This window comes from Vibrio paracholerae (assembly GCF_037672085.1).
Classification (GTDB): Bacteria; Pseudomonadota; Gammaproteobacteria; order Enterobacterales; family Vibrionaceae; genus Vibrio; species Vibrio cholerae.
The window spans coordinates 624,366-682,036 of record NZ_JBBHLM010000001.1; the positions used below are offsets into that span (position 1 = coordinate 624,366).

General features: G+C 47.7%; 47 protein-coding genes and 2 pseudogenes (2 of these 49 cut by a window edge). 29 read left to right on the forward strand and 20 right to left on the reverse strand.

The features are described 5' to 3' along the window. Positions 1 to 243, forward strand: the 3' end of a protein-coding gene (locus tag R4537_RS03270) for a LacI family DNA-binding transcriptional regulator (RefSeq protein WP_000157568.1). It extends 750 nt beyond the left edge of the window; only the last 243 of its 993 coding nucleotides appear in the window; its start codon lies off the left edge, out of view; its stop codon occupies positions 241 to 243. Positions 244 to 318: 75 nt separating this feature from the next. Further along, positions 319 to 1,965: a glycoside hydrolase family 32 protein gene (locus R4537_RS03275; RefSeq protein ID WP_071178747.1), complete on the forward strand. Its 1,647-nt coding sequence runs from the start codon at positions 319 to 321 to the stop codon at positions 1,963 to 1,965. Positions 1,966 to 2,086: 121 nt separating this feature from the next. On the opposite strand, the gene R4537_RS03280 is transcribed toward R4537_RS03275, so the two are convergent. Further along, a complete protein-coding gene (locus R4537_RS03280; RefSeq protein ID WP_071178748.1) occupies positions 2,087 to 3,007 on the reverse strand; it encodes an aminoimidazole riboside kinase in 921 nt (306 codons plus the stop codon). A gap of 397 nt (positions 3,008 to 3,404) precedes the next feature. On the opposite strand from R4537_RS03280, the gene glpD reads away from it, so the two are divergent. After that, positions 3,405 to 4,943 carry a glycerol-3-phosphate dehydrogenase gene (gene glpD / locus R4537_RS03285; protein WP_071178749.1) on the forward strand — a complete coding sequence of 513 codons (1,539 nt, stop codon included), beginning with the start codon at positions 3,405 to 3,407 and terminating at the stop codon, positions 4,941 to 4,943. A 132-nt stretch (positions 4,944 to 5,075) separates the two neighbouring features. On the opposite strand, the gene R4537_RS03290 is transcribed toward glpD, so the two are convergent. Together R4537_RS03290 and R4537_RS03295 are read right to left on the reverse strand one after the other, a co-directional pair. Next, entirely contained in the window at positions 5,076 to 6,638 is a 1,563-nt protein-coding gene (locus tag R4537_RS03290; RefSeq protein ID WP_071178750.1) for a methyl-accepting chemotaxis protein, read from the reverse strand. Between the two features lie 233 nt (positions 6,639 to 6,871). Then, a complete protein-coding gene (locus R4537_RS03295) occupies positions 6,872 to 7,486 on the reverse strand; it encodes an OmpA family protein (protein ID WP_071178751.1) in 615 nt (204 codons plus the stop codon). Between the two features lie 221 nt (positions 7,487 to 7,707). Here R4537_RS03295 and R4537_RS03300 point away from each other — a divergent pair, with 221 nt between their 5' ends. After that, positions 7,708 to 8,181, forward strand: a complete 474-nt coding sequence (locus R4537_RS03300) for a BamJ family beta-barrel-assembly machinery protein (protein WP_000034754.1) — start codon at positions 7,708 to 7,710, stop codon at positions 8,179 to 8,181. Positions 8,182 to 8,299: 118 nt separating this feature from the next. Here R4537_RS03300 and R4537_RS03305 read toward each other — a convergent pair whose 3' ends face one another. Beyond that, entirely contained in the window at positions 8,300 to 8,938 is a 639-nt protein-coding gene (locus R4537_RS03305) for a beta-phosphoglucomutase family hydrolase (protein WP_080483392.1), read from the reverse strand. A gap of 146 nt (positions 8,939 to 9,084) precedes the next feature. On the opposite strand from R4537_RS03305, the gene R4537_RS03310 reads away from it, so the two are divergent. Next, entirely contained in the window at positions 9,085 to 10,848 is a 1,764-nt protein-coding gene (locus tag R4537_RS03310; RefSeq protein ID WP_071178752.1) for a methyl-accepting chemotaxis protein, read from the forward strand. Positions 10,849 to 11,242: 394 nt separating this feature from the next. Further along, positions 11,243 to 12,610, forward strand: coding sequence for an anaerobic C4-dicarboxylate transporter DcuC (gene dcuC, locus R4537_RS03315; RefSeq protein ID WP_000891426.1), 1,368 nt, complete (start codon positions 11,243 to 11,245; stop codon positions 12,608 to 12,610). 97 nt (positions 12,611 to 12,707) lie between these two features. Here dcuC and R4537_RS03320 read toward each other — a convergent pair whose 3' ends face one another. The 3 genes from R4537_RS03320 to narQ all read right to left on the reverse strand — a co-directional run bounded on the left by R4537_RS03320 (position 12,708) and on the right by narQ (position 16,595). Next, entirely contained in the window at positions 12,708 to 14,078 is a 1,371-nt protein-coding gene (locus R4537_RS03320; protein ID WP_071178862.1) for an L-serine ammonia-lyase, read from the reverse strand. Positions 14,079 to 14,290: 212 nt separating this feature from the next. Continuing rightward, entirely contained in the window at positions 14,291 to 14,917 is a 627-nt protein-coding gene (locus R4537_RS03325) for a response regulator (protein WP_071178753.1), read from the reverse strand. Beyond that, entirely contained in the window at positions 14,907 to 16,595 is a 1,689-nt protein-coding gene (gene narQ, locus R4537_RS03330) for a nitrate/nitrite two-component system sensor histidine kinase NarQ (RefSeq protein ID WP_071178754.1), read from the reverse strand. The genes R4537_RS03325 and narQ overlap by 11 nt, the downstream gene beginning before the upstream one ends. Before the next feature lie 232 nt (positions 16,596 to 16,827). On the opposite strand from narQ, the gene napF reads away from it, so the two are divergent. From napF to fbpC, 12 genes are all read left to right on the forward strand, one after another. Then, positions 16,828 to 17,322: a ferredoxin-type protein NapF gene (napF, locus tag R4537_RS03335; protein ID WP_071178755.1), complete on the forward strand. Its 495-nt coding sequence runs from the start codon at positions 16,828 to 16,830 to the stop codon at positions 17,320 to 17,322. Positions 17,323 to 17,348: 26 nt separating this feature from the next. After that, positions 17,349 to 17,669, forward strand: coding sequence for a chaperone NapD (locus tag R4537_RS03340; protein ID WP_071178756.1), 321 nt, complete (start codon positions 17,349 to 17,351; stop codon positions 17,667 to 17,669). Next, positions 17,666 to 20,155 (forward strand): periplasmic nitrate reductase subunit alpha, encoded by a 2,490-nt coding sequence (napA, locus tag R4537_RS03345; protein WP_071178757.1) that lies wholly within the window; start codon positions 17,666 to 17,668, stop codon positions 20,153 to 20,155. Before R4537_RS03340 ends, napA begins: the two co-directional genes overlap by 4 nt. A 66-nt stretch (positions 20,156 to 20,221) precedes the next feature. Then, the gene (locus tag R4537_RS03350; protein WP_000744358.1) at positions 20,222 to 20,677 is read left to right on the forward strand and encodes a nitrate reductase cytochrome c-type subunit; all 456 of its coding nucleotides are present in this window, start codon (positions 20,222 to 20,224) and stop codon (positions 20,675 to 20,677) included. Positions 20,678 to 20,694: 17 nt separating this feature from the next. Then, positions 20,695 to 21,270 carry a NapC/NirT family cytochrome c gene (locus R4537_RS03355; protein ID WP_000670286.1) on the forward strand — a complete coding sequence of 192 codons (576 nt, stop codon included), beginning with the start codon at positions 20,695 to 20,697 and terminating at the stop codon, positions 21,268 to 21,270. Positions 21,271 to 21,281: 11 nt separating this feature from the next. Continuing rightward, positions 21,282 to 21,410, forward strand: coding sequence for a TIGR02808 family protein (locus tag R4537_RS03360; RefSeq protein ID WP_000105479.1), 129 nt, complete (start codon positions 21,282 to 21,284; stop codon positions 21,408 to 21,410). A 357-nt stretch (positions 21,411 to 21,767) separates the two neighbouring features. Beyond that, positions 21,768 to 22,394 carry a response regulator transcription factor gene (locus R4537_RS03365; RefSeq protein ID WP_000628123.1) on the forward strand — a complete coding sequence of 209 codons (627 nt, stop codon included), beginning with the start codon at positions 21,768 to 21,770 and terminating at the stop codon, positions 22,392 to 22,394. A 2-nt stretch (positions 22,395 to 22,396) separates the two neighbouring features. Further along, complete coding sequence (uhpB, locus tag R4537_RS03370) at positions 22,397 to 23,980, forward strand: signal transduction histidine-protein kinase/phosphatase UhpB (RefSeq protein WP_071178758.1); 1,584 nt, start codon at positions 22,397 to 22,399, stop codon at positions 23,978 to 23,980. Positions 23,981 to 24,047: 67 nt separating this feature from the next. Next, positions 24,048 to 25,358 (forward strand): MFS transporter, encoded by a 1,311-nt coding sequence (gene uhpC / locus R4537_RS03375; protein WP_071178759.1) that lies wholly within the window; start codon positions 24,048 to 24,050, stop codon positions 25,356 to 25,358. A gap of 112 nt (positions 25,359 to 25,470) precedes the next feature. Next, on the forward strand, positions 25,471 to 26,505 hold the full coding sequence (locus tag R4537_RS03380; RefSeq protein WP_071178760.1) for an ABC transporter substrate-binding protein: 1,035 nt from the start codon (positions 25,471 to 25,473) through the stop codon (positions 26,503 to 26,505). Between the two features lie 109 nt (positions 26,506 to 26,614). Beyond that, complete coding sequence (locus R4537_RS03385; RefSeq protein ID WP_071178761.1) at positions 26,615 to 28,711, forward strand: ABC transporter permease; 2,097 nt, start codon at positions 26,615 to 26,617, stop codon at positions 28,709 to 28,711. Between the two features lie 11 nt (positions 28,712 to 28,722). Further along, positions 28,723 to 29,778, forward strand: a complete 1,056-nt coding sequence (fbpC, locus tag R4537_RS03390) for a ferric ABC transporter ATP-binding protein (RefSeq protein WP_071178762.1) — start codon at positions 28,723 to 28,725, stop codon at positions 29,776 to 29,778. A gap of 83 nt (positions 29,779 to 29,861) precedes the next feature. Here the strand turns inward: fbpC and R4537_RS03395 are convergent, their stop codons facing one another. From R4537_RS03395 to R4537_RS03430, 8 genes are all read right to left on the reverse strand, one after another. Next, positions 29,862 to 31,637 (reverse strand): class I poly(R)-hydroxyalkanoic acid synthase, encoded by a 1,776-nt coding sequence (locus R4537_RS03395; RefSeq protein WP_071178763.1) that lies wholly within the window; start codon positions 31,635 to 31,637, stop codon positions 29,862 to 29,864. 57 nt (positions 31,638 to 31,694) lie between these two features. Beyond that, positions 31,695 to 32,042 (reverse strand): phasin family protein, encoded by a 348-nt coding sequence (locus tag R4537_RS03400; RefSeq protein WP_000287820.1) that lies wholly within the window; start codon positions 32,040 to 32,042, stop codon positions 31,695 to 31,697. A gap of 29 nt (positions 32,043 to 32,071) precedes the next feature. Next, positions 32,072 to 33,277: an acetyl-CoA C-acetyltransferase gene (locus R4537_RS03405; RefSeq protein ID WP_071178764.1), complete on the reverse strand. Its 1,206-nt coding sequence runs from the start codon at positions 33,275 to 33,277 to the stop codon at positions 32,072 to 32,074. Between the two features lie 12 nt (positions 33,278 to 33,289). After that, positions 33,290 to 34,030, reverse strand: a complete 741-nt coding sequence (locus R4537_RS03410; protein ID WP_071178765.1) for an SDR family oxidoreductase — start codon at positions 34,028 to 34,030, stop codon at positions 33,290 to 33,292. Positions 34,031 to 34,883: 853 nt separating this feature from the next. Beyond that, positions 34,884 to 35,786, reverse strand: a complete 903-nt coding sequence (secF, locus tag R4537_RS03415; protein ID WP_071178766.1) for a protein translocase subunit SecF — start codon at positions 35,784 to 35,786, stop codon at positions 34,884 to 34,886. A gap of 4 nt (positions 35,787 to 35,790) precedes the next feature. Beyond that, a complete protein-coding gene (gene secD / locus R4537_RS03420) occupies positions 35,791 to 37,629 on the reverse strand; it encodes a protein translocase subunit SecD (protein WP_071178767.1) in 1,839 nt (612 codons plus the stop codon). A 71-nt stretch (positions 37,630 to 37,700) separates the two neighbouring features. After that, entirely contained in the window at positions 37,701 to 38,156 is a 456-nt protein-coding gene (locus tag R4537_RS03425) for a hypothetical protein (protein WP_069648652.1), read from the reverse strand. 76 nt (positions 38,157 to 38,232) lie between these two features. Continuing rightward, positions 38,233 to 38,889, reverse strand: a complete 657-nt coding sequence (locus tag R4537_RS03430) for an SH3 domain-containing protein (RefSeq protein WP_175463849.1) — start codon at positions 38,887 to 38,889, stop codon at positions 38,233 to 38,235. Between the two features lie 417 nt (positions 38,890 to 39,306). Here R4537_RS03430 and R4537_RS03435 point away from each other — a divergent pair, with 417 nt between their 5' ends. Further along, the gene (locus R4537_RS03435; protein ID WP_069648653.1) at positions 39,307 to 41,190 is read left to right on the forward strand and encodes a sensor domain-containing diguanylate cyclase; all 1,884 of its coding nucleotides are present in this window, start codon (positions 39,307 to 39,309) and stop codon (positions 41,188 to 41,190) included. 302 nt (positions 41,191 to 41,492) lie between these two features. Next, positions 41,493 to 42,716 carry a glucose-1-phosphate adenylyltransferase gene (gene glgC / locus R4537_RS03440; RefSeq protein ID WP_071178769.1) on the forward strand — a complete coding sequence of 408 codons (1,224 nt, stop codon included), beginning with the start codon at positions 41,493 to 41,495 and terminating at the stop codon, positions 42,714 to 42,716. A gap of 123 nt (positions 42,717 to 42,839) precedes the next feature. Here glgC and R4537_RS03445 read toward each other — a convergent pair whose 3' ends face one another. Continuing rightward, positions 42,840 to 45,983 (reverse strand): chitinase C-terminal domain-containing protein, encoded by a 3,144-nt coding sequence (locus R4537_RS03445; RefSeq protein ID WP_071178770.1) that lies wholly within the window; start codon positions 45,981 to 45,983, stop codon positions 42,840 to 42,842. Between the two features lie 672 nt (positions 45,984 to 46,655). Here R4537_RS03445 and R4537_RS03450 point away from each other — a divergent pair. Together R4537_RS03450 and R4537_RS03455 are read left to right on the forward strand one after the other, a co-directional pair. Continuing rightward, a complete protein-coding gene (locus tag R4537_RS03450) occupies positions 46,656 to 47,804 on the forward strand; it encodes an iron-containing alcohol dehydrogenase (RefSeq protein ID WP_071178771.1) in 1,149 nt (382 codons plus the stop codon). Between the two features lie 153 nt (positions 47,805 to 47,957). Beyond that, positions 47,958 to 48,575 (forward strand): lysoplasmalogenase, encoded by a 618-nt coding sequence (locus tag R4537_RS03455; protein WP_071178863.1) that lies wholly within the window; start codon positions 47,958 to 47,960, stop codon positions 48,573 to 48,575. Here R4537_RS03455 and R4537_RS03460 read toward each other — a convergent pair. Beyond that, positions 48,572 to 48,871: pseudogene (locus R4537_RS03460) on the reverse strand (helix-turn-helix domain-containing protein); the annotation flags it as partial. The gene R4537_RS03455 and the pseudogene R4537_RS03460 overlap by 4 nt on opposite strands. On the opposite strand from R4537_RS03460, the pseudogene R4537_RS03465 reads away from it, so the two are divergent. Together R4537_RS03465 and R4537_RS03470 are read left to right on the forward strand one after the other, a co-directional pair. Further along, a pseudogene (locus tag R4537_RS03465) lies at positions 48,865 to 49,437 on the forward strand (pyruvate kinase); the annotation flags it as partial. The pseudogenes R4537_RS03460 and R4537_RS03465 overlap by 7 nt on opposite strands. Before the next feature lie 159 nt (positions 49,438 to 49,596). Further along, positions 49,597 to 50,052, forward strand: a complete 456-nt coding sequence (locus tag R4537_RS03470) for a methylglyoxal synthase (RefSeq protein WP_000754102.1) — start codon at positions 49,597 to 49,599, stop codon at positions 50,050 to 50,052. A gap of 82 nt (positions 50,053 to 50,134) precedes the next feature. Here R4537_RS03470 and pncA read toward each other — a convergent pair whose 3' ends face one another. After that, positions 50,135 to 50,755 (reverse strand): bifunctional nicotinamidase/pyrazinamidase, encoded by a 621-nt coding sequence (pncA, locus tag R4537_RS03475; protein WP_000030362.1) that lies wholly within the window; start codon positions 50,753 to 50,755, stop codon positions 50,135 to 50,137. Positions 50,756 to 51,185: 430 nt separating this feature from the next. Here pncA and R4537_RS03480 point away from each other — a divergent pair, with 430 nt between their 5' ends. Then, complete coding sequence (locus R4537_RS03480) at positions 51,186 to 51,563, forward strand: diacylglycerol kinase (RefSeq protein ID WP_027694617.1); 378 nt, start codon at positions 51,186 to 51,188, stop codon at positions 51,561 to 51,563. Positions 51,564 to 51,774: 211 nt separating this feature from the next. Here the strand turns inward: R4537_RS03480 and helD are convergent, their stop codons facing one another. Further along, complete coding sequence (gene helD, locus R4537_RS03485; protein ID WP_071178773.1) at positions 51,775 to 53,838, reverse strand: DNA helicase IV; 2,064 nt, start codon at positions 53,836 to 53,838, stop codon at positions 51,775 to 51,777. A 199-nt stretch (positions 53,839 to 54,037) separates the two neighbouring features. Between helD and yccS the strand changes: the two genes are divergently transcribed. Continuing rightward, a complete protein-coding gene (gene yccS / locus R4537_RS03490; protein ID WP_001124250.1) occupies positions 54,038 to 56,203 on the forward strand; it encodes a YccS family putative transporter in 2,166 nt (721 codons plus the stop codon). A gap of 9 nt (positions 56,204 to 56,212) precedes the next feature. On the opposite strand, the gene R4537_RS03495 is transcribed toward yccS, so the two are convergent. Then, positions 56,213 to 56,524, reverse strand: coding sequence for an ATP-binding protein (locus R4537_RS03495; RefSeq protein ID WP_080483399.1), 312 nt, complete (start codon positions 56,522 to 56,524; stop codon positions 56,213 to 56,215). 276 nt (positions 56,525 to 56,800) lie between these two features. On the opposite strand from R4537_RS03495, the gene R4537_RS03500 reads away from it, so the two are divergent. From R4537_RS03500 to R4537_RS03510, 3 genes are all read left to right on the forward strand, one after another. Beyond that, complete coding sequence (locus R4537_RS03500; protein ID WP_071178775.1) at positions 56,801 to 56,962, forward strand: hypothetical protein; 162 nt, start codon at positions 56,801 to 56,803, stop codon at positions 56,960 to 56,962. A 56-nt stretch (positions 56,963 to 57,018) separates the two neighbouring features. Beyond that, positions 57,019 to 57,309 carry a hypothetical protein gene (locus R4537_RS03505; protein ID WP_032471978.1) on the forward strand — a complete coding sequence of 97 codons (291 nt, stop codon included), beginning with the start codon at positions 57,019 to 57,021 and terminating at the stop codon, positions 57,307 to 57,309. An 86-nt stretch (positions 57,310 to 57,395) separates the two neighbouring features. After that, positions 57,396 to 57,671 carry the 5' portion of a hydroxymethylglutaryl-CoA reductase gene (locus tag R4537_RS03510; protein WP_071178776.1) on the forward strand. The gene runs 978 nt beyond the window's last position, so the window shows 276 of its 1,254 coding nt (coding positions 1–276); it begins with the start codon at positions 57,396 to 57,398; its stop codon lies beyond the right edge, outside the window.

The window sequence follows — 57,671 nt, forward strand, 5'->3', positions numbered from 1 at the left end:
GCCATTAAAGCCTTGCAAGAGCTTGGGGTTCACGTTGGACAACAAGTCAAACTGCTCGGTGTCGGTAATGATGAGTTGGCTTATGTCAGCAATCCCCCACTCTCCACTTTTAACTATGCTTTTGATAAGGCAGGAGAAAATGCTGCAAAAATGCTATTAGAACGCATCGCCGGACGCGGACAAGAGATGAGCAAAGTGGTACTGACCTTCCAAAACATTCAACGTGAGACTTGCCCAGTCTAACCATGAAATACTTGCTTTACCAATTTTGCGGCGCTAAATTGAGAACGTTCCCGAATTTAGTGGTTAGGTAAGTCCATGTTATTAGATACGCTGCTCGAACACGCGGGTGGAATAAACAATGTCACGCGCATTTTAGCTCCACAGGGGCAAGTGGTTTTGGCACTGAAACATCCCCCGCATTCCCCTCACCTTCCTGATGATGTGAGTTTGCAATCGGTACTCGGAGAGTGGCAACTCTCTGTCCAACGCACTGCTGAAGTGTCCGATCAGCAACTCGCCGCGATAGGTAAAGCCATTGCCGAGCGCCAAAAGCTTGAAACTCTCCCTTATCAAACAGCCTTAGACTGCCCTTATCGGCCCCAGTGGCATATCTCACCACCACAGGGCTTACTCAACGACCCCAACGGCTTTATTTATCATCAAGGGGAATACCACCTCTTTTATCAATGGCATCCTTTCGCTTGCGAACACAAAGATAAATATTGGGTGCATCTCAAGAGCCTCGATTTAGTCGATTGGCAGTGGCAGTCGATCGCCCTGACACCTTCGGATTGGTTTGATAGCCACGGGGTATTCTCAGGTCATGCGGTCAGCCATCAACAAGATTTATTGCTTTTCTATACCGGCAACACGCGCTTAGGTACAAAGCGCCAACGCCAAACCATGCAGTGCGCCGCGCGCATGAACGCCAATGGTGTGTTTGAAAAATTAGGGCCTGTGATTCGGTGTTTACCTGAAGGCGTGACCGAACATATCCGCGATCCTAAAGTGATTTACACCCAAGGAAAGTGGCAGATGTTGCTTGGTGCGCAAACGCTCGCTCATCAAGCGCGACTGGCGGTCTACCACTCAGATGACTTACTCCATTGGCATTTCGATAAGCTCTATGGCGATGAACTTGGCGATTACGGGTATATGTGGGAGTGTCCTGACTGGTTTGAACTGCAAGGTGAAGCCTTTTTTGTGTTCGGGCCACAAGGCATCGCATCGGCGAATCCTCATCACACCATTGAACATCAAAATCGGATCTTTCGAGCGACCCAGAATGCACAAGGCGAAATAGCGTTACTGCAGGGGTGGCCACTGGATGAAGGCTTTGATTTTTATGCACCGCAAACCGCGCAAACTGCCGATGGACGGCGAGTATTGTGTGGCTGGATGGGGCTACCCGATGAAACGCAGCACCCTAGCTGTGACCAAGGCTGGATTCATCAACTGACCGCACTCCGTGAACTAGAGTGGCGTGAAGGCAAGATTTATCAGCACCCATTGCGTGAACTCGACACACTGCAAAGTGAACCGCACACCTTGCTTTTGAGTGACACCGTCACTGAGCTAAAGGCTAAAAGCTTTGATCTGCAAGTGACTCTGCCTTGGGGATGCCAGCTACGCTTGATGCAAAATGCGCAGTATTGCGTCACGCTAACGTTAGATGCAGAAAATCGACTATTACGCCTCGATCGCTCTGCGACTCAAATTCGCCAAGGGGACACCATTCGGGAGCTGAAGCTCGATAGCCCAACGGTTGAGCTGCGCATCTTGGCTGATCAATCCTCATTAGAGTTTTTCATCAACCAAGGCGAACATGTGATGACTAGCCGCATCTTTACCCCACTGGATGCAACCGGTATTTCATTGCATGGCGCAAACGTAGATTCAAAGCTGTACTACATGGCTCCCGCTTCTGCGCCATTTAACCTAGAAGTGAATGTGCAGCCTTGAATAAACAACTTGGCGTGGCAGATATGCCGCTTCAAGTTGCAAGGGGATATATCTCAGAGAGATATATCCCACTATGCGAAGAGTCAATATGGCCAGAGTTAATCTTCACTCTGGCCATATTTCATTCTAAAAAGGCATGCAGCGCCGCTTGATTCGGAAGTGCGGTCATGGCTCCTTTCTGTGTGGTCGCTAAAGCGCCACAGCCATTAGCCCATTTAACGGCCTCTAAAATCGTGGCTTGGTTATACCAATCATGCGCCACGGATAATCGATAGAGCAAGCCACCAACAAATGCATCTCCCGCGCCTGTTGTATCAATCGGTTTGACTGCCTTGCCCGACACAATTTGCTGCAAGTTTGGCGTTACCACCAACGCCCCTTTCGCGCCTAATGTCACGACGACAAGAGGGATCTGGAAATCAGCTATCGCCTGTAATCCTTCTTCAATCGACTGAGTCCCGGTTAAAAACTGTAATTCTTCCTCCGAAAACTTCACCACATCCGCCAAACCGACGGCACACATGACAGTCGCCTGTAACTCTTGCGGCTCTGACCATACTTCTTCACGCAGATTAGGATCAAAGCTGACATATCCACCCACCTCTTTCATTTGCGCAATTGCGGCAAATGTCGAGCTCCGGCTCGGTTCATTGGCCAAAGCAATCGAACAGACATGCAGCCACTCGCCTTTTTGAAAAGAGGGAATATCACTGAGTTGCAGGAATTGATCCGCGCTCGGTTTCACCATAAAGGTAAAACTGCGCTCTCCATGCTCATCAAGGTCAACGACCACAGTGGAAGTACGATGTACGGGGTCGAAATGCAAGTGCTGGCAATCCACTTGCTCGCCAGTGAGTGTCTGTTGCATAAATCGGCCAAAGGGATCGTTCCCGACTCGACCAAAGAAAGCACTGCGACCAGATAAGCGGGCGATCGCGACGGCAACATTAGCGGGTGCACCACCCGGACACTTTAAATAATGCTGTTGCCCATCTGGGATCAGATCGACCACGGCATCGCCTGTCAGCCATACTCTTGACATAGAATCACTCCTGAAAATGTGGTTTGAGCTGAGTCTAACCAAAGCGTTCAAGTGGGAAAACTGCCTTATTCGAGTTCAGGTCAGGAATTGCCCATTTTTGTGAGCTTAAATAGAGATTACGATGTCTATGGTAAGTTTCCCTTTACTTTTTCGGGAACGTTACCTATCCGAAGAATCATCACACCTCATCACATACCCAAACGGATTAGCGCAGCAGCCACACACATGCGTCACCAGTAAAAATGGAATATTCGAGCGCTCATTACACCCATTTTCCTCGTTCATTTATGATCAAGATCAAAATTTATAGTAGAAACATTGCGCATTCCTATGTTTTAATGCTTTCATACGAACATTAAAGAACAAAAACGAAAACAATTAAGCGCGGAGATAGAAAATGAACGCTCGCTCAACACGTTTTACCCAAGATGAAGTGCTCGATTTGATTATTGTTGGCGGTGGCATTAATGGCGCTGGCATTGCCGCAGATGCAACAGGGCGAGGATTAAAAGTTGGCTTATACGATGCAAAAGATTTTGCCAGCGCAACCTCTTCTGCCAGCTCAAAGCTGGTACACGGTGGTTTACGCTATTTGGAACATTATGAATTTCGCTTAGTCAGTGAAGCACTGGCAGAGCGCGAAGTGCTTTTGAAAAAAGCACCGCACATCGTGACGCCGATGCGTTTTCGTTTGCCACATCGTCCTTTCTTACGCCCAGCATGGATGATCCGCGCCGGTCTGTTTCTTTACGACAATTTGGGCAAACGCACATCCCTACCTGCAAGCCACAAAGTCAACTTAAAAGCGGGCAGCGTGACTAAACCTGAAATGCAAATTGGTTTTGAGTACTCCGATTGCTGGGTTGATGATGCGCGTTTGGTGATCCTCAACGCCATGCAAGCTCAAGAACAAGGTGCAGAAGTGTTGAACTACTGCACCGTCGAAAAAGCCGAACGTATGGGCGATTTATGGCATGTAACTTTGCTTGATGAGCAGACTCAACAACGCTTTGAGCGCCGCAGTCATGCACTTGTGAATGCCGCAGGCCCTTGGGTAAAGCAGTTTTTAAACGAGAATGCTCACGTCAGTTCTCCTTACGGCATTCGTTTAATCCAAGGCTCACACATTATCGTGCCGCGCATTCACGATGAGCCGCAGGCGTATATTCTGCAAAATGAAGATAAGCGCATTGTCTTCGTCATCCCTTATCTTGATGCCTACTCGATGATTGGCACAACCGATGTCGAATACAAAGGCGACCCAAGAAAAGTGGCGATTACCGATGCTGAGCGTGATTATTTAATTTCGATTGTGAACAAACATTTTATGCGCGAAATCACGCGTTCAGACATCATTGCTGAATTCAGTGGCGTACGCCCTCTATGTGATGACGAATCGAACTCGCCACAGGCCATTACTCGTGACTATACATTGTCTCTGGATCAACAGGCCGATGAAGCGCCGCTGCTGTCCATTTTTGGTGGCAAACTCACGACGTATCGCAAACTAGGCGAAGCGGCGATGAAACATCTCGCCCCTTTCTTCCCGAAAATGAAAGCCCCTTGGACAGCAGATGCTCCCCTTCCAGGCGGTGAAAACTTTGACTATGCAGCCTTAAAAAACCAACTGGTGGTCGCCTTTCCTTTTATTACTGAGTCAGTGATTGAGCGTTGGTTACGCAGCTATGGCAGCCGCACCACGCAACTTTTGGCGGGCGTGACAGGCATTGAAGATCTCGGCATCGCGTTCAGCGGTGAGCTCTACCAAAAAGAGATCGATTATCTGTGCGAGAAAGAGTTTGCTCGTCATGCACAAGATATTTTCTGGCGCAGAACCAAACTCGGCTTAAATCACGATACAAGCGTGGTTGAGGAAGTAGAATCCTATCTACAGCAGAAGATCCACTCTGAGCAGCCGCTAAAAGCGACTGTTTAAAATCCAAGCACTCGCTGAAACTGAAATGGCCACATAACGTGGCCATTTTTCTTTTCTCTTGTGCTCAATAAATCGGTGATACCCAAGCGACTTGGTGTGTCAGCTTCAAGTGGAGAGGATAGTTCCTAGCGCCTATTTTTGTGCAAACTGTTTCGAAAGCGCTCCAAATTCTGTCACTTTACCGCTCATTGCCATCGCTAACTGTTCTACGGTATGGGTGGCCGCCGAATTTTGCGTAGCTACACTGGCGATAGAATGAATATGTTGGTTAACCTCGCAGGTGAGCTCGCGTTGATGTTGGGCAGCACTCGCGACCTCACCGATGACTCGTAGCATGTCACTCATTACGCATTCCACATCCTGCAACTGCTGCAGCGTGGTATTCGCATCTTGAGCGCACTGCTCGGTTTGATCACGACTTGCAGTGATATCCCCTCGCCACGCTTCAATAGTGGACAACATAGTATCAATGCTGGTTTGAATTTGCTGTGTGGCGCGCTGGGTACGAGCCGATAATGCGCGCACTTCATCAGCCACAACGGCGAACCCTCGACCTTGTTCACCCGCTCTAGCGGCTTCAATCGCAGCATTCAGCGCCAGTAAATTGGTTTGCTCAGCAATCCCGCCAATTTCAGTCATTAATTGCCCGACCTGCTGCGCTTGATCGCTCAATTTTAGTGTCGTCAAGGCAGCACTTTCAGCTTGCGTGGCCAGTCGCTGTAAATTCTGATGGGTGACATTGATACTGTGTTTGGTCTCGGCACAATGCTCTTGCACTTGATTAATCAATTGATGAGCCGAGTAAGTATGACTCGAAACCCGCTCAGCGGCGCTCTCGACAGCATCGGTGGCCTGCGTTACGGCTTGGATGTTGCTGTTTTGTGCTGCCAACGCTCGATGCACTTCTTGCGTCGTCAAATGCAGCTGATTAGCCAGTTCACCCAATGGACGCGCCGAGTCCATCATTCTACCGAGAATGGTACGGATCCGAGCGGAAGCCATTTTTAAATGGTAGTCGGCAACAGAAAAAGCATCAGAGCCCGAATAGATCAAACGGCTGATACTGTCATACTCGTTTTGCCACTGTTTGAGCTGTTGCGGGGTTCGCACTAGCTCTTGGCGAAACAACAAACCTAATACTCCCGCTGGTAAAAGACTGGCTAGCCATTGCCACTGTTCAGAAGCTTGAAATCCATGTGCCAATGCTGGTGACATCAATGCACCAAGTAACAAGGCGTAACGCAGCGAAGTATGCAGCTTAAATTGGATTTTTTTACCGGCTTTTTCAACCGCTAATAACGCTTGGTAGGCTTTGGTGGCAATCTCTACCCACTTTCGCTCAGCTTTTACCCGAACCGATTGATAACCCGCAAGTTGGCCTTGTTGATAAATCGGCGTTACATAGGCATCAACCCAGTAAAACCCGCCGGATTTAGTGCGATTCTTCACGATTCCGCGCCAAGCATGCCCTTGCTTAAGGTGGTGCCACATATCGGCAAACGCCGCTTTCGGCATCGAAGCATGACGAACGATATTGTGATTTTTTCCTAGCAGCTCATCGGCTTGGAACCCAGCAATACGACAAAATGTATCATTACAGTAGGTGATGACACCTTTTAAATCCGTCGTGGATACCAATTGATCATGGTCGCCGACAAGGACTTCTTGTTGAGCATAGGGAGTATAGGCTGACATTTCGGCTTGTTGTTCTAAGGTTATTTTTATGAGCGCAAATGTATACACACTTGCTGTTAAAAACTCAAACTCTGGAGACTCGTGGGCAACGCAAACGTGAATTACATCAAAAACACTAGGGTTAATACTTAGAAAACAATAAAGAGCGGAACCTCATGCTATGAAATTCCACTCTTTCGATATTTCGATTTGTTCTACAGCAACTCTCAAAATCGAGACACCAAATATTAACCTTAATTAGACGCGAGGATAAAACGGATCTCTACTCGGCGGTTACATGCTCGGCCATTCTTAGTGCTGTTGGTGCACGCAGGAACATTCTGACCAAATCCACGAGTGTAAATAACATTTTGTGCTACTCGACTCTGTACTAAAGCCGCTTTGACAGCATTAGCCCGCCGCTCGGCTAGCTTGTCGTTAAACTTTTCAGTTCCCGTATTATCCGTATGCCCTTCTAGCACAATATCAATGCCTGACTCGGAGGCTAAAAATCGGGCGATCGTATCTAGCCACTGTTTGGAAGCCATGGAAACCTTTGCTGAGCCCGTCTCAAATCGAACTGTATTGCTTAATTTAAGCATCGGGTAGTCACCGGGTATCACTTCATGCTGAATACCATTACTCAGCAAATACTGACGTAAATCCTCGTAACTGGCCGAACGCGACGGTGTCATTGAATTTTGCGTAACGCCGGTGTTCTTTTTGGTCGCGTAACCCCATTCTGGATAACGCACATCCAAATCGCTTTTCGGGGCGACATCGAGTAGATTGTCGTTAAACATTCGGTCAGTCACGACCGAACCACATCCTGTTAGCAAAAACGTCACGCACAACACCCAGAATTTCATCTCAAACACTCAGTTATTGAACTTTCTATACTTTATCGGCATGTTCATAAAAACTTTATCTGTCTTCAACAACAATTTACAAATGGGTTGCTTGCCATCACATAATCCATGGTTAGAATGTCCGCCATTCTTTATTCCCTCATAAGTAAAGCTAGCGGATTAGCGTCTCTGGTTACTGTTTAACGAGGAAAGTCATCACTGTTAAAGGACGTCAAACATTTATGTCAAAAATTATTATCCCTTTAGTTGTATTCTTACTCGCAGGTTTCATGATTTACCGTACTTGGACCAACCATAAGTCGGCAGATGCCAATTTTTTGGCTGGGCAACAGTTTTTGGCTGAGAATGGACAACGCGAAAACATCATCACTACCGATAGTGGTTTGCAATACGAAGTGCTGCAGGCAGGAACAGGGACTGAACATCCGGGGCCAAAAAGCCGCGTGAAAGTGCATTACCATGGTGAATTACTTGATGGTACGGTGTTTGATAGCTCGGTTGAACGTGGTGAACCCATCAGTTTTGGTTTGAATCAAGTTATCAAAGGTTGGCAAGAGGGTGTGCAACTGATGGTAGTCGGTGAAAAAACTCGCTTTTATATCCCAAGCAACTTGGGTTATGGCAAAAATGGCGCAGGTCCAATCCCACCTTCTGCTGTACTGATCTTTGACGTCGAACTACTGGCGATTGAATAAGTTTTCAAGTTGAAACAATCACCACTAAAAGCGGTGGTTTAGGGATGACAACAAAAAGCGAGTGAACGCTGTTGCCTTCACTCGCTTTTTTGCCTCATGTTCTCACGCTCTGCCCACCTCAATGAGCAAAGGGGTAGAAAACCAATCCTTGCTCAGTCACTAGCATGCAATCCATCCCACCCGCGTGCGCTGCCTGAAGTCCTAATTGGGTATCTTCAAACACCAAACACTGTTTAGGTGTCAAGCCGAGTTGCTCACACGCCATCAGAAAGGTTTCGGGGTGCGGCTTGTGCTGTTGCACATCGCTGGCCGTCACAACAGAATCAAATTTATCGAGCACCTGCGCATTACTTAATAAACGCAGCGCGCTATCACGTTGGCTCCCCGTCCCTATTGCCATTTTCTTCTTACCCTGCCATTGGCACAGTAATTCATAGGTGGCGGGGATCACTTCCGCTTGCAGCCCCATGCTGGCAAACCAGTTCATTTTGTAGGCTGCGACGCGATCGGGATCGAGCGTCAACCCTAATTTTTTATTGATGTGCGTCGTAATTTTTGCACTTGGCATCCCGCCTAATCCATAGAGCCACTGGGCATCAAATGGGAAGTCAAAATGCTTCGCCGTCGCTTCCCAAGCGGTTAAATGCGCAGGCATGGTATCAAGCAGGGTTCCATCCATATCAAATACGAATCCTTCATAAAGGCCAAAGTTGACAGCAGTCACAGCATCTCCAATTCTTTGTAATAAATTTGTCATTAATATTTCATATAAAGCTGAAAGCGATGAACGACACTAGTATTGATAGTTTCATTATTCTCAGTACACTGCTGCACGCATTGCACTCAGACACCTATCTCGTTGATGGGATGTCAATGGAATAAAAATAACAAGCAGGTAACACCATGAATATTCGCCATAAACTTTATACTTTGGGCATTATTGCCATACTGGGCTCTATCGCCATTTTCTTTATGACCTCACAGTTTGCCCAGACCAACGATGAACTTAATCGAGCTATCAATCAAGTCGATAAACTGGAAGTCAGGTTACTCAATTTAAGACGCAACGAAAAAGACTTTTTATTGCGTAGCGATGCCAAATATCTGGATACCTTTCAAAAAAATACTGACCTGTTCCTCAATTTACAAACTGAACTCGACGCCATCATGCTCAAATATGAGCTGGGTGACTCCAACGCTTTACGTAATGACCTACTGGAATACAAACAGGGTTTTGAACAGTTGGTGCGTGCCTATCAAACCCTCGGTCTTAATCCGGAAAGTGGCTTATGGAAAAGCTACTATCAGGCGCTCGAGCAAGCCAAACAACAAGCCTCCGCAGAAGAGCTGTTAGCCCTAGTGGATTTCCATCAGCAGGTATTAGCAGGCTCCGTTAACTCAAGCGCGTTGAACCAATTTTCTGACCTGATCAAATCCGCTCAAGCCGTGGTAAGCCAAGCAAAAGTGATCGGCTTGAAATACAACGAAGGCTTACTGGGCGCCACGCGTTCTCACTCTCACGATGTCGAAGAGATGTTTAAAGCCTTCTCTAAAACCCTGACGCAAGCGGTTGATGAGAAGCAGCAAACCATGAATACCGTGAAACTCTCCGTTACCATTGTCGTGGTATTGATTATTTTGCTGGTGATTTTCCAAATCAGCCGCTCAATCAATTTACAAGTCAGTCAATTGTTGCTGGTCATTCAACGAATTGCGCAATCTAACGACATTTCTCTGCGCGCTGAGCTCAAAGGGAATGATGAAATCACCGCCGTGGCGCGTTATTTCAATAGCCTGTTGGATAAATTTGAGCATTTGATCAGCAGTTCACAGACCAAATCTCACCAATTGTACAGCAGCACTTCGAGCATGCATGACGAGCTTGAGCAAGTGATTGAGCAATTTAATGTTCAATCTGATCACATGGGCTTGATGGCGACATCGGTACAGCAGATGGTATCGACCATTAGTGAGATTTCGGAAAGCACTAACATTGCTGTCGATGGCGTTAATCAGGCAGCGCGCAATGCGGAACAAGGCCGCAGCGTGGTGGTGACTACGGTGAAAAACATTGACTTACTCTCCTCTACCCTACAGAAAAGCCAACACTCTATCGGCTCATTGAATGCCTTTGTTGAAAAAATCGGTGGTGCGGTGAGCATCATTCAAGGGATTGCAGAACAAACTAACCTACTCGCCTTAAACGCCGCGATTGAAGCCGCACGTGCCGGTGAACAAGGGCGCGGTTTTGCGGTGGTCGCCGATGAAGTACGCTCACTCGCGACTCGTACCCATCAATCGACGGAAGAGATCACCCGCGTTGTCTCCAATATCCAGTCACAAATGAGTCAAGTGGTCGATGACATTGATTTGTGTAACAACCAAGGTCAGGAAACGCTAAGCGCCTCTCGTCAACTTGATGAAAGCTTGCAGCAGATCCTGCGTGACATGCATACGATTCAAGATAACTCACAGCGCATTGCAGCTGCGATTGAAGAACAAGGCAGTGTGATGAACCATGTCAGCGAGTCGATTGCTGAGCTGAACACGATTTCAGAAAATAATATGCGCTCCGCACAGCAATGTCTTGCTGAGGTCGATACCGTTTCTCGCCAAGCCCATGCCATGGATGAGGCGGTTGCAGAGTTTCGTACCAACCGTGACTGAGCTTGACTTTCCTGAACTCACAGAAAGGCTCTTGATGAGCCTTTTTTCTTTTTCTCTGTTTGATTGAGGTGAGCATACATAAAACGCGAGCCAGCTTCTTGATGAAACGTTGTAGCATGCTCTGCTATCCATAGAACAAGTTTTATCCATCCTTGTCATGCCATTATCGTAAAAACACTCATTCACAGAACAAATAACCAAAAATCTAACCAAATGACAGATCAATTCAAATAAAAGCCGCCTTTAACAAGAATTAATCACCAATATTAATTGATACTTTTATTGCTTTAGATCATGCAAAGTGCAAGTTGAACTCGTGCTACAAATTAATTTTCAGTAAATTCCTGACATACATTTTACAGTTTGAAATAAACGGACATTTTTGGAGATTGCTATGCTTGAGCTTCTGATTGGCTTAGTCGTGACCTTTGCGGTCGGCTATTTCATCGTTAAAGGCTATAAGCCTGCGGGTATCCTACTCACCGCAGGGATTTTGCTACTCATTTTAACCGGTATCTTGGGGCACAAAGTACTACCGGGACAGATGGAATCAACCGGTAACCTACTCACCGATGCAATGGAGTATGTGAAATACATGCTGCAAAACCGTGGCGGCGGCTTAGGTATGCAAATTATGTTGCTGTGTGGTTTTGCGTCATACATGACGCACATCGGTGCCAACAACGTAGTGGTAAAACAGTTTTCTAAACCACTCTCTTTTATTAAATCACCCTACATCTTGTTGGTCGCAGCCTATCTTGTTGCCTGTTTGATGTCTCTGGCAGTAAGTTCAGCCACTGGCCTTGGCGTGTTATTAATGGCCACCTTATTCCCAATGATGACCGCGATGGGCATTTCTCGCCCTGCGGCGGTAGCGGTATGTGCCTCTCCGGCTGCGATCATTCTCTCTCCTACCTCAGGTGACGTGGTCATTGCGGCAGAAAAATCCGGTTTGCCATTGCACGTATTCGCCGTAGAAACCGTATTGCCTGTTTCGATCTGCGCGATCATTGTGATGGCGGCCGCCGCATATTTCTGGAACCAATACCTTGATAAAAAAGACAATACACCGATGGAGAAAGTGGATTTGTCGGAAATGGAGGTTAAATCACCAGCCTATTATGCAGTCCTGCCATTCTTACCCATCATCGGTGTGTTTGTGTTCAATGGTGAAACGCTGCCTGGCATTACGCTGGATATCTATACCATCGTTGTACTGTCAATTTTCATTGGCGTGCTGGTCGACTACATCACTAAACGTTTCAACGGTAAGCAAACGTTGGAAGATCTTGAAGCCTGTTACGAAGGCATGGCGGATGCCTTTAAAGGCGTAGTCATGTTGTTGGTTGCAGCAGGCGTATTTGCACAAGGTTTGATGTCAATTGGTGCCATTGACAACCTACTGCACTTAGCAGAAGTGGCGGGGGCTGGCGGTATTGCTCTGATGTTGATTCTGACTGGTTTAACCGTCGCCGCTGCGATTGCCACCGGCTCAGGCAACGCGCCTTTCTATGCGTTTGTGGAATTGGCTCCGTCACTGGCTGCGAAAATGGGACTCAACCCTGCATTCCTGATTATTCCTATGCTGCAAGCCTCCAACCTTGGCCGTACCATTTCTCCGGTTTCTGGCGTGGTAGTAGCTACCGCGGGTATGGGTAAAATCAGCCCATTCGAAGTAGTAAAACGTACTTCTGTGCCTGTGTTACTGGGCCTTGTTACGGTGATCATCGGTACTATGGTGCTGGTACCTATGCACGCTTAACTGTCCGTGTTATGACCAATATTCAAAAGGGCGTGAAATCACGCCCTTTTCTTTTTGAGTCGTATAAGCCACTCGTAAAAACATGTCCAATTCTGGATTATTCACAAGGGGGCGCGAGGTGGATTAGCGCCAATCCTCCGAGCGAGGTTTCACGGTATTTCCTATTCATATCTTTTCCGGTTTGATACATGGTTTCAATCACCTTATCGAGTGAAATCAGGCATTTGCCAGTTCGTTTGAGTGCCATGCGCGAGGCGTTAATCGCTTTTACTGCGCCCATCGCGTTACGCTCAATACAAGGCACTTGCACCAAACCGCCTATCGGGTCGCAGGTCATCCCTAATGAGTGCTCCATAGCAATTTCTGCCGCCATGCAGATTTGCTCATTACTGCCACCACGCAAAGCCGTTAAGCCTGCGGCTGCCATGGAGGAAGAAACGCCCACTTCACCCTGACACCCAACTTCAGCACCGGAAATGGAGGCATTGGTTTTGTACAAGATACCGATCGCACCAGACACGGCGAGAAAATCCTTAAGCTGCTTGGTATCGAGCGCTTTGATAAAACGGTGGTAATACATCAAAACCGCAGGGATCACGCCCGCGGCTCCATTGGTGGGCGATGTCACCACTTGTCCACCAGCGGCATTCTCCTCACTCACAGCAAAAGCAAAGAGGTTAATCCAGTCCATCACTTCCATCGGATCATTTTCAATCGCCGCATTGGCTTCAAGTTTTTTCAGCAAACTTGGCGCACGGCGAGTGACATTTAATCCCCCTTCTAAAATGCCTTCGGTCGCAAAACCACGCTCCATACACTGGCTCATCACTCGCCAGATTTGATCGGCCTTGGCATCAATCACCGCCATCTCTTGAAAAGCCAGTTCATTGCGCAAAATCATTCCGCCTAAACTCAAACCATGTTTTTCAGCTTGGTGCAGCATCTCATCGGCACTGATAAAGGGGTAAGTCACCGTCACATCGGCGGTCGCGGTACCATTTTGCAACTGCTCAGCGGTCGCAACAAAGCCACCACCGACTGAATAATAGGTTTCAAAATCAATCTGTTGTCCTTGAGTATCAAACGCGCTCAACGTCATACCATTTTCGTGCAGCGGCAGATTATCTTGATGAAAAAGAAGATCCTGATGGTAATCGAAGGCAATGTCATGTTGACCGTTGAGACGCAGATTACCCGTTTGCAACGCTTCACGTAGAGTCTGATTAGCGTCACCAATCTTGATGGTGGCAGGTTGATTCCCCATTAAGCCCAGTAAGGTCGCACGATCAGTGTGGTGCCCTTTCCCCGTTAAAGACAGCGAGCCATACAGATCCACTTGTATGCGAGCAACTTTATTCAGTTGTGGCAATAACTGCTGCACAAAACGGTAACCTGCAATCATCGGCCCATTGGTATGCGAGCTGGAAGGGCCAACCCCAATTTTGTAAATATCAAAGATTGAGAGCATAACTTTCCCCTTTGTATATGCCCAAACGACTTGGCGTTGCAGGTAGGCGGCAAGTGAGTTCATCCCCATGAGCATAGATAAACACTGTGATTGGGGTGAACGAACGTGGCCAACACCATTGCAGCTTCAAGTAGGAAGGGTTGAACACCTTAGGTCATCGTTACCCATAAGTATATACACGTTCAACGCTCTCGCTCAGGGGAAAGCTTTCACTATCCGTTAGCATACCGCTCTAGATAAAGAATCGTGGCGGCGGTGCGTGACGGCACATCGAGCTTTTTCAGTAAGCTTTTCATGTGCACTTTGACGGTAGATTCGGAAATAAACAGGCGGTCGGCGATTTGTCGATTGCGATAACCCTTTGCCACTTCTGACATAATTTGCATTTCGCGTTCCGTCAGTGCTTCAAAAGGATTACTCGTATGCTCGCGATTTAAAAGGTAACGTTCGACCGACTCACTAAAGGCTTTTTCGCCTTGCATGGCTTGTTTAAGCAGCGCCACCAGTTGATCTGGCTCAGTGTCTTTGAGGAGATAGCCATCAGCCCCCGCTTTGACTAATGCTTCAATATCTGCTGCGCTGTCTGAAACCGTGAGGATCACCACATAAGCGTCACACTCATCGGTGCGCAGCGCAGTCAGCGTATCCAATCCCGACATTCCTTTCATATTGAGATCGAGCAGAATCAAGTCTGGTTGTAGATCATGCGCCAGAGCAATCGCTTCAGCCCCATTCCCCGCTTCAGCAACCACCTCAAATTCTTCTTCAAAACTCAATAGTTGATGAATACCACGGCGCATCAGCGGGTGATCATCCACCAAAAGGACTCTACAACTCATTCTTATTTTTCTCCTCGCTTTGTTGGTAAGTCAGCACCACTTTGCAGCCTTTACCCGGAGCGGATTCAACCTTTAATTCGCCACGTAAACGGGCGGCGCGTTCTTGCATTATGCTCATACCATAATGGTTGAGCTTGTGATCTTGCAGATCGAAGCCAACCCCATCATCTTCAATCGTGACTTGGACTCGTCCCTGCTGCTCTTGGCAGTCGACCTTAATTTTAGTGGCCTTGGCGTGCTTTATCGCGTTAATCGTTGCTTCACGAATCAACTGTACCAAATGCACTTGCTGATGAGCATCCAGCGCAATTGAGCAAAGCGCGTTATTGAGTTCAATTTTCGCATCGGTTTGCCCCGAAAGTTGAGTCAGCATACCCAGTAGAGATTGACCAAAACTGCCTTCGGTTAATGTCAGGCGGAAGGTGGTGAGTAGTTCACGCAACTGGGTATAAGCATCCGACAGACCTTTGTCTATCTCGCGAATGATGTTTTCCGTCTTACTTAAATCGCTATCCGGCTTTAGCGGCGTGACGGAACGTTTCAGCAAGGTCAACTGGATCTTTAAATAAGAGAGCGATTGAGCAAGCGAATCATGCAGTTCTCGCGCTATGGTGGCTCGCTCTTCCATTAACAGCAGTTGCTCTGCTTGGCGCTGTGCTTGATTGTAGTAAATCGCGCGCGACAATATCAGCGCAAAATTATCAATCAAAGCCCGATCTGGCTCAGGCGAACCCGCTTCCCAATACAAAAAGCCAAGATGATGACCATCTAAGGTGAGTGGTGTCTGCAACATCGCGGCACCGCTTGGCTTTCCTTCTTGCAAAATCAATGACTTGCCGACTTCCTCTTCAATTTCTAATCGAAGAGCACAAATCCCTTCCAACGCGACCCAATGGCGCAAAATGGTTTGGAAGTTACTCGCCGTGATCCGTGAAGCCGTCAGCTCTTGCGAAGAGTGATACAAGACCTGCAGCGATTGATTGGCCATTTGCAGCTTGTAGGTTTTCTCATTTACGGCGTGCTCTAGCCCGCGATAAAGTTTGCCAAGATCGCCCGCCATACTGTTAAACGTTCGGCTGAGGATCCCCATTTCAGTGCTGCTGGTTTCCTCCAACATGACATCAAAATTTCGATTTTTGATCTTTTCGCTGGCATCGACCATGGCATTGAGCGGCCGCACGACCTGCTCACGGATGTAATACACCACAAATAGGGATACCGCAAAAATCCCGCCTAAACCAAAGCTGCCTACTGCGGCTAACGCAATCAATTTACGCTCAGAAAAGCGCTGTAACTTGAGTACAAAGCCATCCACTAAACTGACAAAAGGCGCAACTTGGTCAAGATATTGCGCTTTTTGGTCACTATTAAGCACTTTTTTTAGCTCATGCCAGCGCTCAATCAGCTGGTAGTAATCTTGTTGAATGTCACAGGGTACCGTCCAGTCGAGCAAAGCGAGCATGGAGGGCGAGTACAGTGAGCTTTCAAACAGAAAAATATGCGCCTTGTAGTCATGGGATTGGGTTTGGATGTCATACGCCAAACGATAACTCTGCATACGCATAGAGCCGGAGACGTTTACCGCTTCTGCATCATTCAAAGAAGACGCCAAAGTGACAATTGCAACCCCAGTCGTCAATGCCGAGAGAAACAAAATCAATAACATGGCTTTCGCCATAGTACGGGTTAATGAATGTCGTACTGGAGTGAACAATGCAGTCTCTCTCTGATTGATAACCAAGCTTCCACCTCTTTAGGGCTACACACTATCCGAAACGGGCAGGTTAATTTATTGATCCAAAACAATCCACCACCCCAATTACCTCCTAAGAGGTATTTATACAAATATGTCAAAAACTACAATTTGTGTATGGGAATATGGCAGGTTGTGAACAGGTGTGGAGAAAAACATGGTCGACTTAAGTAAACGACGTTGGTTCACTCCGAATCGTCAGCCCAACCAAAGCCAAGTTCGGCTGCCTTGGTTAGCACGTCCAGACGCGTTTACCGATGAATGTACTCGCTGCGGCAAATGCGTTACTGCGTGTGAGACTCACATTATCGAAAAAGGCGATGGCGGCTTTCCGACTGTTAATTTTTCGATGGATGAGTGCACGTTTTGTTACCAGTGCGCACAGAGCTGTCCGGAACCCCTCTTCGTGGCGCAAAGCGAAGCGCCATGGCAAGCAGAGGTGCACATTACCCATCAATGTTTGGCTCAACAGCAAGTGGAGTGCCGCTCTTGCCAAGATGCCTGCCCAGAAGAGGCGATTCATTTTGCTTTGCAAATCGGCCGCACCGCAAGCCCGCAGGTCAACAGCGAACTGTGCTCCGGTTGCGGAGCTTGCGTTTCGGTGTGTCCCAGTAACGCAATGACGGTTCACTACACCCAACACATCGCTTAAACGGCGTAGATACATTGGAGAGCAAGATGTCACACCCCTCAGCGTCACTGCACGAAGTACACATTTCCAGCTTGGTGGTTCACACCTTGCCAGAGCATTTGCTCACAGTGAAACAGCAGGTGAGCGAGCTGCGTGATGTGGAAATTTACGGCGAGGATCCGCAAGGCAAACTCGTCGTGGTGATTGAAACCAATCGTCAAGGCTTCATTACCGAAACCATAGAACATATCAATAATCTTCCCAATGTGCTCAACGCTTTTCTGGTGTTTCATCAGGTAGAGACGGTAACGGAAGAAGAACGATTACACACTGGAAATACCTTTTCTGAACTCGAGGGTAATGTATGAAAATGACCAGACGTGCGTTTGTGAAAGCAAACGCAGCCGCCTCAGCTGCGGCGGTTGCAGGGATCACCCTCCCCGCTTCTGCCACCAACTTGATCGCTAGCTCCGATCAAACCGCAATTCATTGGGACAAAGCACCTTGCCGTTTCTGTGGTACAGGCTGTTCTGTGCTGGTCGGAACCCAAGATGGACGCGTTGTCGCCACGCAAGGTGACCCTGAAGCCCCAGTAAACAAAGGCCTTAACTGCATTAAAGGCTATTTCCTTTCCAAAATCATGTACGGCCAAGATCGCTTAAAAACGCCTCTGCTGCGCATGAAAGATGGTCAATACCACAAAGACGGCGAATTCACCCCAGTCTCTTGGGATACCGCATTTGATGTGATGGCGGAGAAATGGAAAGCCTCGCTAAAAGCTAAAGGCCCAACCAGCGTCGGCATGTTCGGCTCTGGCCAGTGGACAGTGATGGAAGGCTACGCGGCGGTGAAACTGATGAAAGCGGGCTTTCGTTCTAATAACATTGACCCGAACGCACGTCACTGTATGGCTTCTGCGGTAGTGGGCTTCATGCGTACCTTTGGTATTGATGAACCTATGGGCTGTTATGACGACTTTGAACACGCCGATGCGTTTGTGCTTTGGGGTTCCAACATGGCGGAAATGCACCCAGTGCTCTGGACACGCATTACTGACCGTCGCCTAAGTCATCCTCATGTCAAAGTGAATGTGCTCTCAACGTATTACCACCGTTCCTTTGAGTTGGCGGATCATGGCTACATTTTCCACCCACAATCTGACTTAGCGATTGCCAACTTCATCGCCAACTACATCATTCAAAACGATGCGGTGAACTGGGACTTTGTCAACAAGCACACCCATTTCAAACAAGCGGTCACGGACATCGGTTACGGTCTGCGTGACGATCACCCGCTACAGAAAAAGGCGAAAAACGCCAACTCCGGTGATGTCAGCGATATTTCGTTTGAAGAGTACAAAAAATCGGTTGCACCTTACACGGTTGAAAAAGCGTCTGAAATTTCCGGAGTATCACCGGATAAACTGATCACGCTCGCGAAGCAGTATGCCGATCCAAACACCAAAGTGATGTCACTCTGGACCATGGGGATGAACCAACATACTCGCGGTGTCTGGATGCAAAGCTTGGTGTACAACCTGCACTTGCTTACTGGCAAAATCGCCACCCCAGGCAACAGCCCATTCTCACTGACCGGTCAACCATCAGCCTGTGGTACGGCGCGTGAAGTAGGTACCTTTGCACACCGTCTGCCAGCCGACATGGTGGTCGCTAACCCTAAACACCGTGCGATTGCCGAAAAAGTGTGGAAATTGCCTGAAGGCACAATTCCTGAGAAACCGGGCTTCCATGCGGTGCAGCAAGACCGCATGCTCAAAGACGGCGTACTGAACTGTTACTGGGTGCAATGTAATAACAACATGCAAGCTGGTCCAAACATCAATGAAGAGCGTTTACCTGGCTACCGCAACCCTGAAAACTTCATCGTGGTATCAGATGCTTACCCAACCGTAACCGCACAAGCGGCTGACCTTGTTCTGCCAACCGCCATGTGGGTAGAAAAAGAAGGTGCTTATGGTAACGCCGAGCGTCGTACCCAAGTGTGGTATCAACAAGTGAAGACTGTCGGTGAATCTCACTCCGACTCATGGCAGCTGATTGAGTTTTCAAAACGCTTCAAAGTCGAAGAAGTGTGGCCGGAAGAACTGCTGACAAAAGCACCGCAATACCGTGGCAAAACCCTGTATGACGTGCTGTTCAAAAACGGTCAGGTGGACAAGTTCCCACTGAGCGAAGCACGTGAACTCAACGATGATGCACACCACTTTGGCTTCTATATTCAAAAAGGTCTGTTTGAAGAGTATGCCGAGTTTGGCCGCGGCCATGGTCACGATTTAGCGCCTTACGATGTTTATCATCAAGTACGCGGCCTGCGTTGGCCGGTTGTCGATGGCAAAGAGACTAAATGGCGCTTTAAAGAAGGCTCTGACCCTTATGCCAAAGCCGGTTCAGGTTGGGATTTCTACGGCAAACCGGATGGCAAAGCGTGGATCATCTCCTCGCCTTATGAAGCGCCGCCAGAAGTGCCGAATGAAGAGTACGATTTATGGCTCTGTACTGGCCGTGTTCTTGAACACTGGCACACAGGCACTATGACCCGTCGTGTTCCTGAGCTGTATAAAGCAGTGCCAGATGCACTGTGCTTTATGCACCATGAAGACGCGCAAGCGCGCGGTTTACGCCGTGGTGATGAAGTGCTGATCTCCAACTCGCGTGGTGAAGTTCGAGTGCGCGTAGAAACTCGCGGTCGTAATAAGCCGCCAAAAGGCTTGGTGTTCGTGCCTTTCTTTGATGCTCGCATTTTGGTCAACAAGTTGATCCTCGATGCGACCGACCCACTCTCGAAGCAGACTGACTTCAAGAAGTGTCCGGTTAAGATCACCAAAGTCGCGTAACCCTGATTGCACTGGGCTGCCCGTCAGCCCAGACTAAGTATTAAGCCGCAAGGCGGAGAATTTACGATGAAAAAACAACTCATTGCCTTACTTTCAGTGTTTACCGTGCTGGCAGGCATTGCTCATGCTGAGCTGAACAATCCAGGCGGTATCGGAGGTCTAGAATCACTGCGCGGAGCAACAGAAATTGAAGCAACTCGCGCCGCTGATCCAATGAAGAAATACCCACGCGAACAAGCGCTAGAGAGTGATTTTGTGTATCAACCGCCACTCATCCCGCACAACATTCGCAACTATGAAGTATCGTTGAACGCCAACAAGTGCCTTGCGTGCCACAGTTGGAAAAACGCCAAAGAAATGGGCGCCACCAAGATCAGTGTCACTCACTTTGTGAACCGCGAAGATGCGGTACTGTCGGACGTCTCTCCACGCCGCTACTTCTGTTTGCAGTGTCACGTCCCTCAGGCGGATGCAAAACCGCTGGTTGAGAACGATTTCGAACGCGTTGATTCACTTCGTTAACCGAAAAGAGGCCATTTATGAAATTTCTAAAAGCGTTTTGGCTTCGTCTATCGAGCCCAAGTAAAGCCGCCGTGGGTGTGGTTTTGCTGATGGGTTTTGTCGGCGGCCTGTTATTTTGGGGCGCCTTCAATACAGGAATGGAAGCGACCAACAGCGAAGAGTTTTGCTCGGGTTGTCACGCGCCGATTGTCGCCGAAATCCAAGAGACGATTCACTATTCAAACCGCTCTGGGGTTCGCGCCATCTGCTCTGACTGCCATGTCCCCCATGAATGGACGGATAAAATTGTGCGTAAAGTGCAAGCCTCCAAGGAATTGGTGGCACATTTTATCGGCACGATTGATACACCAGAAAAGTTTCAAGCACGCCGCGCACACTTAGCCGAACGCGAATGGGCACGCTTGAAAAAGAACGATTCGTTGGAATGTCGCAACTGTCACCAGTTCAACTACATGGATTTTTCTGAGCAGAGTAGCCGAGCAGCGAAGCAACACTCGACCGCACTCGCCTCTGGTGAAAAAACCTGTGTGGATTGCCATAAAGGCATCGCACACAATCTACCCGACATGCATGGTGTTGAAGGCTGGCAATAAGGAGAGCCACTATGAGTACTCTTGAATCGATTTTTTGGCACGTGCTCGGTTACAGCGCCATGCCAGTCATCATTCTGGCCGGTTTCCTTGGGGTTGCCGTCGTCTCAATTGGCTTACTCGCCATGACCAAAGACAAATAGGAATGCAGAGAGAGAAAATCCGGTGCTATTCGCACCGGATTTTTATATATACCCTTCCTACTTGAAGCTGTGGCGGTGTTGGCCACGCTCTTCACCCCAATCACATAGTTTGCCTATGCTCATGGGGATTATGAGAGCCATCCTTGGCTCTCACCAAAGGCCAGCCGATGGCTGTGCAAATTTGTTCCAGACAAATTTGTCACTTACTTGCCGCCTACCTGAAACTCCAAGTGGTTTGGGTAGAGTTCATCGATACTTTCTCGTTTGTGAAATAGCGCTTCGTGCGACAAGTCGCAGCTCTAGCCAGTCAAAAATATTACACTTTTGTGAACATTATTTGACTGGGCAATTTAAACCATGATCACTATTGCGTTGATTGATGACCACACAATTGTTCGTTCGGGCTTCGCTCAGCTACTCAATCTTGAGCAAGATATTAGGGTGCAAGGTGAGTACGAAAGTGCAAAAGCGGCCTTTCATGCCCTCACCCAAGCGGAAGTCGATGTCGCTATCATCGATATTTCAATGCCGGATGAAAATGGACTGAGTCTGCTTGAGCGCCTGCGCCAACATAACCCGCGTTTCAAAGCGATCATCCTCAGTATTTATGACTCGGCTTCATTTGTGAAAAAAGCCTTGGATGCAGGAGCGCAAGGTTATCTTTCAAAACGTTGTGGCCCAAGCGAGCTAGTGAGTGCGATTCGTACCGTTGCTTCTGGCAGGCGCTATTTGTGCGCCGATGCCTTAGTTAATTTGAGTAATCCCGATATCAATAATGTGCTTGCCGACCTCACCAAGCGTGAAGTTGAAGTGTTTGATTTATTGGTACAAGGCAAAGAGGTGAAAGAGATCGCGCAAACGCTGTTTCTCAGCCATAAAACCGTTCACGTTCACCGAGCCAACATTTTGAGCAAATTAAACCTAACCAATAACGTGGATGTGATCCGCTTTGCTTTGCAGCACCACCTGCTCGTGGAAGGTTAACGATGGCCAAGCTGTTTCCACTGATTTTTGCTTTTGTGCTCTACAGTATTAGCCAATTTAGTCTATGGAATGTCAGCCAATATTTGAGCCACAATCCGCTCCAAGCCTACTTACTTTTCCCCACCGGCTTACGCTTGGCGGTCTATTTGTTAGCACGCCCAACACAGACTTGGGTTTGGTTACTGAGTGACATGCTTTTGGCTGGCGCGATCTTGGTGTTGCTTCCAGACCAATCCAGCCCGTTGATGTTGCTCATGCCTTGGGTGGTTTGGCTAGCCGCAGCCATTGCCCGCCAACACTGGCCGAAATTACATTTGTACTGGCAAAAGTTACTGCTGATTGTGGCACTGGTGCTGCTGCACACTATTTTGGTGGGTATCACTTTTACCTTGTTGGCGAAACCGCTACACATGGGGGCGGAGACGTTAATTGCCGTGAGTATCGCTTCGCTCACGGGAGGCATTGTGCTGACCCCATTTTTGTATCTGGTGGCCGACTATCTCCGTCACCAAACATGGCATCCGCTTTCTCCACAACTGATTCACCACGATGTGAAACTTAAACCGAAAATGTTGATGTGGAGCTTACTGTTTTTCAGCTTAGGACTGCTGGCGGAACTGACCTTACTTGAGCAGATGAAGCCGTTTGCCCTATTGATCATCTTGCTCCCGACGATTTTTCTTGCCTATCGTTATGGCTGGCAAGGCGGTGTATTGGCGAGCAGTTTAAACTGCATTCTGCTAGCGACGGCACGCCAGTTCAGTGGCTCCTTTTCTTCGGATCAAGAGCTGCTGATTTTTATGTCGAGCCAAGCTTTTGTCGGGCTTGGATTGGGTATCGCCATTAGCCGCCAGCATCAGCTCGCTTTATTACTGCAAAAAATGAACACCCGCTTAGCCAAAGAGCTGCGTGAAAAGCAAGATCTAGCGCGCCAGCTCGTTTCTGTAGAAGAGCAGATTCGCAAATCCGTTGCCCGTGAACTGCACGATGAGATTGGCCAAAACATTACCGCGATTCAAATTCAATCCATGCTCGCTGAACGTTTAGCCAGTAATGATCAAGCTAAACAAGCGGCTTCCAGCGTGCAGTCGCTCGCCATGCGCATTCATCAATCCACACGTCAGCTCTTAAAGCAACTACGCCCGCATATTTTGGATGAACTCGGGTTAGAACATGCCATTCGTCAGCTGGTGCAAGAAATGCGTTTTGCCGAACAAGGTATGACGGTTCGCCTCAATATGGGGGTCAATCCGCAAAAGCTGGACGATACCACGCGAGTCACTCTGTATCGGATTGTGCAGGAGTTGCTGAACAACATTTCCAAACATGCCAAAGCCACCCGAGTACACATCAGCCTATTTCCGGGAAGTGAAATGGTTTTAGAAGTCAAAGACGATGGCATTGGTTTGCCTACCGACTGGCGGCTACGTGGACAAGGCTTAAAAGGATTGAGCGAGCGTGTATCCGCACTCGGCGGTCAATTAAAGATGACTTCATCCACTTTCCAAACTGGCACGCGAATAATTGTTAACTTACCCACAAAACGCTCAATAACCAGCGAAAAACTAGGAAATATTCCTAGATGAATACAACTCCTTCCCATGTTTTTCCCACCTCGCTTGATTAGGATGAAACTCAATAAGGACAAGCAATATGAAGATTGTACCCAAGGTACAACCCATTCAGACAATGGAAATCGATCAGGCTTATCGCCACTGGCGCATTCATTTAATGATTTCCATGTATGTCGGTTATGGCGTGTTCTATCTCACTCGTAAAAGCTTCAACTTTGCGATGCCGCAAATGCTCAGTGAGTTAGGACTCGATTACTCCGATTTGGGTTTTCTCGGTACGCTGTTCTACCTCACTTACGGGGTGTCTAAATTTGTTTCTGGTTTGATGATCGACCGCTCCCGCTCGCGCTATTTCATGGGGTTGGGATTAATGGCTACCGGCATCATCAACATCGCTTTTGGTTTTAGCTCGTCCTTGTTAGCTTTTACCTTGTTATGGACGGCGAACGCTTTTTTTCAAGGCTGGGGCTGGCCAGCGTGTGCCAAGGTGCTCACCCACTGGTATTCACGTAGCGAACGGGGCTTTTGGTGGTCAATTTGGAATACTTGCCACAACTTAAGTGGCGCATTGATCCCCATCGTGATTGGTTTTATCAGCTTAACCTTTGGCTGGCGTTACGGATTCTTGTTTGCCGGCGGAGTTGCGATTTTCGTTGGGCTTTGGCTCTGTTATCGCATCCAAGAGAAACCAAGCGAAATGGGGTTGCCTTCGGTCGGTGAATGGCGCGGTGATGCTCTCGAACTGGAGCACGAAAAAGAAGGCCAAGGTCTCGCCTTCCGCGTCGCGGTTTATCGCTATGTACTGACTAATCGCTACATTTGGCTGTTGTGTGGATCTTACTTGCTGGTGTACGTGGTCAGAATTGGTATTAACGACTGGGGATCGCTCTATCTGGTTGAGCGGCACGCGTACAACATCCTCAGTGCCAATAGCGCGGTAGCCATGTTTGAAGTGGGCGGATTTTTGGGATCATTGCTTGGCGGTTGGGGCTCTGACTACTATTTTCGCGGCAATCGCGCCCCGATGAATTTAATTTTTGCGTTAGGCATTTTTGCCTCCGTTGCGGCCTTATGGCTAACCCCTATCGATCATTTATGGTTTTTGGCTGGCTGCTTCTTCTGTATCGGATTTTTTGTCTTCGGCCCGCAAATGATGATTGGTATGGCTGCTGCAGAATGCGCAAGGAAAGATTTGGCAGGCACCGCGACTGGGTTCGTTGGCTTATTTAGCTATCTCGGTGCGGCGTTGGCCAGTTACCCCATGTCACTGGCTATTGAAGCATGGGGCTGGGAAGGATTCTTCTGCCTAATTACTGCGGCAGCAGCCGTGATCAGTTTACAACTGCTGCCCTTTATAAAAGCTCAGCAACCGGTGACGGAAGATGAGTGATAAACATAACCAATCTTTACCATCCAATAACGTAACTGTGCTCCACTTTATGACCTGACGCAGTACCGACCTGACAAGGACACAAGGGAGCATCAACCAGAGGGAAAACCCAATGATTGTTAATGCAAAACGCACGCTGCTGGCACTGAGTGTTCTTGGTTCAATGATGACCGCGCCGCTGGTTCATGCAGAAGGCCGTTTGGTGGTGTACTGCAGTGCAACCAATGCGATGTGTGAAGCCGGAACCAAAGCGTTCGCTGAAAAATACAATGTGAACACCTCCTTTGTACGCAATGGCTCTGGCAGTACACTTGCCAAAATTGATGCAGAGAAAAACAACCCACGCGCGGATGTTTGGTACGGCGGCACGCTTGACCCACAATCACAAGCGGGTGAAATGGACTTACTCCAAGCTTACCAATCACCAGAACTGGCCAACATCATGGAAGGTTTCCGTGATCCAGCCAAACGCAAAGGTAACTACTCTTCTGCGGTATACATGGGCATTTTGGGCTTTGGCGTGAACACCGAACGCTTGGCACAAAAAGGCATTCCAATCCCGCGTTGCTGGGCGGATTTGACCAAGCCGGAATACAAAGGCGAAATTCAAATCTCCGACCCACAAAGTTCTGGCACTGCTTATACCGCACTCGCTACCTTTATCCAGTTATGGGATGAACCTTCGGCTTTTGAGTACTTCAAGCAACTAAACAAAAACGTATCTCAATATACTAAATCTGGTGTAGCACCATCACGTAACTCGGCGCGTGGTGAAGTAGCGATTGGTATTGGATTCCTGCACGACTACTCACTGGAGCAAGCCAAAGGTGCACCGCTGGAACTCATTTCTCCTTGTGAAGGTACAGGCTATGAGTTAGGTGGCGTGAGCATCATCAAAGGCGCGCGTAACCTCGATAATGCCAAGCTATTTGTTGACTGGGTACTCTCAAAAGAAGGCCAAGAAGTGGCATGGAAACAAGGTGACTCCTACCAAATTTTGACCAACACCCAAGCGGAACAGTCGCCGAATGCGCTCGATCCCAAAACACTCAAACTGATCAATTACGATATGGAAGCCTATGGTTCATCCGATGAGCGTAAGCGTTTGATCACCAAATGGGTTAACGAGATCAAAATGGGTAACTAACCCCAAATCGTAGTCGCACCGCCACTCGGTGGCGGTATTTATCCCCTGACACTTAACCTGCTCACTACTTGCGGGCAGGTTAAGTGCGACTCAATAATAAGGTTTGACCATGCATGAGCCTTCTCAAGCGCTGAAACTGACACTCCACCAGCCAGTCAAAACCGATCCGGTTTTTTACTGGCTGGCTGCGGTGCTGTTTAGCTTTATTCTTCTGCCATCCTTTGCTCTGGATTATGGGCTATTTGAATCCACTCCAGATGAATTTTATGCCGCCATGGGTTGGAGTGAACCAAACATTTCTTGGTTCTGGTTTAGTTTGCCTTTATTGCTGGCTTTTCGACCTCGGCAAGCTCAGGGACGTCAGTACACAAACCGCCACTATCTCGATATTGCGTATTCTGGCTTCTGTATGCTGGCTATTTTGCTCAGCGCTTGGCTAAGCGATAAAGGGCTAGGTTATTCCAGCATCATTCTGTTCACAGCCCTTGGTGCTATTATGACGCTGGCTTTCGCCCGCTTGGAATACCTCGGTGGCGATCACTTTGTGATTGGTTCACTGATCAGCATCATTCTACTGATTGTGATCTTTATTGTTTATCCGAGCATCGCCATTTTCCTGCCGATGTTTAAAGATGACATGGGCAACTGGACGGCATGGCAGTTCATGACGATCTTGTCCCAGTCTCATACCCTCACCGTCATTTACAACTCGATTGTACTCGGTATTGCGGTAGGTGTGGGTGCCACCTTCTTCGGGCTGATTTTTGCCATTTACACCACACGTATTGCCAAACGCTCCGCCTTTATCGCACGTGTATTTTCTATTTTACCGATCGTCACACCGCCCTTTATTGTCGGCTTGGGCGTGACTTTAATGCTGGGTCGTTCGGGTTATATCACTGAGTTGATGGTCGATGGGTTTGGTTTACAGAAAACCAACTGGTTGTATGGCTTCACGGGCATTTGGCTCGCACAGGTGCTGGCGTTTGCACCGATGTCATTCATGATTTTAGATGGCGCACTCAAGTCACTGCATCCTTCGTTGGAAGAAGCTTCCTATACGCTTAAAGCCAATCGCTATCAAACCTTCTTCGGCATTATCATGCCACTGCTTAAGCCCGCGTTAGCCAACTCATTTTTGATCATTTTTGTTCAATCATTGGCGGACTTCAGTAACCCCTTGGTACTGGGCGGCAGCTTTGATGTGCTCGCAACACAAATCTATTTTTATATTGCAGGGGCGCAGCTGGATTACGCTTCAGCCAGTACACTCGGCTCGGTTCTGCTGCTGTTCTCACTCGCGATTTTTGTAGTGCAGTATCTGTGGATCGGCCAGCGCTCCTACGTCACCATTTCTGGCAAAGCTTACCGTGGCGATGTGCAAGAGATGCCCGCTTCACTGAAATTGGGCGTCACTGTGATTTTATATGCGTGGATGATCTTTAACGTTCTGCTCTACGGCAGTATCTTCTTCGGCAGCTTTACGGTGAACTGGGGCGTCGATTACACCCTAACCTTCAAAAACTACCTCAATCTGTTTGGTAATGGTATGTCTGATGGCGCTTGGCCGTCACTGATCACCACCATTATTTATGCAGGAGTGGCAGCTCCGATTACTGCCCTTTTCGGCTTATTGATTGCTTATGTGGTGGTGAGACAGCAGTTCTACGGCAAAAAAGTGATCGAGTTTTCTACCATGCTCTGCTTTGCCGTACCCGGTACAGTGGCAGGGGTTTCCTACATCTTGGCGTTTAACGATGCGCCGATTTATTTAACTGGCACCGCCGCAATTGTGGTGATCTCGATGGTGATGCGTAACGTGCCTGTGGGGATCCGCTCTGGTATTGCAGGACTCGGGCAGCTCGATAAATCATTGGATGAAGCGTCACTGAGCTTACGTGCCAGCTCATTACAAACCATTCGCTACATTATTTTGCCACTACTGCGCCCCGCGATTCTTTCCACGCTGGTGTACAGCTTTGTGCGGGCGATGACCACTGTCAGTGCGATCATCTTTCTGGTTACACCGGAAACCCGCGTTGCAACGTCCTACATTCTGAACCGAGTCGAAGATGGTGAGTACGGCATTGCTATCGCCTACGGTTCCGTGCTGATTGTCGTGATGTTAGCCATCATTTTGCTGTTCGATTTACTGGTCGGTGAAGCTCGCGTTTCTCGTTCCAAAGCCACCAATCAAGATTCTTAGGAGACATCACCGTGGAAAAACAAAACTTTGTTGTACTCAAAAACATCTGCAAACGCTTTGGTCGTAATACCGTGATTGGCAACCTGGATCTTGAGATCAAAAAAGGCAGCTTGGTTACGTTACTTGGCCCTTCCGGTTGTGGGAAAACCACCGTTTTGCGTTTGGTGGCCGGTTTAGAGAAGCCGACCAGCGGGCAGATTTTCATTGATGGTGAAGACGTCACCGAACGTTCCATCCAACAACGCGATATCTGCATGGTGTTTCAGTCTTACGCGTTGTTCCCGCACATGTCGCTGTACGAAAACGTGGCTTATGGCTTAAAGATGCTCAAGTTACCGAGTGAAGAAGTGCGTCAGCGAGTGGATGAAGCACTTAAAATTGTTGATCTCGAAGGAATGGGTGAACGCTATGTTGACCAGATTTCCGGCGGCCAGCAGCAACGTGTTGCCCTTGCCCGGGCTTTGGTGCTCAAACCTAAGGTGCTGCTGTTTGATGAGCCGTTGAGTAACTTAGATGCCAACTTGCGCCGCAGCATGCGTGAAACCATTCGCGAGCTGCAACAGCGTTTTGATATTACCTCGCTCTACGTGACGCACGATCAGGCAGAAGCCTTTGCGGTATCAGATACCGTTATCGTGATGAAACAGGGCGACATCATGCAAATCGGCACGCCACAAGAGTTGTATAAAGCGCCTAAGTCGATGTTTATGGCAAACTTTATGGGTGAAGCCAACATGTTCCAAGGCCATTTTGACGGGCAGCAGATCCACATTAATGGCTATGCGATTGATGCCGATCTTGAAGTAACGCGAGATAAGCCTACTGGCGAATATGAAATTGGTGTCCGGCCAGAAGCGATCACCTTACATACGCAAGGCAGCGAAAGCCAAGCCTGCCAAATCCTTAAATCCGCGTATATGGGTTCAATGTATGAAGTGACCGTAAAATGGCACGATCAAGAACTGCTGTTACAGCTCAATTCCGCGCAGTTTAATCACGCGTTAACTCAGCACGCGTATTTGGTCTTTAACCCTCGCGGCCTATTTTTGCTGCCCTATGCAGAATAGTGATAACACCTTGTGTAAAGCCGTCTCTCGATATTTAAACTCGAGTACAGTAAGAATAACGCCACCCTGAGGTGGCGTTACTTTTAGGCTTCTTGAATGGGTAATACCTGTTTTACATACTCACCCGGTGCACTGTACAACACCGGATAGTCGGCATTGCCTAATGGATAAGGTTCAACTTTGCTGCCATCTGCAAAGCCGTTTAACCATTCATTCCAATGCACCCACCATGACCCTTCTCGGTGCTGAGCCGTTTCCAGCCAATCTTCCGCAGAATCATCCAAGGTGTCGTTAACCCAGTAACCATACTTACGTTTGTCAGGATGGTTAACGATTCCCGCAATATGCCCAGATTCACCCAGTACAAAGGTTTTGTTCCCCCCCGTACGCAATGCGCCGCGGTAAGTGCCTTGCCACAGAGCGATGTGATCTTCCTTGGTAGAAATGAAATAACTCGGCACTTTGATTTTATCTAAATCAATCCAGACACCACCGACTTTCACGCCCTTATCCTGAACCAACTTGTTCTCAAGATAGAGCTCTCGTAACAAGAAGTTATGACAAGCACCTGCCACGTTAGTGCTGTCGCTATTCCAGTACAGAAGATCAAAATCAACCGGACTCTGCCCTTTTAGGTAGTTGTCCACGTAGTAATTCCAGTACAGGCTATTTTCACGCAGCAAACTGAACGTCACGCTGAGTGAGCGGCCATCCATATAGCCTTTGGCATTATTTTGCAGCTCAATGGCTCGAATAATGGTGTCGTTGATGTAGGCTCCCACTTCTCCCGGTTGAGAGAAATCGAGCAAGGTGGTGAAAAAGCTCGCGGTTTTGATGCGTTTTTTCATGCGTTTAGCCGCGTAGTAAGCGATGGTTGTCGCTAATACTGTTCCACCAATGCAGTAACCTGCCGCGTTGATCTGCTCTTGCCCGGTGATCGATTCAATCGCATTCACCGCTTTAACAACGCCTTCGAGCACATAGTCTTCAAAATTGAGTTGGGCTTGCGCTGCTCCCGGATTGCGCCATGAGATCATAAACACAGAGTGACCTTGCTCGACTAGCCAGCGCACCATGGAGTTTTTCTCACGCAAATCGAGAATGTAGTACTTGTTGATAAAAGGCGGAACAATCAACAGTGGCGTCACGGCCACTTGCTCAGTCAGAGGTTTGTATTGAATAAGCTCAAACACCTCATTTTTGAACACCACTTCACCCGGCGTGTTGGCCACATCTTCACCAAGGCGGAAAGCATTATTGTTGGTCATGCGGATTTTGAGAATATCGGCACTGGACGCGACATCCTCTTTCAGTTGCTCAAGACCCGCAATCAAGTTTTCACCGTTTTTCTCTAAGGTTAGACGCAGCAACTCTGGGTTCGTCGCAATAAAATTGCTCGGAGAAAGCGCATTGATCATCTGACGAGAGAAGAACAAAATCCGCTCTTTGGCTTTTTCATCAAGACCTTCGATAGCATTGATCGTGTCAAGATAAGTCTTACTGAACAGCAGATAGGATTGTTTGATGAAGTTGAAGAAAGGATCTTGCTGCCACGCTTCATGGCTAAAACGCTTATCCCCTTTTTCGGCTTCCATGATGGATTGAACTTTGGACTCTAGCACCACTTTTTGCCAAATCTGGAGTTGCTGCTCCCACCATTGGGTTTGCACTTTCAGCAGAGCTGCAGGTTGATTAGCAGCTTGCTCAAAGAACTTGAGCGAGTCTTCCAGATTCACTTCTTGCATCGCTTTATTGAGTGGGGAATTCACGGCGGCTTTGCTCTGTTCGACCTCTTTCCACCAACGCTGATTCACTTGTTGTAATTGGACAAGGTAGTCCGTAAAGGCATGTTGGAACATACACTTACTCCTTAAAACAGAAAAAAGCGCCGCCCGTAGGCGGCGCGAAATACAGTGTTACGCAGGGGTCACTGTCTTAAGGTTTTCAGAGGCAAGTTTTTCTACATCATCTTTAAACTCTTTCGCGATGTTTTGCAGTTTTTTGCTGTCATCCATCATTTGCTGAGAGAGTTTATTCAGCACGCCTAACTGCTGTGAGTTAAATGCAGTTAAAGAGGTTACATCCTTGATTTCACTGGCAGCTTTCATCTGCGCCAGACCTAACTCGCTATAAGTGCGGATGGCATTGAGTTGTAGCTCAGTCAGCACTTCAACATTCTTGGTCACCAACTTGTTGAACTTGATATACGGTTCGAAGTTCTTCTCAGTTTGATCGCTGAATGTTTTAAAAAATTCCGTGTACATACGTTATCTCCTAGTGAATGAATCTAAAGTTAAACTGTTTTAATCACGATCGCGGTGCCCATGCCACCGCCGACGCAGAGTGAAGCAACGCCATAATGTTTTTGGCGACGCTGTAATTCATGAAGCAGAGTAACCAGAATGCGGTTACCCGATGCCCCTAGTGGATGCCCTAACGCAATGGCACCGCCATTGACGTTGGCTTTTTCTAAAATCGCATCAGGTTGAATTGCATGTTGCTCAGCTAAACCGTAAACGACACCTAATGCTTGAGCGGCAAACGCTTCGTTAAGTTCAAACAGATCAACCTGAGTGATAGATAATTCTGCTTTCGCTAATGCTTGAGTGACTGCACTCACTGGTCCTAAGCCCATGACTTTCGGATCCAACCCTGTTTGTGCATAACTCATAATTTCTGCGATAGGGGTTAAACCTAGTTTTTTTACCGCACTTTCACTGGCGATAATCACCGCACTGGCACCATCGTTAATTCCAGAAGCATTACCGGCGGTAACCGTACCTTGAGCATCGAACGCGGCGCGCAAGCCTTGCAATGCTGCCAACGTGGTCGTCGGTTTGGGGTATTCATCCGTATCAAAAACTACCGTTTCACGGCGCTTTTTGACCGAAATAGGCACAATTTCTCGCTTGAAGTGTCCGGCTTCGATAGCCGCTGTCGCTTTCATTTGGCTTGCCAGTGCAAACTCATCTTGTGTTTGACGAGCGATGTCGAACTGTTTGGCGATATTTTCTGCCGTCACACCCATGTGATATTGATTGAAAACATCGGTCAAACCGTCGTGAATGAGGAGATCTTTTACTTCAAACGCCCCCATTTTCTGCCCATCTCGTAAGCTGGCAGGCGTAACAAATGGGATTTGTGACATGACCTCAACACCAGCAGCCACAACGACAGAAGCATCCCCCGCTTTGATGTGCGCAACCGCATCCATCACCGATTTCATCCCACTGCCACACACCATGTTGATGCTGTAAGCTGGAACGGACTGTGGAACGCCAGCCGCTAAAGCCGCTTGACGCCCAACGCCCATGCCTTGTCCGGCACTCACAACGTTACCAACAATCACTTCATCCACAGCTTCAGGTTTGAGTTGTGCGGCTTCAAGAGCGGCTTGGATGACTTGCCCTGCCAAAGCGCCTGCCGAACACTCTTTAAGTGACCCACCAAAAGCCCCGATAGCTGAGCGCTTTGCACCCACGATATAGATCTTTTCCATACTTCCTCCTACTTAGCGCATGTATAAGCCGCCGTTCACCGACAAGGTTTCCCCTGTGATATAGGCGGTGGCATCGCTGGCTAAGTAACTGACGGCATTGGCTATCTCTTCCGGCTTAGCCAAGCGTTTCATGGGTACTTGATCCACAATCGATTGCAAAACTTCAGCGCGCATTTGTTCGACCATAGGTGTTGCGGTATAACCTGGAGCAACAACGTTGACGGTAACACCATAACGGGCACCTTCAGCCGCTAACGCTTTGGAGAAACCAATCATCCCTGCTTTGGCAGCCGAATAGTTAACCTGTCCAAATTGACCTTTGAGGCCATTAACTGAAGAAATATTAATAACTCGACCAAATCCTTTTTCACACATAGCGGCAAACAAAGGCTGGGTAACATTGAATAGGCTATTGAGGTTAGTATCTATAACCTCTTTCCATGCTTGATGGGACATTTTCTTGAACACACTGTCACGCGTAATACCTGCGTTGTTGACCACCACATCAATGGTGCCTTCTTCTTCAAGCAGTTTGGCTAAACGCTCAGCACACTCTTCAGTATTAGTAACGTCTAGTTCTAGGAGGCGTACTTGATCCTCAGTAAATTGCTTTTCATTAAACCAATCTAACGCACATTGATAATTGCCCGTGTAGTAAGTGGCAATGACTCGATAGCCTTCACTAACCAACTGGGTTGAAATTGCAGAACCAATCCCGCCTTTCGATCCTGTGATCAAAGCGATTTTTCTCATTCAAGACTCCATTCTCAACAGCAATACTAGATTTATACCTCTCCAACTCCGGCACTCAGTGTGACTTGAATTGGCTAAGGTATATTACGCTCAACATGAAATAAAAAATGCTTATTAGTAAGTAGTTCTATAACCAAATTATTTATTAAATAATCAGTTAGATAGGTTATTCGAATCACTTATCCTATTTAACCCTAATCGATGTTTATGACATTTCAAATTCAGTTTCGTGTATTTTTATAAAAGTTGATCAAAGTCGCCATTTAAATGAAATGATAACAAAATGTTAAATAAATAAATGTTCTTGAAAGATAAGAAGTTTCAACTAATAAACTCAGCGCATTAAAAAAATAAATCAACTTTATCAGCAACTTAAAACCAATAAGAGTTACATAGAAAACATTAACCTCAACACATTTTCAATATATTAATGATAGAAAACACATCTTCGAACAATAGCGATTAAAGACGTACTATTAACAGGATTGATATTAATAATTTATATCAGTATAGAGTTAATATTATCAGCAATTAAACCAACAAATATTAAATTAACAAATATAACTATATACCCAAACTACTTGGAGTTGCAGGTAGGCGGCAAGTAAGTGACAAATTTGTCTGGAACAAATTTGCACAGCCATCGGCTGGCCTTTGGTGAGAGCCAAGGATGGCTCTCATAATCCCCATGAGCATAGATACACTATGTGATTGGGGTGAACGAACGTAGCCAACACCGCTGCAGCTTCAAGTAGGAAGGGGATAGATACATTTAACAAAATAATAGATTTAATATCTTCAAATACAAATAAAGCCAGTACAAACTGGCTTCATTCTATTTTATATGAGCAATTTATGGTGCTGCATCCAACTCAACAGGGAGATAGTGCTTCGATTCCAAACCTAACCATTCAGGTAACACGGTACCAATAGAAATCGATGACCAAGTCCCTGAAATTATACCGATAAACATGGCGATGGCGAAACCTTGTAACGGGGCACCACCCATCAGCCAAAGTGCCGAAATGGTCATCAAAGTGGTACCGGATGTCACCATAGTACGTGAGAAGGTCGCAATAATGGCTTGGTCATTAATATCTGCGGTTGGCGTTTGCTGCTTGGCTAACAGTAATTCTCGGATACGATCCGAAATAATGATCGAGTCGTTCAATGAATAGCCGAGCACCGCTAAGACTGCGGCAAATACCGTCAAGTTGAATTCCATTTGTGTTATAGCAAAGAAACCCAGTACCAAAATCACGTCGTGCAGCAGGGCTAACAACGCTCCGCTCGCTAAACGCCATTCAAAGCGAAAGCTCAAGTAACCCAGTATTGAGAGCAGACAAATCAACAAAGCGAGTCCGCCTTGATCGATCAGATCTTGCCCAACTTGCGATCCCACCATGCTGTTACTGACAATTTGCACTTGATCTGAGATGTGATGCAGCTCTGTCGCAATGTCTACAGGCGTAGCATCTTCAGCGGCTAATGGATAGCGGATCACCCAACGCCCCTCTTCTCCTGAAGGCGTGGCAGAAACCGATTCACCCAATACTGGCTGTAATTGATCCATCAGCTGAGACTTGGTCACCGAGTGATTAATGATCGCTTCCGTGACCATGCCCCCCGTGAAATCCAAGCCCATATTCAGACCTTTGATTGCAAAAGCCCCCAGCGAGATCACCATCAATAAAAGCGAAATGATGCCAGTAATATAGCGAATCGGACGGATTCGAGATTTTAAATAGTCAACCATGGCTTTATACCCTCACATCACGACGCGTATCGCGTCCCCAAACCAAATTAATCAATGCTCGTGAAGCGAATACGCCGCTGAACATACTGGTGAGTAGGCCTAAGCCCAAAGTCAAAGCAAAGCCTTGGATAGGACCATTACCGATAGAATACAGAATGACTGCCGTGATCATGGTGGTAATGTTGGCGTCTAAAATCGTGCTGAAAGCACTGTCAAACCCGGTATCAATGGCTTGTGCGAAGTTACGCCCTTCACTGAGTTTGTCGCGAATACGTTCAAAAATCAGCACGTTAGTATCCACCGCCATACCTACGGTTAACACCAAACCGGCAATACCTGGTAGGGTCAATACTGCCCCTGGTAGTAAAGCAATCAGCCCCAATAAACACGCCATGTTGACCAACAACGCGACATTTGCCACCCAACCCAAACGGCGATACCAAAGCGCCATGAAAGTCAGCGTCATTGCCATACCGAGCGCCAAAGCAGCAAAACCGTTGGCAATATTTTCTTCACCCAAAGAAGCACCGATGGTGCGCTCTTCAACAATGGTGACAGGTGCCGTCAGCGAGCCTGCACGCAACAGTAAGGCGAGCTGCTGTGCTTCTTCCATTGAACCTGCGCCCGTAATACGAAATTGGCTCCCCAATTGAGATTGAATGGTGGCAACGCTGATCACTTTCTCACTGCGAACGGTTTCGCCACGCGCATTGGTTTTATATTCGCGATAGACGGTCGCCATCGGTTTGCCAATGTGTTTACCGGAAAAATCACTCATGATTTTGCCGCCTGCGTGATCCAGTGAAATGTTCACCTCAGACATACCCATGTTGTCAACACCCGCACGGGCATTGACGATATGCTCGCCACTCAGCACTGGACGCTTAGCCAGAATCACAGGACGTCCATTGCCATCTTCTAGGATTAAATCGTCGTAACTGCGCGCATCCGTTGGAGATTTTGCTTCATAAAACGCTAAACTTGCGGTCGCACCAATCACATTCTTCGCCTGTGAGGGGTCTTGCACACCGGGCAGCTCAATACGGATCGCATGTTCACCTTGGCGTTGAACCAGAGCTTCTGTAATCCCAAGTTCTTCAATCCGATCACGCATGATTTTCAAGTTCTGTTGGATCGTCGCAGTTTGAAACTCGGATTTATTTTGTTGTGATGGCTGAACCTGCAACTGATCTGAGCCTTGACGAATCTCCCAGCCTCGATAATTTTCTTGCAAGTATTTGCGGACATGGCTCAAGGCTTGCGGCTGTTCAGTTTTGACCTCAAAAGCATCATTACCCATCGCTTGCACCGAGACACCGCGCAAACGCTCTGTACGCAGCGAATCTTTTACTGCATCCATCATACTGTCGCGCTGTTCTTGGAAGGCCTTATCGACATCCACATTCAGCAGAAACTGTACGCCCCCGCGTAAATCCAAGCCTAATTTGATGGGTGAAAAACCCAAATTGCCTAGCCACTTTGGCGCAACAGACACATAAGAATACGTGATCGTATCCCCTTCTTTCACAAGCGCATCCAGTGCATTTCTGGCTTGTGATTGCTGCGTTTCGTTGGCAAAAACCAAGGTGGTGTTATCCCCTTGTTGGGTAATTTCATCGGCCTGGATATTTTGCTTATTGAGCAATTGCGTCAGCTCAGGAACGTTGCGTAATACACTCGTTGCATCTTTAGATTGCAACTGAATAGAAGGTTGTTCGCCATACCAAGTAGGAATAGCACTTAAGGTTAGCATAATGATGGTGGTTATCAGAACCACATACTTCCAAGCGGAATAGTGGTTGATCAGGCGTTTCGCCGCCTGATTTTGTGTTTTTTTCTTCATAGTTCCCTCTCAGCCTAAACTGAGTGATTCAACAAGTGACAATGTCACACTAAAAAATGAATGTGGGAACGTTAGAATTGGCTGTTGAGGGCTACATACATAGCGTTACTCTCTTTCCAACCAGCAAGTCGGTGAGAGGAGGTGAAAAAGTCGTAACTTCGGTTGCAGTAGTCGGTCGTTGTAGCAAAAAGCGGCCGACTGTGAGAAGTGCCTAATTGTGGCTCATCAAAATCAGCGTCCAACGGCAGATCAGAGCCACACCCTACAAGAAGACGTTGTGTCGGGGCGTGACGCGAATGATTTAAAATGGCATAAGCACTATGACTAACGTGCGACTGCGAACTCGGTATGGCAGGCTGCGGAGCTGAACTCAAAAGCCAATCGGATTCAAGGATCGGATTTGTCGAAATGCTGGCTTCTGGACATGCGGAGCTTGTTTCACTTTCCAGCGCATAAGCAAAAACCTGCGAAGGTAGCACCACCGCAAGTAAAGCAAACCAACACTGGATCAGAACACGCAAGTACATGACTTCAGATCTCGCCTCTTAGATAAGTGAGCAGTGTAGGCCGATGCTCAGTGAAGCTCAAGCGAAAAAATGTGATCTAGCGATAGAAAATTTGGCCAGTTTGCACGTTCAGGTAGATCTTATGTGTCTGGCTCAAACCTCCGCAGTAGATAAAATACACCGGCTGCTCTCCGAAAGTGACTGAGCGCACCCAGCCTCCGAGCTCTTCAAAATCTTTGGGCGAGCAATTTCCCTCTTTTAATAAGGTATCGGTTGTAGTCAGGAATTTTTCTTGATGCAAAAGAAAATCATCCGAGCTTTCGATGTAGCCAGTTAAGGTTTTAGTGCGTTCTTCTGGCGTAATCACAGGCGGTTGGACGGTCAATCCTTCTAAGGGGATCCACTCTGCCACTTCAGGCCCACCGTCCTCATACACGTAATAATCCGAAATACGCCCCCATCCCCCTTTTTTTTCAAGCAAATGAACCTTGTCACCACGATAGAGTTGCTTATCAACATCCGGATAAGCATTGGGATCGGGTTGATCACGAATACTTAATGTCACCGCATCGACATAAAAATCCATAATCTCAGGTTTGGCTTCCATAGCGGGAGTTGGCTCTGCAGGAGCCTCAGGCGCAGTTTCAGGCACTTCATTGGCTTTAGCCGCTTCCGCATCCATCTGCGGCTTGAGATAAAACAGATAAAATCCCGCACCTGCTCCGCCTAATCCGAGTATCAGCACGAGTAGCATGAGTATTTTTTTCATTTTCCCCCGCTCGTAAAATTTCTCTAGCGCAACGTCATTGACATGAAAATGCGACGAATCTTACTTTCTTATCAATATAGCGGGATATTTGAACAAAGCTTGACCAGAAATCTTCTGATAAAAAGATTTTTTGAAGTAAAGACACACTTCATGCTGCGGTTATGGAAGATCATCCGTCACCGAGTCGCCCAATCGCCCCCAAGATGAATGCGAGATTTACAATGTAAATGCGGCAGACATCATCGGACTGCCTCTTTTAATCGGATCCTCTGCTGAAAAATTGAGCATGGTTCGTTTATTAACAAACACAAACTATGATCGAGTGCACGAAGTAAAATTCTGGAAGCGAAATCTCATTTGATTCGTTCTATAGTATGCACTCAACGACTTATACATCGAATTATGTACACCTCAGCCCGTAAATATTTCATACAATTTGCCATTGTTGCGTTTGTACTTGGTTTCATTCCTACACTGTATTTCATACATGCTGCTAGCCAGCTTGAGACTCAAGCGGTCAGCAGCGTTGAAAAACAGACTCGCTTACAACTTGAGTTCAGTCAGCATGACTTGTTACGAATGCTGGAAAGCACACACCAAGCCACCCAGCTGTTAGCTAAAAATGACCTTTTATTCACGGCTGTCACCACACCAAGCAAAGAAGCACTCAGTCAACTCAAAACATTGTGGGATGTGACGTTAAGATCACAAGCGATTTTCTCTTCATTCAGATTGCTGGATAGACAAGGAAAAGAACAACTTAAAGCGATTTACGATGGGCACCAAGTCACCTTTGTTGAATCTGCTCAAACGACAGATCCGTTCAGTCAGCAAATTGTGGCTCAATACGCCCAACTCACGACGCCTCAAGTGTGGGCAACGCAAGTCGCGATGTCAGCAGATACGCCTTCTGGTATGCTGCCGACCTTTCGTTTTGTGACGGGTATTGAGCATCAAGGCCAACGGCAAGGTTTTCTTGTCGTGACGGTGAAGCTACAGTCTCTCTATCAACGTCTCTCTTTTATTTATGATCAGTTTGATTCACCGGATATTTTGAATTCGGCAGGAGAATTACTGCTCAGTGAACACAAGCCATCCGGTACGCGTTCAACATCTTCACTCCACTTTTCAGCCCAACACCCAGAGCTTTGGCAAAAAATCCAACTCAACCAACAAGGCTTTGCTCTATCCAATCAAACCTGGTTTAGCTATATCAAAGTGGATCTCAGTTCTGTCTTACCTGACTTTAAACCTTTGGTATTGGTACTGCGCATCAATAAGGCAGAAATAGATAAGACCTATGCGAATGCGCGCTGGGCACTGATGAGTCAAGCGGTGACGGTGTTATCGCTACTCTCTATCATTGCGGCTGGTTTTGCGGCATGGAACATCAACCATTTAAAAAATAGCCTCGACAGTAAATTGGCTCGAGCAGCGATGGATGGCATGTCAGCGGTGGTCATTACTGACCGCCAGAATCGCATCATCAAAGTAAACAACGAATTTACCCGCCTAAGTGGTTACACTTTTGAAGATGTCAAAGGTAAGCAGCCGTCCATTTTTGCTTCTGGATTACACAAAGTCGAGTTCTATATGCAGATGTGGAAAGCTCTGCAAGACAATGGCGTATGGGAAGGTGAAGTGATCAACAAACGCAAAGATGGCGAAAGCATCACCGAAATTCTCCGTATTCAAAGCATCCGCGATGAAAACAATGTCATTCAATTCTACGTTGCCTCTTTTGTGGATATTTCACATCGCAAAGCGCTGGAGAATCGCCTGCGTGAGCTGAGCGAAAAAGATGCGTTAACCGATTTGTGGAATCGACGTAAATTCGATCAAACCATCTCTTTAGAGTGCGCTAAGCGTCGCCGTTATCCCGATCAAGCCCAGAGCTGCCTTGCTATCATTGATATCGACCACTTTAAACGCATTAACGACAAATTCGGACACAACGAAGGGGACCTAGTGTTACGGACCGTTGCGAAAGGCATCCAAGATCAGTTACGGGAATCGGATTTTATCGCACGGATTGGCGGAGAAGAGTTTGCCATTATTTTCCCCTACACTTCCATTGAAGAAGCCGAACAAGTACTTAACCGCGTACGCCTGCATATCGCTTCATTACACCATCAGCAAGTGACCCTAAGTGGTGGTGTTACCGATGTTTGCACATCACCCGACCAAAGCTACAAAAGAGCCGATCTGGCTTTATATGAATCCAAAACATCGGGACGCAACCAAATATCAGTACTCACCGCCATGGAAATGCATCACTTTGCGTGATGCAAAATCGATGTATGCAGCAAAAATTATTAAGAGCTACCTCACAGCTTGTAGCGATTTTCACTCAGCCTTATCGAGTGGGCTCTTAAGCCCTCCGCTAACTTTTGCGTCTTGTACTACGCTTGATAGGTTGGTTTTACTACAAACACACCTAAGCTCATTGGTGTTGCAGGTAGGCGGCAAGTGAATAAATTCTCGTGTACGTAGACAAACTATGTGACTGGGGTGAATGAATATTGCCAACACCACTGCAACTTCAAGGAGGAAGGAGTTAGTCACAGATCGATTCATGGAGACGCTTTATGCAGGACACTTTAGCTGTGATTCTCGCAGGAGGAATGGGCTCACGCCTTTCCCCGCTGACGGATGACAGAGCCAAGCCCGCTGTACCTTTTGGTGGAAAATATCGGATTATCGATTTCACCTTAACCAATTGCCTGCATTCTGGATTACGCCGCATCTTGGTGTTAACTCAATACAAATCGCACTCGTTGCATAAACATCTTCGTAATGGCTGGTCCATATTCAATCCCGAGCTTGGTGAATTCATCACCGTGGTGCCGCCGCAAATGCGTAAGGGAGGAAAATGGTACGAAGGAACCGCCGATGCGCTGTTTCACAATATGTGGCTACTTGCGCGTAGTGATGCCAAATATGTCATGGTGCTTTCTGGTGATCACATCTATCGCATGGATTATGCTGCCATGCTCGAAGAACACATCAGCAAAAATGCCACTTTAACCATTGCCTGTATGCAAGTGCCTCGACATGAAGCCTCTGCGTTTGGCGTGATGGCCATTGATGACGACTCTCGTATTACCTGCTTTGTTGAAAAGCCCGCGGATCCCCCTTGTATCCCCAACAGACCCGATCACAGTTTAGCCTCGATGGGGATTTATATTTTCAATATGGATGTACTGAAAAAAGCATTAACCGAAGATGCTGAAATTGAGCAATCTAGCCACGACTTTGGGAAAGACGTCATTCCTAAATTGATCGCGACAGGCAGTGTCTTTGCCTACTCGTTCTGCTCTGGTAAAGGCCGCGTCGCTCTCGATTGCTATTGGCGAGATGTCGGAACCATAGACTCTTTTTATGATGCCAATATGGATTTGTTGCAGCCCGTTCCGCCCATGAATTTGTATCAAAAAAACTGGGCAATCCGCACTTATGAGCAGCAGTACCCGCCAGCAAGAACCGTTTCATCGGCCACGGGTAACGAAGGGATTTTTATCAATTCAATCATTGCTAACGGCGTCATCAACTCGGGCGGCTCGGTGCAACATTCGATCATCTCTTCCAATGTTCGCATCAATGATTCTGCGCTGATCGTCGACAGTATTTTGTTTGATGATGTTGAAGTGGGCGAAGGGTGTAAGCTCATTCATTGCATTATCGATAAACACGTAAAAATTCCGCCCTATACCGAAATTGGCCTTAATCCTATCGAGGATAGAAAACGCTTTCATATCTCAGAGCGAGGCGTTGTTGTCGTACCAGAAAGTTATCAGTTTTCGACCGAGTAGCTTTCCCGGAAAGTAGATATTAGACCGTTCATGGCTCATCTATCGCAAACCATACACTCTTTGAGTGACTGAATAAGAAGAACCCCCGCAATGCGGGGGTTCTTGATGACCTGATTCGAACAGTTACGCCTGAGGGCAAGTCACTTCTTTCCAGAACCAGTTAGATTGTGTCGGTGATTCCCATACGCCGGGGCTATTTTGAGCTACAAAGCATTTACCGTTGTAAGTCACCGTTGTGCCATTTTGGACTTGGGTCGAACCGGGAACCCACTGGATGACATCACCCGTTGAGCTACCACCCGTACCACCACCAGTGTTACCGCCGGTATTGCCACCTGCAGTCAAATCGGCGACAGGGAGATCCGGTTGCTCAAAGCTAAATGCGTACTCCACATTGTTGATTTTCACTGTGTAGTTCGCTGGACCTGAAATCGGCAGGTAGTAAACCATATCCAATTCATAGGTTGCCCCTGCAGGAAGTGATTTCCAAGCGGGTAGAGAGAACGCCACGCGATGCATCGTACCGTCTAACCCGCCAATGTTATTGGCACGAGTATGACCCGACGCAATCACTTTCAAACCACCGCCCGATTGATCCTTCGCGTTATCTGGCGCTGAAACCGGAATATCGAATTGGAACTCCGTTCCTCCCGGGATATCAACCCCTGTATTGTTGGTGAAGGTAATCTTCGGATTGATTGGGTAGTTTTGGTCACCGACTTTGAAGCCACCGACTTTCACCGCAATATTCACCGCTTCAGCAGGGATTGCGCCCGTTGCCACCTTGTTACCATAAGGCGTGGCGACTTTGAACTTGTCGTAGATGGCTTTGGTCATGGTATTACCCATGTGGTACTCACCTTTACCAGTAGCACACGCTTGCTCAGAAGGGTCCACTGAGGTGCGCTTGCCGTTGGCATCAAGGTTGTAACAGCTATAGTCACCCGCCAACTCCCAGAACATGATACCGCCAATCTCTTTGTCGATAACGTAATCGGCTTTCACATCAATTGACTGTTTATCTTCGGTCGACAAGAACACTTTCTTCTCTGCGTTCCACAACCAAGGAGCCACGGCCACACTGTCATAATTGCGTACATAAGTACCAATCAGCGGTGTGGTGGTTGGATCGAGCTTATAAGCCGCTGCGTATGAACCCCAAATGCCTTTTTCTAGGTTCTTCGCATGCCACATTGGGTTAGAGCCTGCGCCCATTTCGTCACCTGCAGCGTTAACGTCATGCCACATGTTGTCGATGCCGGTTGCACCGTGACCACAGTTGTTTTTCTCCCCTTCACCAGTACCCGGTGCACAGAGATTTTGGTTCGGCAGTGCCGCTCGGCCCCAGAGTCCATTCTCACCACCGGTAACAGCTTGCCAACCACGGGTATAGTAAGGCACACCAATGTTGATACGACCTGCAGGCATTGAGCCGCGGAAGTAGTGATATGCCCAGTCCGTATTCAGGTAACCGATACCACCGTATTGCGCTGTACCGTAAACGTTCCACTGCGCCAACTCAGAGTCTTTGCCTGTGTCGTACAGGGCTGCGTTGTGACCAACGTGATCGTTCCACGCACCATGCAAGTCGTAAGACATGATATTGACATAGTCGAGGTACTTGGTGACATCGAAGGTTTCCATACCACGTAATAAGTAACCAGAAGATGGCGCGGCAATCGTCAGCATGTAGTGATGGCCATCTTGCGCCGAGGCTTGATCGAGTTTTTCACGCAGAACACGCATCAACTCTTGGTAAGAAGCCCACAGGTAAGCACGACGTGGCTCCATAAAGCCTTTGTCATCGGGATTTCCTGCCCCCGCCATGGAGGTTGGGTATTCGTAATCGATATCCACACCATCAAATTTGTACTTACGGATCATATCGACTGCAGATGCCGCAAATTTTTCAATCGCTGCGTGGTTGATGGAACCATCAGCATTGGTGGTCATGGTGTAGAAGCCACCATCAGCCACACGGTTACCATTTGCATCAAAGTGACCGCCGGTTTCGGCCCATCCGCCGATAGAGATCAGGGTTTTTACACCGTATTTTTGTTTGTAAGTGGCTAGAGCACCAAAGTGACCTTTAAAACCTAGCGTTGGATCGATTTCTACCCCTGGCCACTCTTTACCAACGGCCGCGTTATTTGGATCGTTGACATCACCGACATTCACTTTGCCATCCGAACCAATGCTGACAAACGCATAGTTAATGTGTGTCAGTTGCTCCCAAGGAATGTCTTTAACCAAGTAAGCGGCTTGCGGATCATCGCCTGAACGCCAGCTGGTAAAGTAACCAATCACACGGCGTGGATGATCCACGCCCATTTTCTCACGGCCATCTGCATCGTAAACGGTACAGTATGGCACTTGTACGCCTTCCGTTTGATACAAACCATCCGGACGGCAATTCGCTACCGGTGCGACGCCATTCACCACCATCGTGGTCAGTGCAGAATCTGTGGCTGCCCCTAAGTTGTCGGTAGCACGCGCATAAACCGCTAGTGAACCTGCTTTGGTTGCCGTGTAATTGAGAGTGTAAGGTGCTTTTGCTGAAGTGCCGACAAGCGCACCACCAACATAGAAATCGACTTTCTCTACTGAGCCATCTGCATCCGCCGCTTCTGCGCTCAACGTTACGACCGTCCCAACATCCACACTTGATGCAGAGAGCGCCACCGCCACGGTTGGCGCTTGATTCGCTGGACCAGCGTCACTCACCGTCAGAGTGACTGCATTTTTGGTGCTGACAGCCCCTTTATCATCAAAGGCAACCGCACTAAATTCATGCGTTCCTTTGGTCGCAGTCCAGCTCGCGCTGTACGGGGCTTTGGTTGCCTGACCAACCAATACGCCATCCACTGAGAACTCAACACGCGCGACAGAACCATCTGCATCAGAGGCGTTTGCTGCGAGTGTCACGACCTCTCCAGCTTTCACCTGCGCAGTGGCAAGCGGTGCGGTTAACGTCACACTCGGTGCTTGGTTAGTCCCCCCCGATGTGCTGCATGAATCCAACAGTTTCCATTGGGCATAGTTACCAGAAAAGGTTTCAGGATCGTTGTTTTGAGTCCAGTAGTTGGCTTGGTAAGCATTGCCCTTGTGCTGCACTTTGGCACCACCGATATATACCGCAGACGATTGCCATTCAGGCAACGTCGAACAATCCACCGCAGCATAGCTGCTAAAAGCCATTAAACATGAAGCGGTTAAAGTGCTTAGTGTAAAAACACTCTTCCCTGCTTTTCCTTCGAGTACACGCATTGTTGTTCTTCCCTCAAGTTATTATTTCAACCATTAAATAAACCACGTCGACATCGGCTCACTTAAAATCTTGCGTAAAACAACTTTAGAATAGAGGGATAATTTGGCACTCAAAAAAGTGTGAATTTTAATAATGACTCGCAAACGAGTGTCTGATTTATGCAAATCAAAGCGAGTTATTTTGCATCAACAACGAATTACTCATAAATTTTTCACCATAAAAAAAAGCCCCGTTTTTCAGAACAAAATACGGGGTTCAACAATTTTTGTGTGACAATTTTTCCTAATGGGGAATACAAGCCTACAACTATGCTTATTGTTACAAAAGAGTAAAATGTCAATAGTTTAACTTCCTCTTTTATCAATCCTTGTTATACCCAAACAACTTAGAGTTGCAGGTAGGCAGCAAGTGAGTGACTCACCATGAGCATAGGCAAACTATGTGATTGGGGTGAACGAACGTAGCCAACACCGCGGCAACTTCAAGTAGGAAGGGTATATGAAATGCCCATTTCCTCGCACAATACACAAAATTTCCTCGCAAAATGACCTATTGTGTTTTGCAGATGCGTAATAGCATTCAGCCTATAAACTTGTGGGCTAACGGCAGCTTGGGCTGCTCGTTTTTCCGATTCATGGCTACTCCAAAAACCATACTAATGAGGTGAGCAGATGCAGTTTAGTTACGTCAACCCAACCATGATCCACTTTGGACAAGGGCAGATCGCCAGCATCCGTCTGGATATTCCAAAAGATCACAAAGTGTTAGTGCTGTATGGTGGTGGTTCCATTAAACGTAATGGCGTTTATGACCAAGTGGTTGAGGCACTAAGTGAACATCAATGGGTGGAGTTTTCCGGTGTTGAGCCTAATCCAACCAAGGAAACACTGGATAAAGCGGTGCACATAGTGAAAAACCAACACATTGACTTTATTCTTGCCGTCGGCGGTGGCTCGGTCATCGATGGCTCAAAGTACGTGGCCGCCGCAGCATTTTATGAAGGCGATGGTTGGGATATTTTGACCGGGCAACACACGGTGCAACAAGCTACCCCTATCGGTGCGATTTTGACTCTGCCAGCAACGGGCTCTGAATCCAATACTGGTGCGGTGATCACCAAAGCGGAAACTCAAGATAAATTGGCGTTTCTCTCTCCCGCCGTTCAGCCACGTTTTGCCGTGCTTGACCCTGATGTGATGAAAAGCTTGCCTGAACGCCAGTTGGTGAATGGTTTAGTCGATGCTTGGGTGCATGTGTGTGAACAGTATTTGACACTCCCCACTCAAGCCATGGTGCAAGAAGGCTATGCCGAAGTGCTGCTGCGCAACCTGTTAGCCTTGGGCGCAGAGTTTGCGAATCGAGACAATGACGCATGGCGAGCCAATTTAATGTGGACCGCTAACCAAGCGTTAAATGGCTTAATTGGCACTGGCGTGCCGCAAGACTGGGCAACGCATATGATCGGTCATGAGCTCACTGCGTTATGGCATGTCGACCACGCTCGTTCGCTAGCGATTGTGCAACCTTGGCTGCTACGCAATCAACTGAAGCATAAAAAAGCCAAACTCGAACAGATGGGCAAAAATGTGTTTGGTTTACCGCAATCCGATGATTTAGCGGAAAAAACCATTGCGGCCATTGAAGCTTTTTACCACCAACTGAATGTGGCGACCCAATTTGGTGAACACGGCATGGCAAAAGAGGCTGCCGTCGATGCGGTACTGCAGCAACTGACAGCCCACGGTATGCATAAACTGGGTGAACAAGGCACGATTGACTTACAAGAGTCACGCAAGATCTTAGAAAACGCCTTGTATTAAATCTGAGCCAAGCAGCGCTATTCGCTAAACGATAAATCCTGTTACACTCTTGCAGCACACCAATCCAATGCGGATGGCGTGCTGCTTTTTTTGAGTTTCGTTTATGGTCGTTTTGTGGATGTTATTGCGGATGATGTTATTGCGGATAGAGTTATGTGGCTGCTGATTATTGCTCTTTGTGTTGTTCAATTAATCACGATTGATCGCGGTCCGCGTTGGATGTTCTATCTTTCGAAACCCACGCCGATCCTGCTAATGGCATTGTCGATTGTGATAACCCCTAACCCATTATCTAATTTTGCGTGGTGGATCGTCGCAGGGCTAATACTATCAGCGCTTGGCGACATATTACTAATGCATCCAAAGGATAAATTTGTCTCTGGTTTGCTGGCTTTTCTGCTGGCCCATATAGCTTATACGCTCGGTTTTAGCACCACCATCACCACCTTTACTTGGTGGCCGCTCGCCATTTGGTCAGCACTGGGCGTAATCGCTTTTTTACTGCTACTGCCCAACCTTGGCAAAATGACTTTTCCAGTGGCGGGCTACATTGCCGTTATCGTATTCATGGCGTGCACCGCCACCGAGTACTGGCTAGGTTATAACAACAATGCCTCACGGCTTGCTCTCATGGGAGCGGCCATGTTTATACTTTCCGATCTGGTGTTAGCGATTGACCGATTTCGCTCTTCATCGCAATTCTCACGACATGTAGTCATGTTCACCTACTACAGCGCGCAGGTTTTACTGACCTTATCCGTCATCCCCTAACCACGGGCTTTAAACGCATCTTTCTCTAAGCCATGCTTTTTCATTCTCAGATAGAGCTTTTTACGCGGCACTTGTAGGTAGTTCGCAGCATCGGCTACGCGACCAGAAAACAGAAAAAGCGCATCTTCAATCACTTGCTTTTCGTAATCGTCCACCAGCTCATCCAATGGCGACAGCATCTCTTCTTGATTGTAGAGACGCTCTTTGCCCGCCAGTTTTACAATGCCAATCGCATACAACTCCGCCACATTACGCAGCTCGCGCACATTCCCCGGCCATTGGTGGGTGCGCAGAAGTCTTGGATGTCGCGAATGCGGTGATTGATGGTACTGACGCGATCATGCTTTCTGCGGAATCGGCTGCGGGACGCTACCCCGTTGAAGCAGTACAAGCCATGGTGCGTATCGCCCAAGGGGTTGAGCACGAAACTCACTGCGCGCAAAATTGTTGGGATGCGCTACAGCACCTTTGCAGCGATGCGGGTAAAAGCTTTGCTCTCTCTTCGATGATTTCAGCATCCAAAGTGAATAAAGATCTCGGTGTAGCGATTGTGACCGAGCAAGGTGAAACGCCACTGTTGATGTCACGCTGTCAAAGCCAAGCCACCATTTGGGCGGTGTCTGATAAACCTGCGCTACTGCGTAAGCTTGCTATTTTGCGTGGTGTCACACCGACCTACTTCCCACATTTAGATAAGCAAGGTGATATTGCGACTCAACTGATTCATTTACTGCGTAAACCCGCACAAGAGAAAAAAATCGCCTCGATTTTGGTCACTCAACTGGAATCGGTCGAAGGGGTTGGTCACATCAACGTGTGCCGACTACTGAATTTGGCGCAGCAGGAAGCCCTGTTCGCCTAACCCAATGAGCATCAAGTAGGAAGGGTAACATTCGAGACTCGGATTACGGATTCGTTATCTCTATCCGAATACAAACCCGTATTTCAAATAAAAGCGGTTGAATAAACTCGAAAATTTGGTTATCAAACCTCTAATCCAAAATCATTAGGAAATGAACCCATGAAAAAAACCACCCGCACTATGGCAGCGCACAAACACGTTGCTCTTGTGGCTCACGATAACTGCAAAGGTGAACTGCTGCGCTGGGTAACAGAGAACAAGGAAAAACTGCAACGCCATTTCCTGTATGCCACTGGCACTACGGGCCATATGCTCAGTAAAGAAACGGGACTGGCAATAAAAAGTATGATCAGCGGCCCAATGGGCGGTGATCAACAACTGGGCGCGTTAATTTCTGAAGGCAAAATTGATGTGCTGATTTTCTTTTGGGATCCACTCAATGCCGTTCCGCATGACCCCGATGTGAAAGCGCTGCTGCGTATCGCCAGTGTGTGGAATATTCCCGTCGCCACCAACCGCGCCAGTGCTAAGTTCTTGTTTTCATCTTCTTTGATGGAGCAGGAAGTGCAAATTGAAATTCCGGATTACCAAGCTTATCTCGCTGAACGCACCTAACACTTGGCACCTAGCACTTGGTCTAATCGCAACCATGGCTATGTCTTGAGATAGCCATGGTTATAGAGCCTGAGGTAGATCATTAACCGGCAAGCAACTGCTGAGAAGTGATCAACTGACACCCCGCCGTTTGCATCGCGTGCCACGCTGTCGCGCAATCGCCCGCATTCAGCTCCACACCTCGACACGCATCCTGAATGACCCAAGTTTTAAAGTAGAGGGAAACCGCATCCAGCGCGGTATATTTCACACAGTAGTCGGTCGCCAAACCTGCAATGTAAACCTCTGAAATTCCCTGATTACTCAAGTATTCGGCCAATCCGGTAGCATGGAAACGTTGGTTATCAAAAAAACCACTGTAGCTGTCCACATCAGGATGAGTACCTTTAGTGACAATATGCGTAATCCGCTGCACATCTAATCCTGCTATAAATTCTGCGCCATGGGTGTTTTGCACGCAGTGATCAGGCCACATCACTTGTGGAATGCCGTTAAGGTCAATCACTTCGCCTGGAGTTTTCCCCTGCACGGACGCAAAACTCGCGTGTTTGGCTGGGTGCCAATCTTTGGTGGCAATCACATGTTCAAAGAGCGGAAGCAATTGATTAATCACAGGGACGACCGCATCGCCATCCGGCACTGGCAGCGCACCACTGGGTGAAAAATCATTTTGGACATCAACTAACAGAAGTGCTTTGCTCATCGCCTCGTTTCCTTTATCGGGAGTGGGGTATGTGTATTTAATGGACCTTATTGGTTTTTACCCAAACTACTTGGCGTTGCAGCTTCAAGTAGGAAGGGTATAGGCCGCCACTTTACAAAACTCATTGCAGTGTGAAAAGGAAATCTTCCCATTTCTCCATACCCAAATGACTTGGCGCTGCGACTTGAGCTTGGGCACAGATTACCGATTTCATCGCTATACCCAAACTACTTGGAGTTGCAGGTAGGCGGCAAGTAAGTGAATCCCCATGAGCATAGGCAAACTATGTGATTGGGGTGAACGAGCGTAGCCAACACCGCTGCAGCTTCAGGTAGGAAGGGTATATCTTAACGCCGATTAACACTGCCGATGTTTCCGTTAAGAGTATATAATCACGCGCTTATTTCCACTGACTAACTGAGTTCTTTGCATGAAACACTCTCGTACTGGCTTCAGTCGCATTATTTACGCCACTGGATATTCGATGAAAGGCTTTGCCGCAGCATGGAAAAATGAAGCCGCGTTTCGTCAGGAAGTTACCTTAGCACTCCCTTTGATCGCGTTGAGTTTTTTTCTGCCTGTAAGCACGATTGAACAAGTGTTAATGGTGGGCAGTTTAGTGTTGATCTTGATTGCTGAATTACTCAACTCAGCGATTGAAGCTGTGGTCGATCGCATTGGTGCTGAACGTCACGAATTGAGCGGTCGTGCCAAGGATATTGGCTCCGCAGCCGTGTTTGTTGCCCTCTGTTTTGCCGCGTTTACATGGGGGATCATCTTATTCAATACCTATACCCAAACGACTTAGCGTTGCAGGATGGTGGGGAACGAACATAGCCCCCTGCTGCTTCAAGTGGGAAAGCTGCTTCAAGTGGGAAAGGAATCGCATTTGGCAAATTGAACAGATTGAACGGCACAGGTCCGACGATACGCTTTCGCCAGACCTCTTTCTCAATAAACGCTCTAACCAACAAGGCCGTCGCTTCACGTCGTAAGGAAATAACCTTGTTGGTTAAAATTTACTTCTGCTTCACGACAGGATAGTCATCATTCAACAGTTCTTGAACAAAGCTGGAGCCGTTGCCGTTATAAGTCACCCACACTTTCTCTTTGGCACGAGTCAACGCGACATAGAATAAGCGCCGCTCCTCCGCATACGGGAAATCATCCTTACTTTGGCTCAAAGCATCATCCAAATGTAAGGCTTTCACCCGAGCAGGGAATTGGCCATCATCGACCGCCAAAATAATCACATAATCCGCCTCTTTGCCTTTGCTGGCATGGCAAGTCATAAAATCGAGCTTGAGTGAGAGATAACGATTCTGCCAATCTTTCAGTAACTCAGGTTTATGGTAGTGATTACGACCAAGCAGCAGCACGGTTTTCAGCTTATTGGTGGAGCGATTGATTTCATCCAATATTTTTTCAACCGAATGGTTCGGTGCCAGCATGACCGCTTTTTGCTTCTGGGTTTTAAAGCTATTGAGCGTTTTGGGTAACTGATGCGGATTTTGCTGAATAAAGCGGTTAGCGACCGCACCAATCTGATCATTAAAACGATAAGTAGTATCGAGATGGTGTACTGTCGAATGCGCAAAACGTGACGCAAAACCGGTAGTCAAATCGACATCCGAACCCGCAAATTGGTAGATGGATTGCCAATCATCACCGACCGCAAACAGGTTACACTGGCCTTGGTTTTGCTCACACAGCGCTTGTAGCAAGCGTAATCGCTGCGGCGAGATGTCTTGATACTCATCGACCATAATAAATTTCCACGGCGAGCGGAATTTGCCTTTTTCGACATACTCGGTCGCTCTGGTGATCATGATGTTGAAATCAATCTGGTTTTGATCTTTAAGCATCTGCTGCCACGCTTGATAGCACGGCCAGCATAAGGAAAGCTCGCTGTTTAAGCGTGGATAATCATCGTGATCCACCAGCCGCTCTTGCAGCTCTTTTTTACTCAATCCCATTTGTGCCAATTGATCGAGCTGCTTCTCGAGCCATGCGATCAATTTCGGGTTTTCTACGTGGCTACCCAGCTCATCATCACCCGCCAGATACGCAATCGGCCATTTGGCGAGATGTTTTTGCCAACGTTTAAAATTAGTCGGGGTCATCCAGTGGCGCTTTAACCAATCAATACACCAAGCCTGCTTGAGTTTACTGTCATTCGCGAGTGGCGACATGATCACCGTTTTACCTTCCGCTCGGTTGATAATTCGCAGACCCAACTGATGGAAGGTATTGATGTGCAAGCGCTCGGCCTCCAAACCAATTTTATTTTTTAAGCGCTCGGCCATCTCTTGTGCCGCATCGCGTGCAAAAGCGACCAACAAAATTTGCTCTGGTTTCGCCAAATGGCTTTGCAATAAATAGGAAACGCGCGCAGTCAGTACGCTGGTTTTACCTGAACCTGCGCCCGCCAGCACTAAGTTGTGATCGTCATTCAGCAGCACAGCGTATTGCTGCGAGACGTTGAGCGGCGAAGATTCACACTGGGAAAACAAGACTGTCCAGTTCGCGCGTTCTATCTCTAACCAGGTTTTGTTACGTTCATACAGGGTTGCGGAGGTATCGAGCAACCAAGGCAGTAAGGTATCGAAAACCGTGGGAAGATGTTTTTGCGCTTCATGCAGCGTCATGTCCATCAGTTTTAAATCGGCATACACTTGCGCGACCCAAGCTTCAACGGAAGAGTGGGATAAAAAGGATGGCAGACGTTTTAGACGAGACAGCTCTTGCTGCCAACGCGGAAAATAGAGACTCAATTGCTCACATTGGCGATTGTGCCACGCTTGATAATGCGCCACTAATTGGTGCGCAAAATGGCGACACTCCGGCCAAGGGAGACCCTGCACCAGCCAACTGCGCTGCACGCCCTCTTCGGGATGAGCAAAAAACTGCAACGTTCCCCAAAACACGCCTCTGCGGATCTGCACTTCACCGTTCCAGACATGAAAGGGAATACGTTCTTCGCTAGTGAGCGAAGTTAACACCAACCACTCTTTCTCAAGCTGGACTTGGTAATATTCATTGGCAATAAAAAATTGTGCAGTCTTATTCGCATTCAGCTGCATTGGTAAAAAGCCCACTAACAAAGTTGTCGGCAATCATACCCCAAACTCCGCTACCGATGAAAAGATAATGTCAATATTCTTAACGGTTAACCTCTACAACGCATAGCCGACAAACAGAGATTTTCTTTATCTTGATCAGAATCTTATTGGTGTAATCTGCTAGACTTTCCCCTTTCTACACTGATGAATGTGCTGCGCTGTGCCGAAAATTAACCAATTGCGCCTGTATTGGGCAAATAAAACTGTTAACTACAGTGTCTTGATCTTACTGACTTTACTGGGTGTGGTGATCCCCGCTTGGTATTATCAGCTCAACACTTGGATCACCCCTTTGATTCTCGGGGTGATTGCCGCGGCACTCGCCGATCGAGATGACCGCTTTAGTGGTCGTTTAAAATCAATAGTAATGACATTGATCTGTTTTGCGATTGCCGCTTTCTCGATTGAGATTCTGTTTCAAACCCCGTGGCTGTTTGCGCTTGGTCTATTCACCTCAAGTTTTGGTTTTATCATGCTCGGCGCTATGGGGGCACGCTACGCCAGCATCGCGTTTGCTTCTCTACTGGTTGCCGTGTACACCATGCTCGGTGCCCATCAAAGCACGAATATCTGGTTTCAGCCGTTACTTTTGCTCAGTGGCAGCGCTTGGTACTATTTGATGTCGATGCTGTGGTACGCCTTTTGGCCAATGCAACCCGTACAACAAAACCTCGCCAACGTGTTTCTGCAACTGGCCAATTATTTAGAGGCGAAATCCACCCTTTTTCATCCTGTTTCCAACATGATCCCGCAGCCACACCGGATCATTGAGGCCAATCTTAACGCCTCGACAGTCAATGCTTTAAACCAATGCAAAGCGGTGTTTCTGACCCGCTCCAAACGGGGGCATGTGGACAGCGCCAGCGATCGCTTTTTAAACATCTATTTTCTGGCGCAAGACATTCACGAACGAGTGAGCTCCAGCCATTACCGTTACCAAGATCTGGCCGATCACTTTGGCCGCTCAGACATTCTGTTCCGCTTTAAATATTTATTGGAGACGCAAGCGAAAGCGTGCCGCGATATCGCTCAATCGATTCGTCTTGGACACAGTTACCAACACGACTCCGCTTCGATTGTCGCGCTGGATGAACTGCAGTTATCACTCAGCTATCTTCGCCAACAAGAGAGACGAGATTGGAAAAGTCTTTTGGGTCAATTAGGCTATTTATTCAATAACTTAGCGACCGTAGAAAAACAGCTCAATAACGTCAGTAACCCGGACGTGGCCAAACCCGAAGAAGGGGTACTGGATGACACCGAAGCGCACACCTTAGGCAGCATGTGGCAACGTATTCGCGCCAATCTCAATAAAGATTCGCTGTTATTTCGCCATGCGCTGCGCTTGTCCATCACGCTCACCTTGGGCTATGCGATCATCCAAGGGTTCGGCATTGAGCGCGGTTACTGGATTTTGCTCACCACCCTGTTTGTTTGCCAGCCAAACTACGCCGCAACCAAGCAAAAACTCACCGCGCGAATCATTGGCACCTTGGCCGGCTTGCTGATTGGCGTGCCTCTACTCACCTTCTTCCCATCACAAGAGAGTCAATTGGTGTTTATTGTCTTCTCCGGTGTGATGTTTTTTGCGTTTCGCCTCAACAACTACGGCTACGCGACCGGTTTTATCACCTTATTGGTGCTGTTTTGTTTCAATCAGTTAGGTGAAGGCTATGCGGTGGTATTACCAAGATTGGCCGATACCCTCATTGGCTGCGCCTTGGCGGTAGCGGCCGTGGTGCTCATTCTGCCGGACTGGCAATCGAAACGGCTGCATAAAGTGATGGCGGAAGCGATTGACGCCAATAAGCAGTACTTGGCGCAGATCATTGGTCAATATCGGATTGGTAAAAAAGACAGCTTGAGTTACCGGATTGCGCGGCGTCATGCCCACAACCAAGATGCCGCGCTTTCTGCCGCGGTCACCAATATGCTGGCGGAGCCGGGGCGTTATCGTGCGGCTGCTGATGAGAGTTTTCGTTTCCTGACCCTTAACCACGCGCTGCTCAGTTATATCTCGGCGCTTGGAGCGCATCGAACCCGACTGGATGATGAAACCGTGCATCAGTTGGTGCTCGATTCACATCGCGTGATCCATCAACATCTCGATTTGCTGCATCAACAGTTGTCCAACCACTGTGAAGAGTGTGATACCAGCGGTATTGATAGCTCAGGACTAGAGAAACGTCTTGCTGAGTGGCGTGAAGATGATGAAGGCTCGGCGCGCATGGTACTGCAACAGCTGCACTTGATTTATCGCATGCTGCCTGAGCTGCACACGCTCGCCAGCAAGTTTGCGGTCAAGGTCGATTCTCAATCCGACTGAACGCGCCATTCAGAACGCAGGGAACAATAAGGTAAACCGTGTTCCCTGCCCCACTTCTGAGGTCACCGAGATCTTACCTTGATGTTTTTCCACAATTCCAAACGCGATGGATAACCCAAGCCCAGTTCCAACCCCGACAGGTTTGGTGGTGACATAGTCGTTGTATTGCTGACCGGAGGTGTACACCCCTTCTGAGCTGGGTTTCAAATCTTCTAGCATCTGGTCCCAAAACAGCACACCAAAATTTTCAATCACCATATCGGAGAGAACGGTATAGATAATGCCTTGCATCTGGATTGCCTCAATTGCGCTTGTTTTCATTCAAGAGTTGTAGAGATAAGGAAAAGTCGCAAGACCGCCTCACCCAAAAGGCGTATTTGCTTGTTACCAAACGAGTTAATGCTGCACAGATACCTGTTGTAGCCAAGGCAGATATCACCAGTTTTTTTGATAACCTTGACACTTTTCGGACAAGAAACCAGCAGCTCAGCGCTAATTTTCGCTTATTGCAATGCGGCAACAGGGAGCAACACCATGAGCACCGATTGTCGAAGACGTCTCAACAAAGACCTCTATTTGTTAATACCGGAACACCCAATGAGCCCTCAACAATTTGAACGCTGGAAATCACAACTGAGCCAATTAAGCCCGCAGCAGTTGCGCGCTCTGCAAGGGGAAATCGATCGTTCGCTGCATCAAAATGAGAGTGCGTTGCTCACCGAAGAAGAGCGCGATGCGATTGCGCATCTGTTTTCCTAACTTGAGTAACTCAGGCGATACGACTAAACTTTAACCGTAACGATGAGGTAAGCGCGATGTCCGTATCAGCAGTTTCTAATGGTTCATCCATGGTCATGCACTCTTCCAAAATGATGGAGGATGCGGCGCGCGAGATCCAACAGGCGAGCTTACCCGTTGAATCCACCGTCGGAAAACCGATAGACCCCACGCTGCAACCTGCGCCTCCCGCACCTAAAAAGCAACATGCCAATCACATTGATGCGCTCAATAGCCTTAATCAAGCCTCGCACTACAGCCGAATTGGAACAAACCTGATCCAGCGTGACCAAGATATGCTCGGTACCATGTTGGATGTGCGTGTTTAAGCCAAACTGTAAGCTTTTTTATCCTCGCGTTGAAATTCACCTCGTTGGCTTTACAATGCCCAGCAAACTCAATACCAAGAACTGTTATGCCTAAGCTTGCTTTGCAACCTCTTTATTCGCCAGATGTGGCGACGCTAGCTCCCGATAGATTGATAGATCAGCTTGCTCCCCGATTTGATAGACCCAGTGTCCGCCTAACGCCAAGCCCGGCTCTTACCGAGCAACAAGTGATGAAGCGTTGGCAAAAACTCGCCGCGCCCGAAGCGCAAGCTCTACTTTTGGATGAGCAAACCGAGCGCACCATGCAGGCCTACCAAAAAAATATCGAGTATTTCATCGGCACAGTGAAATTGCCTGTCGGT

Coding starts and splice junctions, on each gene's coding strand:
- R4537_RS03275 (WP_071178747.1), top strand. CDS start 319: ATGTTATTAGATACGCTGCTCGAACACGCGGGTGGAATAAACAATGTC.
- R4537_RS03280 (WP_071178748.1), bottom strand. CDS start 3,007: ATGTCAAGAGTATGGCTGACAGGCGATGCCGTGGTCGATCTGATCCCA.
- glpD (WP_071178749.1), top strand. CDS start 3,405: ATGAACGCTCGCTCAACACGTTTTACCCAAGATGAAGTGCTCGATTTG.
- R4537_RS03290 (WP_071178750.1), bottom strand. CDS start 6,638: ATGTCAGCCTATACTCCCTATGCTCAACAAGAAGTCCTTGTCGGCGAC.
- R4537_RS03295 (WP_071178751.1), bottom strand. CDS start 7,486: ATGAAATTCTGGGTGTTGTGCGTGACGTTTTTGCTAACAGGATGTGGT.
- R4537_RS03300 (WP_000034754.1), top strand. CDS start 7,708: ATGTCAAAAATTATTATCCCTTTAGTTGTATTCTTACTCGCAGGTTTC.
- R4537_RS03305 (WP_080483392.1), bottom strand. CDS start 8,938: ATGACAAATTTATTACAAAGAATTGGAGATGCTGTGACTGCTGTCAAC.
- R4537_RS03310 (WP_071178752.1), top strand. CDS start 9,085: ATGAATATTCGCCATAAACTTTATACTTTGGGCATTATTGCCATACTG.
- dcuC (WP_000891426.1), top strand. CDS start 11,243: ATGCTTGAGCTTCTGATTGGCTTAGTCGTGACCTTTGCGGTCGGCTAT.
- R4537_RS03320 (WP_071178862.1), bottom strand. CDS start 14,078: ATGCTCTCAATCTTTGATATTTACAAAATTGGGGTTGGCCCTTCCAGC.
- R4537_RS03325 (WP_071178753.1), bottom strand. CDS start 14,917: ATGAGTTGTAGAGTCCTTTTGGTGGATGATCACCCGCTGATGCGCCGT.
- narQ (WP_071178754.1), bottom strand. CDS start 16,595: ATGGCGAAAGCCATGTTATTGATTTTGTTTCTCTCGGCATTGACGACT.
- napF (WP_071178755.1), top strand. CDS start 16,828: ATGGTCGACTTAAGTAAACGACGTTGGTTCACTCCGAATCGTCAGCCC.
- R4537_RS03340 (WP_071178756.1), top strand. CDS start 17,349: ATGTCACACCCCTCAGCGTCACTGCACGAAGTACACATTTCCAGCTTG.
- napA (WP_071178757.1), top strand. CDS start 17,666: ATGAAAATGACCAGACGTGCGTTTGTGAAAGCAAACGCAGCCGCCTCA.
- R4537_RS03350 (WP_000744358.1), top strand. CDS start 20,222: ATGAAAAAACAACTCATTGCCTTACTTTCAGTGTTTACCGTGCTGGCA.
- R4537_RS03355 (WP_000670286.1), top strand. CDS start 20,695: ATGAAATTTCTAAAAGCGTTTTGGCTTCGTCTATCGAGCCCAAGTAAA.
- R4537_RS03360 (WP_000105479.1), top strand. CDS start 21,282: ATGAGTACTCTTGAATCGATTTTTTGGCACGTGCTCGGTTACAGCGCC.
- R4537_RS03365 (WP_000628123.1), top strand. CDS start 21,768: ATGATCACTATTGCGTTGATTGATGACCACACAATTGTTCGTTCGGGC.
- uhpB (WP_071178758.1), top strand. CDS start 22,397: ATGGCCAAGCTGTTTCCACTGATTTTTGCTTTTGTGCTCTACAGTATT.
- uhpC (WP_071178759.1), top strand. CDS start 24,048: ATGAAGATTGTACCCAAGGTACAACCCATTCAGACAATGGAAATCGAT.
- R4537_RS03380 (WP_071178760.1), top strand. CDS start 25,471: ATGATTGTTAATGCAAAACGCACGCTGCTGGCACTGAGTGTTCTTGGT.
- R4537_RS03385 (WP_071178761.1), top strand. CDS start 26,615: ATGCATGAGCCTTCTCAAGCGCTGAAACTGACACTCCACCAGCCAGTC.
- R4537_RS03395 (WP_071178763.1), bottom strand. CDS start 31,637: ATGTTCCAACATGCCTTTACGGACTACCTTGTCCAATTACAACAAGTG.
- R4537_RS03400 (WP_000287820.1), bottom strand. CDS start 32,042: ATGTACACGGAATTTTTTAAAACATTCAGCGATCAAACTGAGAAGAAC.
- R4537_RS03405 (WP_071178764.1), bottom strand. CDS start 33,277: ATGGAAAAGATCTATATCGTGGGTGCAAAGCGCTCAGCTATCGGGGCT.
- R4537_RS03410 (WP_071178765.1), bottom strand. CDS start 34,030: ATGAGAAAAATCGCTTTGATCACAGGATCGAAAGGCGGGATTGGTTCT.
- secF (WP_071178766.1), bottom strand. CDS start 35,786: ATGGTTGACTATTTAAAATCTCGAATCCGTCCGATTCGCTATATTACT.
- secD (WP_071178767.1), bottom strand. CDS start 37,629: ATGAAGAAAAAAACACAAAATCAGGCGGCGAAACGCCTGATCAACCAC.
- R4537_RS03425 (WP_069648652.1), bottom strand. CDS start 38,156: ATGTACTTGCGTGTTCTGATCCAGTGTTGGTTTGCTTTACTTGCGGTG.
- R4537_RS03430 (WP_175463849.1), bottom strand. CDS start 38,889: ATGCTACTCGTGCTGATACTCGGATTAGGCGGAGCAGGTGCGGGATTT.
- R4537_RS03435 (WP_069648653.1), top strand. CDS start 39,307: ATGTACACCTCAGCCCGTAAATATTTCATACAATTTGCCATTGTTGCG.
- glgC (WP_071178769.1), top strand. CDS start 41,493: ATGCAGGACACTTTAGCTGTGATTCTCGCAGGAGGAATGGGCTCACGC.
- R4537_RS03445 (WP_071178770.1), bottom strand. CDS start 45,983: ATGCGTGTACTCGAAGGAAAAGCAGGGAAGAGTGTTTTTACACTAAGC.
- R4537_RS03450 (WP_071178771.1), top strand. CDS start 46,656: ATGCAGTTTAGTTACGTCAACCCAACCATGATCCACTTTGGACAAGGG.
- R4537_RS03455 (WP_071178863.1), top strand. CDS start 47,958: ATGTGGCTGCTGATTATTGCTCTTTGTGTTGTTCAATTAATCACGATT.
- R4537_RS03470 (WP_000754102.1), top strand. CDS start 49,597: ATGAAAAAAACCACCCGCACTATGGCAGCGCACAAACACGTTGCTCTT.
- pncA (WP_000030362.1), bottom strand. CDS start 50,755: ATGAGCAAAGCACTTCTGTTAGTTGATGTCCAAAATGATTTTTCACCC.
- R4537_RS03480 (WP_027694617.1), top strand. CDS start 51,186: ATGAAACACTCTCGTACTGGCTTCAGTCGCATTATTTACGCCACTGGA.
- helD (WP_071178773.1), bottom strand. CDS start 53,838: ATGCAGCTGAATGCGAATAAGACTGCACAATTTTTTATTGCCAATGAA.
- R4537_RS03495 (WP_080483399.1), bottom strand. CDS start 56,524: ATGAAAACAAGCGCAATTGAGGCAATCCAGATGCAAGGCATTATCTAT.
- R4537_RS03500 (WP_071178775.1), top strand. CDS start 56,801: ATGAGCCCTCAACAATTTGAACGCTGGAAATCACAACTGAGCCAATTA.
- R4537_RS03505 (WP_032471978.1), top strand. CDS start 57,019: ATGTCCGTATCAGCAGTTTCTAATGGTTCATCCATGGTCATGCACTCT.